A 56911-nucleotide genomic window follows, 5' to 3' on the forward strand; every position below is an offset into this window, starting at 1 on the left:
CCCCGTTCCGATTCACCGACGACGTCGACATAGCCCCGGATGGCAGGATCTACTTTACCGACGCCAGCTCCCGGTTCCAGCAGCCAGAATACCGTCTGGATCTTCTGGAGATGCGCCCCCATGGCCGGCTGCTGAGATACTCGCCCCGTATCGGCAAGGCCGAAGTCCTGCTGGGTAACCTGCACTTCGCCAATGGCGTAGCGGTCTCGCCCGACGGCGCGTTCGTGCTGGTGAACGAGACCTGGAAATACCGCATCCTGCGTTACTGGATCACCGGGCCCAAGGCCGGGCAGGCCGAGGTGTTTGCGGACAACCTCCCGGGCTTTCCGGACAACCTGGCGGTGGATGAGGAAGGTCGTTACTGGGTAGCGTTCCCGACCCTCCGAAATGCCCAGGTGGACGCCCTGCATCGGACACCCTGGCTCAAGGATCTGGTGGCCAAGTTGCCCGACAGCCTGAAACCAACCCCCCAGGAATATGGCCTGGTGGTGGCGTTCAACCGGGACGGCGAGGTGATTACCAGCCTTCATGACACCAAGGGTACCCACCTGCAGGAGATCACTTCGGTCAATCCTCACGATGGCTACCTATACTTTGGTTCACTTCACAACGATCGCATCGGGCGGATACCGTTACGGGCCATTCCCGGCCTCGGAGACGACGAAGCATGACAGATGACAGCACGGTTGATTGGGATCTGCCGGATCCGTTCATTCTCGAGATCACCGTAAAGGATGAAGACACCGATCGCCTGGGCCATGCCAACAATGTCGTCTATGTACGCTGGCTCGAAGACGTGAGCTGGGCCCACATCGAGAGTCTGGGTATGACCTGGGAGCTGCACGAGGCCGCCGGCAAGGCCATGGCGATTACCCGTACGGAGATCGACTACCTGGCGTCCGCCAATGCCGGTGACCGGCTGGTTCTCGGGACCTGGCTGACCGGGTATGACGGCCGCCTCCGCTCCTCCCGTCAGTTTCAGTTGATCCGTCCAGCCGACGGCAAGACGCTGGTCCGGGCGGTATCGACCCATGCCTGCGTGAACATGAAAACCCAGCGCCCGTCTCGGGCGCCGAGAGAATTTGCAGAGATCCTCGGGGCAGCGGTCGTTGCCGGCGGTCGGGGGCCTGCCCGCTGATTGAGCGACCCTTGCCGACATCTTCTGCTAGTCTGAACAGAATCCGTTGTCCGTTACCACCGTTGTCCGGAGACCATCATGGCAAATCCCAATGAACAGAGCACTGACACCACCATGCGCCACATCAGTTATGACCGGTTTGGTGAGCGGGATGTGCTGAAGGTGAATCACTCGGACATTCCCCGGCCGTCGACCGGTCAGGTCCTGATCCGCGTCCATGGCGCCGGCCTGAACCCCATCGACTGGAAAACCCGCAAGGGGCTGGGCTTCGCCGCCCGGCAGATTGAAAATTCGCTGCCGTGGACGCCGGGCTACGATGTGGCTGGCGAGGTTGTTGAGGTCGCTGAGGATGTCACTACCCTGGCGCCGGGCGATCGCGTGATGGGCATGATTGGTTTTCCCGCCGGCGGTGGCGGCTACGCGGAGTACGCGGTCGCCGGTGCGGATGAGCTGGCTATCGTGCCGGATGAGCTGGAGCTGATGGTTGCCGGGGCGTTGCCGCTGGCGGCGTTAACGGCCTGGCAGGCACTGTTTGAGGTGGCCAAGCTGGAATCCGGCCAGAAAATCCTGATTCACGCCGGAGCCGGTGGCGTCGGGCATTTTGCCGTTCAGTTTGCGCTCGAACGGGGTGCCCATGTGGTGGCCACGGCGTCCGCCGCAAACCGGGATTTCCTGGCGGAGTTGGGCGTGCACGAGGTGATTGATTACCGCACCACCGATGTGGCTGAAGAGTGCTACGGCCTGGATGTGGTGCTTGATCTGGTTGGTGGTGAGGCCGGCAAACGCTCCCTGCACACCCTGGGCGAGCATGGCGTATTGGTCACCATTCCCACCGTGACGGCGGACGAGATTATCAGCGCAGCTGAGGACATGGGGCTGCGCGCCCACGGCATGACGGTGCGGCCGGACGTTTTCCATTTGGACGAGATTGCCGAACTCATCGAGGACGGCGATGTTCGCGTTCACATTGATCAGTCATTCCCGCTGGATAAGGTCGCGGAGGCGCATGAGCTGCTTGAAGGTGGCCATGTACGCGGAAAACTGGTGCTCGACTGCCGCTGAGGGAGAACTCCCTCAGTCCTTCCCAGGCTCTGGCAGTGGGGATTTCGAACGGTCTGCGTTCCCCTCTGCATTGGCGTCACCGCCGGAATCCTGTCCGTCCTTTTCCTTACGTTCCTTGCGGGCCTGCTGCGGCACCAGGCTGACCAGGGTCCAGTCCTTCTCGGGCTTCAGTTGTTCCATGTCCAGCACCGGCGAAACGTGGCCCTTGCCGTCGAAAACGAAGAGTACCAGGGCCTGGCGCTGATATTTTTCCAGAAAATCCTCGTAGCTGAACTCGTCGCTGAGCTGGGTGGTCTTTATCGTGTAACCCTGGCTGGCCAGGCTCGCCAGCTTGGCATAGCTCACTCCATCAAACAGGCCTCGGGTCATCTGGATTTTTTCCGCGGTCTGGTGACGGGCCTTCTGGTCCTGATCGCCTTCCGCCAGAGTAAATACAGAGTTGTTTCCGAACCAGTCCAGGAAGTGATAGGTCGCCAGCGAGTTCATGTGCTTGTAGGGTGAAATGACCAGCAGATTGCCAATTCCGGTGAGATCCAGATGCGTCGAGGCGTGCTCGGAGACCGGGTTCCCGAAGTAGGTTTGCAGATTTTCCATGCGTGCCTGGCGGACATTCTCCCAGTTGGTGTCGGCCAGGGTGACCGGCACCTCGTGCTTTTTCAACGCCAGTCCAATCATACGCGCCACCGGGTTGGCCCCCAGGATCAGGAAACCGAATTCCGCGGGCTCGGCCACCTTCAGCATCCTCGCCACCGGCCGGGCGGTCAGGCTTTGGAGGGTAACAGTCGCAATGATCAGCATGAATACCAGGGGCACCAGCGTACCGGCACTCTCATAACCGAGTTTCTGCAGCTGGAACGCAAACAGGGCGGAGACGGCGGCGGCGACGATACCGCGGGGCGCAATCCAGCTCAGAAACACTTTCTCCCGCCAGTTCAGGTTGGTGCCAATGGCCGACAGGAAGATACTCAGCGGCCTGGCAACCAGCATCAGGATCGCCAGAACCAGCGCCAGCCCCCACCCGAGATCGGCAATGGCACTGAACTCAACCCGCGCGGCCAGGATGATGAACAAGGCCGAAATCAGCAGCACACTGAGGGATTCCTTGAACTCCAGAATGCTCTCGATGGGCACCTGCTTCATATTAGCCATCCAGATCCCCATGATGGTGACCGTCAGCAGCCCGGATTCGTGCGCCATTTCATTGGAGAGGGCGTAGACCCCCAGCATGAAGGTAAGCGTGCCGGCATTGTGCAGGTATTGCGGGATCCAGTGCTTGCGCAGCACCAGACCATTCAGGTAGCCGGCCAGGGCGCCAATCAGAAAACCCACCGCCAGCGTCTTGCCGAAGATGAAGAGGGAATGGCCGAAGACGTTGCCCTGGCCCCAGGAGACGATGCCCTCGAACACCAGTACGGCCAGCAGGGCGCCCACCGGATCAATGATGATGCCTTCCCAGCGCAGGATGTTGGCGAGCTTGGCGTCGGGCCGGACCGAGCGCAGCAGCGGTGCGATGACCGTCGGGCCGGTGACAATGGAAATCGCGCCGAACAGCAGGGCAACCGGCCAGGATACGTCCAGCAGCCAGCGCACCGACAGGGTACCGATGACGCAGGTGACGATGGAGCCCACAGGGATCAGATTGCGCACCATCTTGCCGTGGCCGCGGATTTCCGCGTAGCGCAGGGTCAGGCTGCCTTCGAAGAGGATGATGGCGACGGCCAGAGAAATGACCGGGAACAGCAGTTCGCCGAATACCGCTTCCGGGGCCAGAAAGCCCAGCAAGGGCCCGGCGGCAATCCCCCCCGCGAGCAGGAACAGGATCGCCGGCATCCTTACCCGCCAGGCCAGCCACTGGCAGAAGAGGGAGAGAACGCCAATGCTGGCAAGAAGCATGACAGTGCTGACAGGCATAGTGGGGGCAGATCCTTTTGGTTTATTGGTTGGCGCGCCTTGCCATGCGGTTGAGCAGCCGGGAAGCGGCAAAAAATCCGAAGCTGGCGGTGACCGGGCTGGCCGCTCCAAAGCCCGAGGCGCAATCGAGGCGCACCGGGCCATCGGAGGCCGGCTTTTGCAGACACACCTCGCCATCACCGGCAGGATACGTCAGCTGCTCCAGCGAGTATACGGCCTCGATACCAAAGCGGCGCTTGGGGTTGCGGGAAAAACCGTACTCCCGGCGCAACAGATTACGAACCTTGGCGAGAAGTGGATCCTGGGTGGTCTTGCTGAGGTCCGCGACCTGGATCTGGGTGGGGTCCATCTGACCGCCGGCGCCGCCGGCACAGACGATCGGCAGCTTGCGTCGCTGGCAGTGTGCAATCAGCGCGGCCTTGGCCTTGACGCTGTCGATGGCATCGATCACGCCGGTCATGTCCGGGTCGATCAGATCGCCGACATTCTTGTTGGTCAGAAAGCCGAAATGGACGCGAATGTCCGCGTGCGGGTTGATGGCTTTCAGTCGCTCCGCCATGGCGTCCGTCTTGGTGCGCCCGTATTGCTGTTCCAGCGCATGGAGCTGGCGGTTGGTGTTGGAGACACAGATGTCGTCCATGTCGATCAGGGTAATGGTGCCGATGCCGCTGCGAGCCAGGGATTCCGCAGCCCAGGAACCCACGCCACCGAGCCCGACTATGGCGATGTGGGCGTCTCGGAAGGCGTCGAGGGCGCGACGTCCGTACAGTCGTTCTATGCCACCAAAGCGGAATGCGTAATCGTCGGCGTTCATGCGGCCTCCGGTCGGGTCCGGTGCAGGGCCGGACGGAATCAAAGAGCGCAATTGTAACCCAGGCCCGGGCCAGACCGAAAAGCCGGCAAAAAAAAGCCACGCGGGGCGTGGCTTTCAAAGATGCCCAGTCCGAAGCGGGGTGGGCAGGACTAGTTCAGAGACACTAATCAACGTGGACATTATTGAACTCTGAGCGTCCGCGATGAAGGTCAAAAAATGCCAAGCATCGGTCATTTCCGGTCAGTACCCTGGAGGTACTGACCGCTACCTCGCTCAAGCGGCCCAGTGGTCGTCGTCAAACGCCATCAGGCTGTCTTTACCGGTCTTGATATCGCTCAGCAACCACGGGATTTCCGGTGCCAGCTTCTCGAAGAAGAAGCGTGCCGAGACCAGCTTGCTCTCCAGCAATGGTTTGTTGGCCTCTCCGGTATCCAGTTGCTCACCGGCAACGCTGGCCATGCGAGACCAGAGGTAGCCGATCACCGTCAGGGCCATGAGTCGCAGATACGGCGTCGCAGCCGCTCCAGCCTGCTCGGGATCCTTGGGGGCGTTACTGGCCAGCCACATGGTGGCGTCTTCGAGCGACGCCATGGCGCTCTTGAGTTCGTCCCGGTAGGGCGCTTCCGGATTGTCTTTGAGGTAGCCGGTCAGCACCCCGAAGAGTGTCCGGACCAGCTGTCCGCCTTTCAGGCTCAGCTTCCGGCCCACCAGGTCCATGGCCTGAATGCCGTTGGTGCCCTCGTAGATTCGCGCGATCCGGCCGTCACGGACCAGTTGTTCCAGTGGCCAGTCGGTGGTGAAACCAGAGCCGCCGAGTACCTGCAGGCCGGTGTTGGCGTTGTTGAAGCCTTCGTCGGTCAGGAACGCCTTGACCACCGGCGTCAGCAGTTGCACCAGATCGTCAGAGTATTCGCGGACTGTCTCGTCCGGGTGGGCCGCTGATATGTCCAGGTGATGGCCCGTGAAAAGGGCCAGTGCCCGCATACCCTCGTTCAGCACTTTTTGGCGCATGAGCATCCGGCGCACGTCCGGGTGCACGATGATCGGATCCGCCGGGCCGTCCGGGTTCTTGGGTCCGCTCAATGAACGACTCTGCAGCCGCTCTCGGGCAAAACCGAGGCTTTCCTGGTAGGCCATTTCTGCCAGCCCGAGTCCCTGCATGCCGACCATCAGCCGGGCTTCGTTCATCATGGTGAACATGGCGCGCATGCCGTCGTTGGGTTCGCCTACCAGCCAACCCTTGGCGCCCTCGAAGTTCATGACGCAGGTTGCCGAGCCCTTGATGCCCATCTTGTGTTCCAGGCCACCGCAGAACGCCGGGTTGCGCTCGCCGGTGTCCGGTAGGAATTTGGGTACTGCGAACAGGGAAATGCCCTTGGTGGTATTCGGCGCGCCGGGGAGCTTGGCCAACACCAAATGAACGATGTTGTCCACCAGGTCGTGCTCGCCGCCGGTGATCCAGATCTTGGTGCCTTCGATAGCGTAGCTGCCATCGTCGTTCGGCGTGGCGCGGGAGCGGATCAGTCCCAGGTCGGTACCGCATTGGGGCTCGGTCAGGCACATGGTGCCGGTCCACTCACCGGAGATCAGTTTTTCCAGGTACGTCTGCTTCAGATCGTCGGAACCATGGGCGTACAGGGCACTGATGGCACCGTGAGTCAGGCCCGGATACATGCCCAGCGAGAGGTTGGTGGAGCAGACCATTTCGTCGACGACGAACTTCAGGGTGTGGGGCAGGCCCTGCCCGCCGAATTCCAGTGGCGCATCCAGCGCAGTCCAGCCACCTTCAACAAACTTCCGGTAGGCTTCCTTGAAGCACTCGGGCGTGGTAACGGCGTGGGTCTCCGGATCGTAGCTGCAACCCTCCCGGTCGCCGACCTGGTTCGTTGGCTGAATCACTTCTGCCGCCAGTTTTCCGGCCTCATCGATGACCGCAGAGATCAGGTCGGGTGTGGCGTCGGCATACTTCTCCAGTTCGTGGAGCCGGTCCGCGCCCAAGACATCGAACAGCAGGAAGCGAATGTCGTTCGCTGGAGCCTGGTATTGCATGGAATACTCTCCTCACCGTGTTTCTTTTGGACGGCGTCAGGCGGATTACCCGACACCCTGTGGGTCTTTCGAACACTCGATTCATACGCCTGTTTCAATATGCTGGTTCACCGAGCGGTGCGGTCCACGCGATAAATTTTTCGTATCTCCTTCGGAATGATATCGAGTGCCGTCGGGGGAGAGCCGGGGGGCAGTGATGGTTAACGAAGGGGGAGATCTATGAAACGGGTCGTTATCGCGGGCGCTTCGGGCGCTATTGGCGCCGCATTGGTGCAGGCCATACTGGATCAGGATCCAGAAAGCCGGGTGGTCGGCCTGTGCCGGGATCCCGCTCGGGCACCTGCGACGCTTCGAGACTCGGATCGCGTTACCCTATTGCCCTGGGACGCCATGGATAATGACTCACCCGCAGCCGTAACCGACGCACTGGCGACCGTGATCCCTGCCAATGAAGGTATCGATACCCTGGTTTATGCCGCCGGGTTGTTGCACTCGGACGCCGTTTTCCCCGAGAAGCGACTGGAAGAGCTGTCCGCGGATGCCATGATGCAGGCCTTTGCGGTGAACGCGACCGGCTTCGGGCTCCTGGTTCGAGCCCTCCTTCCCTGGCTCCGGCACCGGCAGCTCAAACGCATTGCAGCCGTGTCCGCCAAGGTCGGGTCCATCACCGACAACCGGCTGGGCGGCTGGTATGCCTATCGAAGCTCCAAGGCTGCCCTGAATATGCTGGTACGGACGCTCGCCGTGGAGTTGCCCAGGCGCTGTAAGCCGGTTGCCTGCCTGGCGCTGCACCCGGGCACGACCGAATCGGCGTTGAGCGAGCCCTTTCGCCAGTCCCTGGCACAGTTGAAGGTGCATTCTCCGGAACAGACGGCGGATCACCTGCTCGCCGTCCTGCGCGACGTGGGTAGCGAGGCTAACGGTCGTTTCCTGAGTTGGGATGGTTCGGAGTTGCCCTGGTGACCGGGAGGCACCGACAAAAAAGGGGCGATCACTGATCGCCCCTTTTCGTGTCTCCGATTGCCGCTGGTTCAGCGAATAAACGGATTGAGCATCCGGGTGAAGGTGCCCGTCAGCTTTACGGGTGCGCTCAAAACGGACAGGGTGATGCAGTCTTCACAGCCAACGGCCACCGGCTTGTGTTCATCCTGCTCGTTGAGGACCACAAAGTCCCACTGATTGAAAACGCCTTTCTGGTCGGCAAAAGCACCCTGCAAAACGATGGTGGTCTCTTCGCCACGATGGGTGTGGGCCGGAGCCTTACCGCCGGCAGAGAGCTTCTGCAGCACGACCTGTTCCCGTTGGCCCGGGAACCTGTCGGTAATGTCCAGAACACTCACATCACCGAGCTGGCGTTTCCACGGCAACTTGTTGATGTCTTCGCCCAGCAATTTCTCGAGCGGACTCATTCTGGAGACAGGTAGCGTCGGTGCCGGTTCCGCTGGAGTACTGTCAATCTTCGACAGGATGTCGTCGAACATCGTTTCGGAGACTGACACTTTTGGCTGGTGTTCCATCATCACCGCACCCAGGCTATCAAGTGTATCCACGCGGCTACGACATTGTGGACATTCGTCCAGGTGTAGCCGGATACACAGAGCATGAGGCTCGCTCAGGTTGCCCGCACTGTACTCCATCAAACTCAGGCTGTCGGGATGATGCCGTGTCATACGTTCTGGTCCTGCAAAATCACTTTCAGTTTGTTCAAGGCCAGGCGCACCCGGCTTTTAACGGTCCCAAGCGGAATGGCCAGCTCGTCGGCGACCATCTGATGGGACTTGTTTTCCATATAGACTTTGGCGATCACGGTGATCTGCTCTTCTGGCAGATGACTCAGTGATTCGCGGACACGCCGCTCTGACATCAGACGATGCAGGGACGTGACCGGTTCGTTTTCGTGTTCGCCCGGAATCTGCCAGAGATCTTCCGTCTCGACCGGCATTTCCGCACTGGTACGCTGCATCTTGCGCAGCATATCAATACGCTGGTTCCGGGCGATCGTGAAAATCCAGGTGGAGGCGGCCGCTTTACGCCAGTCATACAGGCACGACCTGCGCCAGATTGAGACGAAGACCTCCTGAACCAGCTCCTCCGCGTGACTGGCCAAGCCGTTCGCCATGGCGTAATACTTGATCTGGGGGCCGAAGTGCTCGAAGAGCGCGTGGTAGGCCTCGCGATCCTGGTTCTTGCCCACTTTCTGCAGCAGCTGGCTCCAGGGATCTTTTCGTCCCTCGGAACTCGCCGGCTTTTGCTCCAGTGTGCTCACTGGGCGCTCCTTGACAGTCGCATGATTTGAAATTGTTCTGGTCATCATTCTATGCACTCGTCCCGGGTTTGTCAGTTTCAAGAATTACGAGGCTTGTATCTGTCTGGATCAGTCGGTCTGGAAATTTATCCCGAACATCCCGCAGGGTGGCTGGGGCCAGTTGCAGGAGCGCCGCATGACAGGCGTCCCGGGAGTAATTGCCGTACCTTCAGGAGCGGTCTAGGCTTGAAAGAAAACAATTCCGGAGCATCTCCCAACCATGAAAGCCCCAGGCCCTACCGGCACCTTGCCGGTCATGCGTGCCCATTACGCGGATATTCTGTGCCAGCTCGCCGAGGACAGGGGCGTTTCGCGCCTGGGTCTGCTGGCAGCGGCCGGGATTCGGCCCTCCATGCTGGGGCATCCGGAGAACTTTATTACGGTGGATCAGTTCACCGCCTTGTGCCGCGAAGCGCTGGCCCGGTGCGGCGATGACACGCTCGGCCTGGAATTCGGTAACCGTCTGAAATTTACCACTCATGGCTCCCTGGCACAGGCGGCCATCAGCTGCGACAACCTGGAGCAGGCGCTCTCGGTGTTGATCAAGTATTTCCGCATCCGTTTCGCCTACATGAACCTGTGTTTCTTTACCGAAGCGGACGAAGCGGTGTTGCAACTGGATTTGAGCCACGAGTTTGAAGACTTGCACCGGTTCAACATTGAAGTGGTGATGGCGTCGCTTATGGACGTCAATCTCCTGTTGTTTGGGCAACGATTGATTGAGGGCGGACGTTGTCTGCTCGATTTTGCCGAACCGGCTGACAGCTCGGTGTATCGGGCTCTGTTTGGTCAGCGCGTGGAATTCGCACGCGGCGTCAACCAGTTGCGTTTCCATCGGCGCTTCCTCGACCTGCCGATGTCGCTGTCCAATCCGGTCACCCAGCGAGTGGCGGAAGCCCAGTGCGAACAGGAAATGCGCTCCATGGAGGCCGCAACCTCCGTGGCGGCCCGGGTGGAGCGTGCGTTAGCCTCTGCCCGGGGTGGTCGGCTACCCGGTCTGGAGGAAATTGCTGACCAGATGCACGTATCGCCGAGAACGCTCAGGCGCCAGCTGGCAACCGAGGGTGTGCGCTTCCAGCGCTTGCAGGATCGGCTACGACACCAGCGGGCGCTGGAATTGTTAGACCGCAACGAACTGGGTATCGACGCCATTGCCGAAACCCTCGGTTACAGTGATCCATCCAATTTCGGCCGGGCATTCCGGAAATGGCAGGGCGTTTCGCCCGGTGTCTGGCGCCGGAGTCGTGATGGTGACGATCACTCCTCCAGGTAGGTATACCCTTCCAGGCCCGCTGCCAGTTCTGCCAGCAATGCCGTCTGGTTCTGTTCGGACAGGTCACTGGCGCGGAACTTGCGCTGATAGGCTTCCAGCAGGGCGTCGGGCTCAAAGTTCACGTAACGCAGTACCTTCGCCACGGTGTCTCCGGTAATGGGCGTGCCGATTTCAAAACCGCCGGCCGAATTCATTCGCACATCCACCGAGTGGGTGTCGCCGAACAGGTTGTGCATGTCACCCAGGATCTCCTGGTAGGCGCCGGTCATGAAAAAGCCCATCAGCAGCGGCTCGCCGGGTCGGTCTTCCGGAAGCGGCAGGGTGGTTTCGGTGCCCTGACCGTCAACGTACTGATCGATGCGACCGTCGGAGTCGCAGGTAATGTCCTGAATGACCGCGCGACGATTGAGTGGGCGGTTCAGACCGTTGATCGGCATGACCGGAAAAATCTGATCGATGCCCCAGACATCCGGCAGCGACTGGAACAGGGAGAAATTCACGAACAGTTTCTCGGCGAGTTTCTCGTTCAGTTCGTCAATGATTTCCCGGTGTGCCCGGTTGGCGCTGTCCAGCTGACTGCGAAGCATGCGACAGCAGCGGGTGTAGAGCGTCTCTGCATCGGCTCGCTCCTTCAGTGTCAGCAGGCCGTGCGCGAACTGGGCATGGACGTCGGCCATGGCGTGCATGACGTCGTGGTAGATCTCTGCCAGTGAGCGGGGAGTGTCGGCATCCTCCAGGCTCTGGAGGTCACGCCACAGATCGTGCAGTGGCCCCGATGCTTCAGCGGCGGGCGCTACAGGGTCGCGGTTGTCCGGTACTTCCCGGTCGATGACGTTGGTCACCAGCACCGAATGGTGCGCAGTCAGCGCTCGGCCGGATTCGCTGATCAGGTCCGGATGGGGTAGGCCATGCCGGTCGCACTCCGCCTGCAGCACGTGAATGACGTTATAGGCGTATTCATGAACGCTGTAGTTCATCGAGCAACTGCTGCGTGAGCGAGTACCTTCGTAATCCACGCCCAGGCCGCCACCAATATCAACAGTGCCGATGGGGGCTCCCATCTGTCGCAGCTCGCTGTAGAAGCGGGCACATTCCCGCAGGCCAGTCTGGATGTCGCGGATGTTGGCGATCTGGGAGCCAAGATGGAAGTGGAGCAATTGCAGGGTGTCGAGGGCGTCGGCATCGCGCAGTGTGTTGACGACGTCCAGCACCTGGCTGGCCGACAGACCGAACTTGGATTTCTCGCCACCGGTGTTCTGCCAGTTGCCTTTACCAATGGTCGCGAGTCGGGCGCGAACACCGATCAGGGGGGAAACCTCAAGGTCGCGGGCTTCCTTTAGGATCAGTGGCAACTCGGATTGTTTTTCCACCACGATGAACACCCGGTGGCCCAGTCTTTGGCCGATCAGAGCCAGGCGGATGTATTCCCGGTCCTTATAACCATTGCACACAATGACCGAGCCTGGCTGTCGGGACATGGCCAGTACCGCCATGAGTTCGGGCTTGCTGCCGGCCTCAAGTCCGATCTGGCCTTTGCTGGCGGCCGGCTCTGCAGACACCAGTTCCTCGACCACCCGATGCTGCTGGTTGACCTTGATTGGGTAGACGGCCGTGTACTGACCCCGGTACTCCTGGTCTGCGGCGACCCGGTTGAAGGCGTTGCACAGCTTGTTGACCCGATCGTGGAGGATGTCGGTAAAACGAATGAGTACGGGTAACTGAATGCCGGAATCCGACAGTGAGCGGGTCAGCTCCGGAAGATTGATCCTAGCCTGACTGTGGCCGCGATCCGGACGTATCAGGACTTCGCCATCCCGGTTCACGCCAATATAACCATCGCTCCAGTGGGCAATGTTGTAGACCTTGTGGGCAGCGGTGCCGCTGGGTTCGCTCATGCTTGCTATCCTGTCAAAAAACCGGGACCGACCGAGACCAGGTGAACAGGGCCGGTGTATGGGCGTCATTGTATGGATTCCATCCGCCGGCTAAAAGAACGGGATGTGGAAAATACGTGTTCTTCCGGGCGATTAAAGCTTTAGCTGCCCCTTTGGCATCCCTACAATACGGCCTTTGACCCGGCTTACGGACCACAGCAGGAGAAACATAATGACGGCATTGAACGAAGGCTGGTTTACCGAGGTGTTTCAGGATCAGGGAACGGCGTTTTCCCTGCAGGTAAAGAAGAAACTGCACGAAGAGCAGACCCCGTTCCAGAAACTGGAAATCTACGAAACCGAGACCTTCGGCAATCTGATGGTACTGGACGGTTGTGTGATGCTGACCACCCGGGACAACTTCCTGTATCACGAGATGATGACCCATCCGGCCCTGTTCACTCATAAGGATCCGAAAAAAGTGGTGATTGTAGGTGGCGGCGACTGCGGTACCCTGAAGGAAGTGCTCAAACACCCCGGGGTGGAAGAGGCCTGGCAGGTGGAAATCGACGAGCGGGTGACCCGCATGTCCGAGAAGTACTTTCCGGAGCTGTGTGAATCCAATGGTGACCCCCGCGCCAATTTCTTTTTCGGCGATGGCATCCAGTGGATTCGTGATATTGAGCCCAACAGCCTCGATCTGATCATCATCGACAGCACCGATCCTGTGGGTCCGGCGGAAGGGCTTTTTGCGCTCGATTTCTACCGCGACGCCATGCTGGCTCTGCGTGACGGTGGCTTGATCGTGCAGCAGAGCGAATCGCCCCTGCTGCACACCAATACCATCATCAAGTCGATCCACGAGGATATGCGCAAAGCCGGATTTGATCACGTTCAGACCCTGCCGTTTCCGCAACCGGTGTATCCGACGGGTTGGTGGAGTTGCACCATGGCTGGCAAGGATAAACCGGTTCGTTACTTCCGAGAGGAAGACGCCGATACCCGCCCGTTCGTGACACGCTATTACAATGCCGGTGTTCACCTCGGAGCCCTGGCCATGCCCCAGTTCATGCTGGATGCCCTGGAGGACCCGGTTGTACCCGGGGAGGCCTGAAAAACGCCTGTGCTCGACAGACTGACCAGATTGGCTACACTCAGAGGTGTGCTCAGAAAGTGAGCGGAGTCGTGGTTCGCTGTGCAGGAGATGTGGAATATGGATGTGCGCAAGGGTGAGGCAGAACGTCACTGGTTTCGCAGTGACCGGTTCGAATTGGTGAATGGACAATGGTTCTTTCAGACTCGTGAGGGGGTGCTCGAGGGGCCTTTCGACAATATCAGGGAAGCGCAAATGGAGTTGCTGCTCTATCTTCGTCACTCCGAGGATGTGCTATACAGTGGCACCGGCTGACATTGCTGCCGCAAGACACAAAAAAGGGCGCCCCGAGGGGCGCCCTTTTTGATCGTGCCAGCCGGCGGTTACGGCTTGCTGCTGACAAACTCCGGGTAGGCTTCCATACCACACTCGGACAGATCCACACCTTCGTACTCGTCCTCTTCGGAAACCCTGATGCCCATGACGGCCTTCAGGATGCTCCACACGATCAGGCTGGTACCGAAGACCCAGACAAAGATGGTGAGCATGCCGACCAGCTGACCCATGAAGGTCGCGTCTGCGTCAGACAGCAGGACTGCGAAGATACCCCAGATACCGACCACACCGTGGACGGAGATGGCACCGACCGGATCGTCGATACGCAGCTTGTCGAGGGTAACGATGGAGAAGACCACGATCACACCACCGATGGCACCGATGACGGTGGCCAGCAGCGGAGACGGATCAGCCGGCTCGGCGGTGATTGCTACCAGACCAGCCAGGGCGCCGTTCAGGGCCATGGTCAGATCGGCCTTGCCGAACATGATGCGGGCCACGATCAGCGCAGCGATCAGGCCACCGGCAGCAGCCGCGTTGGTGTTCAGGAACACGTTGGCCACTTCGTTGGCGACACCGATACCACCCAGTTTCAGGGTAGAGCCACCGTTAAAGCCGAACCAGCCCATCCACAGGATGAAGGTACCAAGCGTTGCCAGCGGCAGGTTGGCACCCGGGAAGGCCTTGATCTGGCCGTTCGCGCCGTATTTGCCTTTCCGTGCACCCAGCAGCAGGACGCCAGCCAGGGCAGCCGCCGCACCGGCCATGTGAACGATACCGGAACCGGCATAGTCGCTGTAGCTCAGCTCGTAGATGCCGAATACGGAATCGCCGTTCCAGGTCCAGGAGCCCTGCATCGGGTAGATCACGCCGCACATAACCACTGCGAAGGCCAGGAAGGCCCAGAGCTTCATACGCTCGGCGACCGCACCGGAAACGATGGACATGGCAGTTGCCACGAAGACTACCTGGAAGAAGAAGTCGGAAGCGCCGCTGTACTCGCCCATGTCGCCGAAGCCGGCTTCGGTGGAGGCAGCAATAACGCCGGCCACGGCCGCGTCGTCCATTTCAGCAACGGTGGTGATGCCGCTGAGGAAGATACCGCCGCCATACATGATGTCGTAGCCGCAGATCAGGTACATCGTACAGGCAACGGCGAACAGAGCGACGTTTTTAGTCAGGATTTCAGTGGTGTTTTTTGCACGCACCAGACCGGCTTCCAGCATTGCGAAACCCGCAGCCATCCACATGACCAGGGCACCGCACACCAGGAAGTAGAAGGTGTCCATTGCGTACTGCAGTTCAAAGATATGATTAAGATTGCTTTCCATGTGAAGCCCTCCGCACGAGGCTTTTCAGGTTATAAATTTTTTGCGTTGGCTATTCGTTTATTCGAGCTGGATCAGACCGCTTCTTCGCCGGTTTCACCAGTCCGGATCCGGATGGCTTGCTCCAGTTCAGTCACGAAGATCTTGCCGTCACCGATCTTGCCGGTGTTGGCCGCCTTGGTGATGGATTCGATGACCTGGTCCAGCAGGTTGTCGCCGATGGCAACTTCTACTTTGACCTTGGGAAGGAAGTCCACGACATACTCCGCACCACGGTAGAGTTCTGTGTGGCCTTTTTGCCGACCGAAGCCTTTGACTTCAGTGACGGTTACGCCTTGCACTCCAATCTCGGATAGTGCCTCACGGACATCATCCAGTTTGAAAGGCTTGATGATCGCTGTCACAAGTTTCATTGCTTTCTCCTTGATATTGCCGTCCCAACATTTTAGGGCCCGTCGGCCATTTGTTGGATTCGGGATGCTGCCACCTCGCACACCAATTGTGCGGATTGCGTGCGAGACCTGTAGCATCGTATGTGCCAACGCAAAAAAAGGCTTTAATAACAACCTATTACGCAGTGGCTGTCCCAGATTGGAGCAAAAGCGTGCACCAAAATCGGGCGCCTCGCTCCGGAATGGGCCAAATTAGAGCGGGCCCGGTCGGAGCGTCGTCGGGCATTATACTGCCGACCGGATACAGTATGGCAGGGGCTGCGGTGTGATACACTCCCGCGAAGCGGTTATAGGCGCTGTCTTTGGTCTAAACCGGCCATTATTCGAATCAGAGAGGTGATGCGTGAAAGGTCCGCAGGATATCTTTTCCCAGTTGCAGGGTCAGTTTGGCCAGTTTGTTCCCGATATGGCCCGGGCTGCCCGGGAAGATTTTGAAACCCAGGCCCGCGCCACGGTCATGGCCGTTCTGTCGCGTCTGGAGTTGGTCACTCGGGAGGAGTTTGACGCGCAGCAGGCGGTATTGATGAAGACTCGTGAGAAGGTGGAGGCGCTGGAGCGCCGGGTCACGGATCTGGAGCAGAAACTGCAGGACCAGTAACCTCTGACGGGCAGGCAGGACGCCGCGCCCAACTCTCTGATCTGCAGCCAATAAACCATGGAAGGTTGTCATGCTTGCTATTGTTCATTCCCGCGCCTGCATTGGCGTGTCGGCTCCGGCGGTAACCGTCGAAGTTCATCTCTCCGGTGGCTTGCCGGCCCTCTCCATCGTCGGCCTGCCGGAAACCGGGGTCAGGGAGAGTAAGGAGCGAGTGCGCAGTGCGCTGCTCAACGCCGGGTTTGAGTTCCCGGCTCGCCGCATCACCATCAATCTCGCCCCCGCGGACCTGCCCAAAGAGGGTGGCCGATTCGATTTGCCCATTGCGCTTGGCATCCTGGCCGCCTCCGGTCAGATCCCCGCAGACAGTCTCGGTGCCTGTGAATTCGTCGGAGAATTGTCCCTTGATGGTGCACTCCGCCCTCTGAAGGGTGTTCTGCCGTCGGTGCTGGCCGCCCGCAATGACAGCCGGGCCTTGCTGGTGCCCCTCGCCAATGCCGACGAGGCCGCGCTGGCCAGTCAGGAGGATGTCCTGGCGGCTGGGCATCTGCTGGCGGTGTGTGAGCACCTGGCGGGTCGCGCCCGGTTGGTGCCGTTGGCCAGGGCATCTGCGAGGTCCGGGCTGGACGCTGCCCGGGATTTGCCGGACCTGTCCGATGTCCGCGGCCAGAGCGTACCGCGGCGAGCCCTCGAAGTGGCCGCTGCGGGAAATCATAACCTGCTGTTCTTCGGGCCACCCGGGACCGGTAAGAGCATGCTCGCCAGCCGGCTGCCGGGCATTCTGCCACCATTGACTGATGAGGCCGCCATGGAGGTGGCCAGCGTGCATTCGGTGGCGGGTCTGGCATCGGGTGTCGAGGGCTGGTGCCGGCCACCGTTTCGCGCGCCCCACCATACCGCTTCCGCGGTGGCGATGGTCGGTGGTGGTAGCAGCCCCCGGCCGGGGGAGATCTCCCTGGCCCATCGGGGCGTACTTTTCCTTGATGAGTTACCGGAGTTCGAGCGTCGGGTACTTGAGGTGCTGCGTGAACCCATGGAAACCGGGGAAATTGCCATCAGCAGGGCTGCGCGGCAGGTTCGGTTTCCGGCCTGTTTCCAGGTCGTGGGCGCAATGAATCCCTGTCCGTGCGGTTTCAACGGGCACCCCACCGTTGAGTGCCAGTGCACGCCCCAGCAAGTCCTGCGCTACCGGTCGAAAATTTCCGGTCCGCTTCTGGATCGGTTTGATTTGCACGTGGAGGTGCCGGTCCAGAGTGGTGACCTCCTGATGCGACCGGTGGGGGAAGGCGAATCCAGTGCCCTGGTGGCGGCCCGGGTGGCCGACGCCCGGGCCCGTCAAGATGGCCGCGGTCACCTGAACTCGGCCCTCTCCGGTCGGGCGCTTCAGGAGGCCTGCCGTCTGGATGAGCCGGGTGAGCGCCTCCTGTCGGGAGCCATGGAGAAGCTAGGGCTCTCTGCGCGGGCTTTGCACCGGATTCTCCGGGTGGCCCGGACCCTGGCCGACCTGGATGGCTGTCACGCGCTCGCCCAGTCGCACCTGATGGAGGCCCTCGGGTATCGCCAGCTTGACCGCCAGCAGGGACGGAGTGGGTTGGTGTCCTCCTGAATCCGTTGTCTCTGGTAAACTGTCGTCAATTATCCGTTGAACCAGACCCGCAACCTGCGGTTGAGGATGGCAAATGACCGATCAAAAAGACCCGCACAACCCGAAAGACGCAGCCGCGGAGTCGCCGGTAACGACGCGTCGTGGCGTGCGCAGTTTTGTCCTGCGTCAGGGGCGAATGACCGAAGGGCAGAAGAAAGCGTACGAGCGCAGCTGGCCGAAATTTGGCCTGACCCGCGAGCATGGCATGATCGACCCGCGGCAGGTGTTCGGACGTGATGCCATGCTCAACCTCGAAATCGGTTTTGGCATGGGCAAGTCCCTGGCCGATATGGCGGAGGCTGCGCCGGAGCAGGACTTCATCGGTGTGGAAGTTCATCTGCCCGGGGTCGGGGCCCTGCTTAAGGAGGTGGAAGACCGGGGGCTGGAGAATGTCCGAATCTACAACATCGATGCCAATGACGTGATCGATCTGTGTTTGCCGGATGCCTGTCTCGACCGGGTCATGGTGTTCTTCCCGGATCCCTGGCACAAGAAAAAGCATCACAAGCGCCGGTTGATCCAGCCGGAGTTTGTGCAGCGTCTGCGCCACAAGTTGCGGGTGGGCGGAATCCTTCATCTGGCGACGGACTGGGAGAACTACTCCGAGCACATGATGGAAGTGATGAGTGAGTCCGAAGGTTTTGCCAACACCCTGGCGGTGGGTGAATTTTCACCTCGACCGGAAGATCGCCCCATCACCAAGTTCGAGAAACGCGGTGAAGGGCTTGGGCACGGAGTCTGGGATCTGCTGTTCTATCGCACCAACTGATTGACAGGGACGCTCAACGTCATCCGTGGGCCAGCGGGTGGCGGCGCGCCGCCCGGATAATCACCAGGCCGGCGATGCCGAGGGTAAGGCCGGTGAACTTGACCAGCGCACAGATGGTCGCAGCCAAGCTCACCGCGTCGGTAGGCGGGTTAAAGTTGTTCAGCAGCAGGATATTCTCGGTGGCATCGGTCAATCCGGCAGCCAGAAAGAGGGCGCGTATCCAGCGGGCAACCATTCGCTCCCGAACGCCGGGCCGATCCCGCATCAAATGCCGGGTCAGCTGGATGAGGGCAAACACGTAGGCGGGGATAAACAGAAAATCCAGCCACAACGAAATCCTCGCCCAGACCACGCCTTCCGCCCGCCAGCTGCGCACGATCGCATGAGCCTGCTCAGCGGTTCCGGCCATCTGGAAGCTGACAATGCCCTGGGGCGCAGAGCCTGTCTGTAGTGGTTGATTGATCAGAAGCAGGGTACCGAGCAGAACCAGCACTGCAATCAGGCAAGCCTTCAGTGATCTTGGCAGTGCTGCGAGTTCTTTTGCCCAGTCCATTACAGAAAACGCTCCAAAAGGCTGTTCAGGTATCGCTGGCCCAGCTCGGTCGCCTGGATGCGATGTCCCTCCAGCAGCTTCTCACCACGCAACTGTTCAAGTTTTACCGCAACTGAGGACAGGGGTAAACCCGTATGATCGGTAAATAGCCTTTCCTCGACCCCGTCGCTCAGTCGCAGCACGTTCATCAGAAATTCCAGGGGCAGGTCTTCGGGAGCGATCTGCTCGGACCCCGCCGTGCGGCTACCGATACGGTTCAGGTAAGCGTCCGGTTGCCGGGTTTTCCAGTAGCGACGAATGCTGCCATCGGCCAGGCTGATCTTGCCGTGGGCGCCGGCCCCAAGAGCCAGATAATCCCCGAAGGTCCAGTAATTGAGGTTATGGCGCGAGGCCATGCCCGGCTGGCTCCAGGCTGAGACTTCGTAGTCACTGAACCCCTGTCGTCTGAGATAGTCCGAGCCCTGACGATAAATGTCCCAGAGTCGGTCGTCATCAGGCAGGTCAGGTGGGCGGCTGTAGAACTCGGTGTTGGGTTCAAGCGTCAGCTGGTACCAGGACAGGTGTGGGGGGTTATGACTAAGGGCAGCTTCCAGGTCTGCGATGGCATCTGCCGGCGTCTGGTCGGGCAGGCCATGCATCAGGTCAATGTTGAAATTGGTAAAACCGGCCCGTCGGGCTGCTTCGATGGCCCGGTGGGCAGCGTCGCTGTCATGGATTCGGCCGAGGGTTGCCAGATGCCCTGCGTTGAAGCTCTGCACGCCAATGGATAGGCGGTTGATCCCTGCGGCCCGGAAGGCCTCGAAGCGACCCTGTTCCAGAGTGCCCGGATTGGCCTCCAGGGTAATCTCGGCGTCAGGGGCCAGGTTCAATCGAGCCCGCAGCTCCCGGAACAGGCGCTGGTAGAATTCACCGCTCATCAGTGACGGCGTGCCACCACCGATAAATACAGTCTGTATCTCGCGGGTGCTGGCGAGGCTAAGATCCTGGTCCAGGTCTTCCAGCAGCGCCTTCAGGTATGGGGCTTCCGGAATCTCCCCTTTGACCGCATGGGAGTTGAAGTCGCAATAGGGGCACTTGCGCACGCACCAGGGTACGTGAAGGTACAGGCTGAGGGGCGGTCTGACCGCCGCCGTGGCTGGGGCGGTCACCGTCTCAGGCTCCCGCCCTGAGCTGCTGGGCCAGCAGTGCCAGCGCCCGTCCCCGGTGACTGATCCGGCCCTTCTCGGCGCGTGACAGTTCGGCGGCACTGCACTGGTGTTCGGGCACCCAGAAAACCGGGTCGTAGCCAAAACCGCCCTCGCCCTGCGGGGCGACCAGAATGGTGCCGGGCCACCGGCCATGGCAAACGATCGGGGTGGGATCATCGGCATGGCGCAGCAACACCAGTACGCAATGGAACTGGGCACCTCGGCGGGGCTCCGGAATATCCGCCATGGCTGCCAACAAGGCGTTCACATTGTCCTCGTCGGTGGCATTGGCGCCGGCGTACCGTGCTGAACGGACGCCGGGTTCACCGCCCAGGCAGTCGACTGCCAGACCGCTGTCGTCTGCCAGTGCCGGCCGGCCGGTTTCGCGGGCAGCATGACGGGCCTTGAGAATGGCATTCTCGACAAACGTCACCGCTGGCTCTTCGGCTTCTCCGACTCCCAGCTCTCCCTGGGCGATCGGCATCAGGCCCAGCGGTGAAAGCAGGTCCGTCAGTTCTGCAATCTTCCCCTTGTTGTTGCTGGCGATAACGAGCTTGTCTGCGGTTGGCTCTGGCATTTTCAACTCAGTCGCTGAACAGTGTGTGGGCAAAACGGACCGGCAGATCCTGCGATGCACCGGTCGGGCGCGCGGTGATGTTAAAGGTCATCAGTTCACCGGAGCTGTACTGGTACTCCGCGATGAAGTACACAGCATCGCCTTCCTGGATTCGGCGGAAAGCCAGAAAGCGCACCTGCTGGACGTCATTGGTGACCTTGCCTTCAACCTGACCGCTGACCGGGGACAGAGTTCCGTCCTCATTTTCCTTCATGATCGAGATGTTCACGATGCCAATGCCTTTGCTGCGCTGCAGGTCATTGGCACGGGCCACTTCCGGTGCAATGAACGTGCTGGGCAGTACGCTCCAGTGCACCTGGTAGTCCCCGAAATCGGTGTTACCGGCGGCCTGGGCATGCATTGAAAAACCAATCCAGAGCAGTGCGGACAGGGCGATCTTGCTGAGGGTTCGACGCTTTGCGGTGATCATTGCTCGTTCTCCCGTGTGATGCGGTAAATGGCAATCTCCCCCAGGAGGTTGGGCCATAATCGGGCCAGCCAGCTGTTCTGGTGCTGGCCGTCAACCACCCGCCGGCTCTTGATGCGAATGCCTTTCTGGCGGCAGAGGGCTTCAAAATCCTTGAAGGTGCACAACCGAATATTGGGGGTGTTGTACCATTTATACGGTAGTGCTTCGGATTCGGGCATGCGACCGCTCAGTGCCAGTCCCCACCGAAGTCGCCAGTGGGCAAAGTTGGGGAAGGTGACGATGCCTTCGCGACCGACCCGAAGCATCTCATCCAACACCCGGTCCGGACGGCGAACAGCCTGGAGGGCCTGGGTCATCAGGACGGTGTCAAAGCTGCCGTCGTCAAAATTGCCCAGTCCCTGGGTGTCGAGGTTCTGCTCGATTACGGCAACCCCGCGCCCCATGCAGGTGGTTATATGTTCCGGGTTGATCTCCAGGCCAAAGCCACTGGCGCCACGCTCCCGTTGCAGGTAGTCGAGCAGGGTGCCGTCGCCGCAACCCAGGTCGAGGACATGGTAACCGGGTTGGATCCACTGCTGGATGATTTCGAGGTCCGGTCTCATGCGCCTACCTCCCGTGCAACGCGATCCATATAGGCGGTGAAGATATCGGTATATCTGGGGGTTGGTATCAGAAAGGCATCGTGGCCCCAGGGCGCATCTATCTCCGAATAACTGACTTTCCTGCGACCGGCAATCATGGCGTTGACCAGTTCCTCGGAGCGCGCCGGATTGAAGCGCCAGTCGGTGCTGAAGGACAGCACCAGGAATTCGCAGCGGGTGCCGGCCAGGGCCCGGGAAAGATCGCCTCCATAATCGTAGGCCGGATCAAAATAATCCAGGGCCCGGGTCATCAGAAGGTAAGTGTTGGCGTCAAAGGTTTCGGAAAAGCGTTCACCCTGATAGCGCAGGTAGCTTTCCACCTGGAACTCGGCGCCGTAACCGAACTTGTAGGCCTGGTCCCGCAGTTCACGGCCGAATTTCTCGCCCATGGAGGCATCGGAGAGGTAGGTAATGTGGCCTACCATGCGGGCCAGCATCAGCCCGCGTCGGGGCACCACATCAAAATCGTAATAGCGGCCGCCGTGGAACTCCTGGTCCGAGGTGATGGCCTGTCGAGCCACTTCATTGAAGGCAATATTCTGGGCCGTCAGTCGCGGAGTGGACGCGATCACGACCGAGTGCTTGAGTCGTTCCGGGTAATCCAGGCTCCATTGCAGTGCCTGCATGCCTCCGAGAGACCCGCCCACGACGGCCGCCCAGCACTGGATGCCCAGCCGGTCCGCCAGCAGGGCCTGGCTCTTTACCCAGTCGCCGACGGTAATGACCGGAAAGTCCGGTCCGTAGGGCTTGCCCGTGGCTGGATTGGTGCTGTTGGGCCCGGTGCTGCCGTGGCAGCCGCCCAGGTTGTTGAGGCTTACCACGAAGAACCGGTTGGTATCGATGGGCTTGCCCGGCCCAATGCAGCTGTCCCACCAGCCGGGTTTGCGTTCATCCATCGTGTGGTAGCCGGCGGCGTGGTGGTGCCCGCTGAGTGCGTGACAGATGAGGACGGCGTTGCTGGCGTCGGCATTCAGTTCGCCGTAGGTTTCCACCACCAGGTCGTAGCTGTCCAACGACTGGCCGCAGGCCAGGTCTATGGGCGAATCAAAATGATAAATCTGCGGGGAAACAATCCCGACAGAATCCGCGGGCAGGGAATCGGGCATTGGCGCGACAGGTTCCTGGTTCGATCCGAAAGTGTCTGGAACAGCAATGACGAAGCCATTGCCAGCCCAGCAGTTTAAAGCCGGGCCGTCATGGCTGCAACCGGAGGGGCCCGGCCGCGCCGGGGCTCAGACGGCCCCGGAGATGTTGACGACTTTTTGTTGGATCAACGTTGGCGCCGGTTTCCGGATCTGACGCTGCATGGCATCGGCCAGTTCCAGCTGACGTCGCAGGTCAGAAATGGTGTGGTTCAGCCGCTCCCGCTCGGCCCGGCTATCGCGGTCACTGCGCACCATGTCGCGCAGGCGCCGGATCTGGTGCTCCAAAAGCTGCTTCTGTTCCATGGAATACTGCATGATCGGCAGCAGTGCCTCCTGGGGCCAGCGTTCTACGTCGGCCCGTACACGGGCGTGCAGGGTACGGGCTTCTCCGACCATCACGTTGAAAAAGCGGCGCACCAGCAGGGACTGCTCGGTCAGCAGGTTCTTCGGGCTGATCCGGAATCGGCGTGCTTTCTTGCGCAGTTCGCGAATGGCAATGACGTGCCGGCCGGAGCGCAGGGGAATCGGCTCCAGATGTCGGGCGCGGGTGTCCTCGTTGTAGCGGCGATAGATGGCACCCACCATTTTTTCTGCCAGATGCCCCTCGCTCAGCAAGTTGGTCAGGTCGCTCTCCAGCAGTTCAAAAAACTGGTCCATAGCGCGATTCATGCCAGCGGTGGTCCAGCTTTTCGACATGGATCGACGGATCTTGTCGGCGTGGCCCTCGAACCGTTCCTCGCTCACCAACTTTTTCAGCATGTCGCCCTGGGAGTCCATCAGGCGACGACTGGAGCGCAGGGTGATCAGTTTCTTGTAGTAGAAGTCGTAATCCTTCTGGGCGCGGTCGGCCAGTCGGCTCAGGGCCTGTTTGTCCATGGTGATGCCGGAGCAGGCCTCGAGTTCTTCCTCCAGGGAGCTGAGCCGGGTTTGCATGGCGGCCTGGCTGTTCTGAAGCATGCCCAGCAGGTCATTGATCAGGCTCTGGGTGATCAGCTGTTCCTTGTGCATCAGGATGCGCTGGATAATCAGTTGCTCCAGGAGACCGATGTTGGAGCGTTCGAACAGTTCTTCGTTCTGTCGGACCCGGGCCACCAGGCCCTGTTTCGCCGACAGTGGGATAACGTCATTCTGGCGGATGCCGAGATGGTCGGCGGTATAGCTGCGGACACGATCGATGGCATCCTGGGTGTGCTTTTCGCCCTGAAGGTCATCCCAGAGCACGTCAATCTTGTTCAGGACGGCGAAACGTCCGGCACGGTGATCGGCGTGCTCGGTATCAATGTGTTCTTTCCAGATGGTCATGTCGCTGGCGGTCACACCGGTATCGGCGCTCAGCACGAAGATCACGGCGTGCGCGCGTGGCAGCATGCTGATGGTCAGCTCGGGTTCAGAACCCAGGGCGTTCAGGCCCGGCGTGTCGAGAATCCGCAGGCCGCGTTCGAACAGCGGGTGGCGGATGCTGATCTGGGCATTGCGCCAGGCTGGGACCAGAACGTTGCCGGGGTTGTTGCGGTCGTGCTCCAGCATGTCCTCGTCAAATCCGAGGTTGCGGGCCTCCTCAGGGGGTACGCTCTTGACCCGTGCCACCTCGGCCAGTACCTCGCGCATAACCTCGGGGTCACGTTCGTCCAGCTCGTGTTTGACCCAGCGTTCGGGTTGCTTGCGCAGCTGCTGCAGGGACAGCTCGCCGGTGCGGGTTTCGATGGGCAGCAGCAACAGGTAGTTCTGGTTGGCGCTGCGATCGAAAAACAGTTCGGTGGGGCACATGGTGGTTCGGCCCGCCTGGGACGGCAGCATGCGCTGACCGTATTCGGAGAAGAACAGGGCGTTGATCAGCTCCGTTTTGCCCCGTGAGTACTCTCCGACAAAAGCGATGGTCAGTTCGTCTTCTATCAGCAATTCCAGACCGTGGCGAATCCGGGTGCTGACATCGTCGGAAAACAGGTCGTTGTCCTGTAGCCATAGCCGGTAACGACCGATCTGGCGAATCAGCTCTTTTTTCCAGTTGTGGTACGCCTCTACCTGCTGCGACAGAGTTCCCTGTTGATTCATTGGATTTTCCTTCTGCGCGACTACCGGGTGCTTGTGACTCAAGTACTTACGGGTAACGGATTAATTACCGGTAATACTATCCTGTTAAACGAATCTTTGTGGGCGGGTGCGGTGTGGACTGTCGTTGAAATACACAGGGGCTGCAATAAAAAAGCTGCAAAATCATAAAGATGACTTTGCAGCTCCGGTATTTTTGTTTTCGTCGCGAACTGTTACAGAGTGTATCGGTGAGACGTTGTTTACATTCCGAGGCCGATGGAGCCGAGTCCGGCGGCCATTTTCATGTGCTCGATCACGACGGAAATGACGTTCAGAATCAGGAATACGATGATAGGAGAGAGATCCAGTCCGCCCATGGATGGCATGATGTTACGCACCGGACGCATGACCGGCTCGGTGATTTGCGCTACCAGCTGAATCGCGGGATGGCTGCTGCCCGGGGCGATCCAGCTCACCACCACCACGGCAATTACCGACCAGAAATAGATCTTCACGATCAGGTCCAGAACATTCAGCACGGACCATACCAGCAGGGTGACGGGATTGATGGCAGGAATGCCGCCATTCAGGGCGATCAGGATCAGGAAAAAGGTGATGGCCTGAATAATGATAGCCAGCACCAGCGAGGCGCCATCGATGCCGCCCCAGCCCGGAATGAACCGGCGCAATGGACGCAAAAGCGGATTGGTCGCCTTAACCGCAAACTGGGAAATCGGGTTATAGAAATCGGCCCGGGCCAGTTGCAGCAGGAACCGCAGCAGCACGATGGTCATGTAAAAGGTGGACGCAATGAGCAGGATCGTAATCAGGATTTCTGCCAGCATGAAGCCGTGTCTCCGTTATCGGTTACTGTTTGCCTGCCAGTTCACTGGCCATTTCTTCTGAGCGCTTGAAAGCGGCGTCGTAGGCTTTGCGAACCAGATCGCGCATGCCACCTTCCTCAAAGGTGTTGATCGCCTGTTCGGTGGTACCGCCGGGAGACATGACATTGCGTTTGAGTTGGCCGGGATCATGCTCGCTGCGTGCCGCCATCTCAGCTGCACCGGCCATGGTCTGGATTGCCAGTTCGCGGGCTGTATCTGCGGCGATGCCGGCTTCGGTGGCCGCTTCCTCCAGGGCTTCCAGCATCAGGAAGAAGTAGGCCGGACCGCTGCCGGAGAGGGCGGTAACACCGTGCAGCAGGTTCTCGTCCTCGACCCAGAGTGCAGAGCCGATGCTCTCGAACACTGACTGGACCATTTTTTTCTGGTCCTCTTCAACGTGGGCGTTGGCCAACAGACCTGCGGCACCCTTGCCAACCAGTGACGGGGTGTTGGGCATGACCCGGACCAGCGGCAGGCCGCCGGCCAGCCAGCCATCAAGGGTGTCGGCGGTCAGGCCGGCAGCGATGGAGACCATCAGGGGGCGGGTATTCTGCACCACCGGAGCAATATCGCGGCACACGTCCGCCATGACCTGCGGCTTGACTGCCAGGACCACCATATCCGCCTGCTGGGCGCAGTAACGGTTATCCGTGGTGACGCTTACGCCGAATTTCTTGCGGATGGATTGCAGGTGGCCATCGTCCGGGGCACTGACCCAGATGTCAGCGGCCTTGTAGCCACTGTCCAGCATACCGCCAATGATGGCACTGGCCATGTTGCCGGCACCAATAAATGAGATGGTTGGTGATGTGCTCAAGGTTCACTCCAACGGTTGATCGGTTAAACGTCCGGTCCTGATCATAGCAGGAACCGGCGGATTCAGCTCTTCGCAGGCCGGGCGCCGAAGACATCCGTGCCGACACGCACCCAGGTAGCACCTTCGGCGATCGCCAGTTCGAGGTCTCCCGACATGCCCATGGACAGGGTGTCCAGGGGGCCGGCGTCCGGGTGCTCCGCTTTCAGGTCGCCCAGAGTCCGGGCGAGTTTGCGGAAGCTGAGGCGCAGGTCGGCTTCCGGCTGGCCCGGATCGGGAATGGCCATCAGGCCGCGTAATGACAGGTTGGGCAGCTCGCCAATCTCGGAGACCAGGTCTGGCAGCTCCGCAAGCCCGCACCCGGACTTGCTGTCTTCCTCATTGATATTGACCTGCAGGCAGATATTCAATGGCCCCATCGCTGGCGCTCTTTGCTCGCTCAGGCGACGGGCCACCTTGAGGCGATCCACGCTGTGAACCCAGGAGAAAGCTGCTGCAATCTGACGGGTCTTGTTGGACTGGATCGGGCCGATGAAATGCCAGTCGATATCGGGCAGGTCCGCCAGGGCGTCGATCTTGTCGAGGGCTTCCTGAAGGTAGTTTTCACCAAACGCGGTCTGGCCGGCCGCAACTGCCTCCCGGAGGTCTCCGGCCGGGCGGGTCTTGCTGACTGCCAACAGGTGCACAGAGTCGGGGTCCCGGCCCGCCTGCAATGTTGCTTTTTGTATGCGTCGGGTTACGCTCCCGATGTTGTCTGCTATGCTGCTCATAGTTTGAAATCGCCACGTCCGGTCCGTCACCTGTACGGTGACACGTTACCCGCAGGTCACTGAAATGCCAAGTGAACTGCGCCGGGAAATCCGCCGGGCCGATGCTACCGGAATAAAAGAAAAAGCCTTCCGAGGATTCCTATGGATATTACTGAACTGCTTGCCTTTTCGGCCAAACAGGGTGCGTCCGACTTGCACCTGTCTGCTGGCCTGCCGCCGATGATTCGTGTTGACGGCGATGTACGTCGGATCAACCTGCCGCCCATGGAACACAAAGAGGTCCACGGGCTGATCTACGACATCATGAACGACAAGCAGCGTAAGGACTACGAGGAATTCCTGGAAACCGACTTCTCGTTCGAAGTTCCGGGTGTCGCCCGCTTCCGTGTTAACGCCTTCAATCAGAACCGGGGCTCCGGCGCAGTATTCCGGACCATCCCCTCCAAGGTCCTGACCATGGAAGATCTGGGCATGGGGCAGACGTTCAAGGACATTTCCTCGGTACCCCGCGGCCTCGTGCTGGTGACCGGGCCGACCGGCTCCGGTAAGTCCACCACGCTGGCGGCGATGATGGATTACATCAACGATACCCGGTATGAGCACATCCTCACCATTGAGGATCCAATCGAATTCGTTCACGAGTCCAAGAAGTGCCTGGTGAACCAGCGGGAAGTGCACCGGGATACCCTGGGGTTTAATGAGGCGCTCCGGTCCGCCCTGCGGGAAGACCCTGACATCATCCTGGTGGGCGAGCTTCGTGACCTTGAGACCATCCGTCTCGCCCTGACGGCGGCGGAGACCGGTCACCTGGTATTCGGCACCCTGCACACCACCTCGGCCGCCAAGACCATCGACCGTGTGGTCGACGTATTCCCGGCGGAAGAGAAGTCCATGGTCCGCTCCATGTTGTCGGAGTCGCTGCAGGCAGTTATTTCCCAGACCCTGATGAAGAAGATGGGCGGCGGCCGGATTGCAGCCCACGAGATCATGATCGGAACCGCGGCCATTCGAAACCTCATCCGTGAGGACAAGATTGCCCAGATGTATTCGGCCATCCAGACCGGTGGCTCCCTGGGGATGCAGACGCTGGACCAGTGTCTGGAGCGGCTGCTGCAGAAGGGCCTGGTTTCCCGGGATGCCGCCCGTGCCAAAGCCAAGATGCCGGATAACTTCTGATCCGCGACTGACAAGAAACAAGAATCGCCACAGGTACTCTCATGGAATTTGAAAAGCTGCTTCGTCTGATGGTTGAAAAAGGGGGCTCGGACCTGTTCATCACGGCAGGTGTCCCGCCCAGCATGAAGGTGAACGGCAAGGTACTCCCGGTCACCAAGAACGCGCTGACACCGGAGCAGACCCGGGAATTCGTCTACGGCGCCATGAATGACAAGCAGCGGGCCGAGTTTGAAGAAAGCCATGAGTGTAACTTCGCCATCAGTGCCCGGGGGATTGGCCGTTTTCGTGTCAGTGCCTTTTTCCAGCGCAATCTGTGCGGCATGGTGCTGCGTCGGATCGAGGTGAAAATCCCCCAGATCGATGATCTGTCACTGCCGGAGGTGGTCAAGGATCTGGCGATGACCAAACGCGGGCTGATCATGTTCGTCGGCGCCACCGGCACCGGCAAGTCAACGTCGCTGGCGGCGATGCTTGGTCACCGGAACCGCAACAGTCGGGGCCACATCATCTCCATCGAGGACCCGATTGAATTCGTGCACCAGCACCAGGGCTGCATCGTTACCCAACGTGAGGTGGGAATTGATACCGAAAGCTTTGAGGTGGCCCTCAAGAACACCCTGCGTCAGGCGCCGGACGTTATCCTGATCGGTGAGGTCCGTACCCGTCAGACCATGGAGTATTCGGTGCAGTTCGCCGAAACCGGTCACCTTTGCCTGGCGACCCTTCACGCCAACAACGCCAACCAGGCGCTGGACCGGATCATCCAGTTCTTCCCGCCGGAACAGCACAACCAGATCTGGATGGACCTGTCCCTCAATCTCAAGGCCATCGTGGCCCAGCAGCTGGTCCCGACACCGGATGGCAAGGGTCGGAAGGCGGTCATTGAGGTCCTGATCAATACCCCGCTGGTGGCGGACATGATCCGAAAGGCCGAAGTGCATAAGCTCAAGGAACTGATGTCCAAGTCCAACGAATCGGGCATGCAGACCTTCGATCAGGCGCTCTACCGGCTCTACGCGGAAGGTTCCATCACTTACGAAGATGCCCTCGGCCATGCCGACTCGGCCAACGACCTGCGTCTGATGATCAAGTTGGGCGCCGATGCTCAGGGGGCGGACCAGTTGTCGTCCACCGTCGACAAGCTGTCGATCCAGGACGATTAGACGAAAGTCGTAAATGGTTAGCATAACCAACTGATAGGATTGGCATTTGAGGCCAGTCCCCTGTGCTGCGTATACTCCGCGCCGAATCAATAAGGAGATACCTGCACATGAGATCCACACTGCTTGCACGAGCCGTCCGCCTGTCCACACTGGCCGCCGTTACTGCGCCGGCTACGGTGCTTGCCGGCGGGTTTTCCCTGAACGAGCAAAGCGCCAGTGCCATGGGGACGGCCAATGCCGGTGCGGCGGCCAACCCGGAAAACGCCACCACCGTTCTGTTCAATCCCGCCGGCATGAGCCAGCTATCCGGAACCAATATCTCCTTCGGTGCGGCAGTGCTGGATATTGACGCGGAAGCGAAGCGGGACAGTATTTCCGTCACCCGTGACAACCCGGCGGTTCCGGTTCAGCCGGCCTCTAACGGCGGTGATATTGCCGATCCTGCGGTTCTGCCCAACTTTTACCTGACCCATGAAGTCAGCGATGAGATCGACGTCGGCTTCGGTATTCACGCGCCCTATGGTTTGGCCGCGGATTACGACGACGATTTCGCAGGCCGCTTCTTTGCCGATAAAACCGAGCTTACGGCCATTGCCTTCACCCCCTCTGTCTCCGTCAGCAACGGCCAGGGGCTTTCCATGGGCGCAGGGCTTAACCTGATTTACGCCGAGGGTCGCCTTACCCGTTATCAGGATCTGAGTTCAACGGCCGGACCGGCAGCGCTTGCCCTGCCGGAGCCTTACGCCGATATTGAAGGCGACGATGTGGGTGTCACCTTCCGTGTCGGTTTCCTGTATGAGCTGTCGGACCGGACCCAGTTTGGCCTGACCGCGCAGACCGGTACCGAGCTGGAGCTCAAGGGAGACGCGGAAATCAGCAATGTGCCGGTGCCGCCTGCCTTTGCCAGCACGACCACCTTGAACGAAAAGGTGACCGTGCCCCTGGCTATTCCCGAGAGCGTGACCTTTGGTGCCCGTCACCAGTTGACCGACGAGGTCACGGTCCTGGCTGGCGCAACCTACGCCAAGTGGGGGCGTTTTGAGGAGCTGGATATCATCAGCCGGGATTCAAATGGCGAGATCGCTGGTGTACCGGGTGCCTACATCACCCACATCACCGAGAAATGGAAGAACACCTGGCAGTTCAATCTGGGTGGAATCTGGCAGGCGACCCCGTCATGGGCCTTCAAGGCGGGTTATGCCTGGGACGAATCACCCGTTGACCAGTTTGTCACCGCCCGCATTCCCTCGGCAGATCGGCACTGGCTGACCCTGGGCACTCAGTGGAAGGATGTTCAGAGTGGCTGGGCGGTTGACGCGGCGATCGGTACGCTGATCTTCGCCGACGATGCAGACGTCGATGACCGGTACTACACACACCAGAACCCGACTCAGCCAAGTTCTCCCGCGAATTACCAGGGTACTTACGAGTTGAGTGCCTGGAGTGCGTCAGTGCAGGTCAGCAAGGCCTTCTGATTCCGATGTAAGGCTGATCAGCGCCCGCTGATCAGCCAATGACCTGGCCGCGGTAGATCACCTTCTTCTTCCGTGCCTGGTTCGCTTCTGTCTCCGCGCTGCTTGCCTCAACCGCCGGTCTGCTGTCTTCGGCGATTTCCTGGCCCCGGTACATCCGTTTCGGCACGTCTTCAGCTTCGCTTGCTAAGGCTAGCTGCGGCACTTTTTCCTGCAGTGCTTCCCAGGTGCGCGTCAGGTGACTCGAGCGTGTTTTGCTCGCGTACTCCGCCAACTGCTGCTCCAGGTGTTCTTCCGTAAGGTGCAATTTCACGCCGAATTCGGAGCGAATCAGGCGGCGGCACTGGTGAACCAGCTTCAGCAGGCCCGGATCCAGCAGCCAGCTTCGTTCAGATGCCATAGATGTCATGGTTACGACCTCGGACTCGTGTGTCACAACATGGCGCTGCCTGGTTTAAGTGGGACTGGCGAGCGCCGACACTGTAAATGAAGCGAATTTCGTGCCGCATACGCATGAAAGTCCGGGAAGCGGCGGAATAAGTGGTCGGGAGGCGAGCTGGGTGGGCTTTGTTAGGGCGTTCTCGCGAAGAAGTTACGCTTTTTTAAGGTGCATTTTGTGAACTGGCGCCCTGTTTTGGGGGGAGAGTTGAGCAAAAAGCACCGGGCTCGTGGCCCGGTACGAGGTGTGGAAGTTGAGGGGCGTCAGTGGGCTTCGTCCCAGTTGTCACCGACGCCAGCTTCCACGAGGAGCGGAACGTCCAGTTTGGCCGCCGCTGACATCCGTTGCACCAGACCCTCCTTGACCTTGTCCAGCGCGGCTGCCCTGACTTCGAGGATCAGTTCATCGTGCACCTGCATGGTCATCCTGGCGTCGTCGGCGTGATCCCGCACCAGCCAGTTCTCCACCTCAATCATGGCCCGCTTGATGATGTCGGCGGCGGTACCCTGCATTGGCGCATTGATCGCTGTCCTTTCAGCGGCCTGTTGCATCTGCTTGTTGCGGGCATTGATCTCCGGGAGATACAGCCGGCGGCCAAACAGGGTTTCCACGAAGCCGTCCTCGTGGGCTTGCTTGCGGATGTTGTCCATGTACTTGAGCACGCCCGGGTAGCGTTCAAAATACCGGTCGATGTATTCCTGGGCGACTTTGCGCTCGACATCGAGCTGTCGGGACAGACCAAAGGCTGACATACCGTAGATCAGGCCAAAGTTGATGGCCTTGGCGCTGCGCCGCTGATCCCCGGACACTTCCTCGACCGGAACGCCGAACACCTCGGCAGCGGTCGCCTTGTGGATATCCTCGCCCTTTTCAAATGCGGTCAGCAGCCCCTCGTCGCCAGACAGGTGTGCCATGATGCGTAGCTCGATCTGGGAGTAATCCGCCGCGACCAGTTTGTAGCCGTCCGGCGCAATAAAGGCCTGGCGAATCCGGCGGCCCTGTTCACTGCGAATGGGAATGTTCTGCAGGTTCGGCTCGGATGAGGACAGGCGACCGGTGGCGGTTACTGCCTGGTGATAGGAGGTGTGGACCCGGCCGGTGCGGTGGCTGATCAGTTCCGGCAGCGTGTCCGTGTAAGTGGATTTCAGTTTGCTCAGGCTGCGGTGCTCCAGAATGAGTCGCGGAAGCTCGTGCTCGTGGGCCAGTTCCTGCAGCACGGGCTCGGCCGTCGAGGGAGCACCTTTCGGGGTTTTCTTGATGACCGGCAGTCCCATTTTGTCGTAGAAGATCGCCTGCAGTTGCTTGGGTGAGCCGAGATTGAACGTCTCGCCCGCCACCTCGTGGGCTTCCTGTTCCAGTTCGGCCATGCGTTCGGCCAATTCCTGGCTATGCCTGCGAAGGGTGCTGGCATTGATCAGGGTGCCCCGTTGCTCCATCCGTGACAGAACCGGCACCAGAGGCAGGTCGATCTCCCGGTACACCGAGGCCAGCTTGCCGGTTTTTTCCAGCAGGGGCTTGAGGGTCTGGTGCAGGCGAAGGGTAATGTCGGCGTCTTCTGCCGCGTAGGGGCCGGCTTTCTCCAGTTCTATCTGGTTGAATGTCAGCTGCTTGGCGCCCTTGCCAGCAATGGATTCGAAGGTAATGGTGGCTTCATCCAGGTACTGTCGGGCCAGGCTGTCCATGTCGTGGCGCGTGACCACGGAATTAAGCACATAGGACTCCAGCATGGTGTCTTCAGCGATGCCTTCGAGGTTGATGCCGTGGTTGGCCAGCACGTTCTTGTCGTACTTGAGGTTCTGTCCGACTTTCGCCTGTTGCGGATCCTCCAGCAGTGGCTTCAACTGGTTCAGGACCGCGTCCCGATCCAGTTGCTCGGGCGCGCCCATGTAGTCGTGGGCCAGCGGGACATAGGCCGCTTCGCCGGGCTCAACGGCAAAGGAGACCCCGACCACTTCGGCGTCACTGTAACGGAGGCTGGTGGTTTCGGTGTCGAAGGCGAACAGGTCTGAATTCTTTAACCGTTTGAGCCACGCATCCAGCTCGCCCTGGTCGGTGACGGTGGCATAGTTCTTTTCCCTGGGCGGATTGCTCGGGGTGTCGGGTGCGTCTTTGGCTTCTTCATTGCCGTTGCCTTGTTCCAGCTCTGAAACCCAGGTTCGGAACTCGTACTCTTTAAACAGCTCCCGGAGCTGGTCGTCGTCCTGTTGCCGGAGCTTCAGGTCTTCCAGGCCGAAGTCCAGATCCACATCGGTCTTGATCGTGGCCAGCTCCCGGCTCAGGGGTAGGGTCTCCGTGGCATCGCGAAGGTACTCACCGATCTTGCCCTTGATCTCATTCGAGTGCTCAATCAGGTTGTCGAGGTCCTGATAGCTGTCGAGCCATTTTACGGCGGTCTTGGGCCCGCATTTGTTGACGCCTGGAATGTTGTCGACCTTGTCGCCGACCAGGGCCAGGTAGTCGATAATCTGCTCGGGTGTTACCCCGAACTTTTCCCGCACGCCGTCACGGTCCATGCGCGTTTCGGTCATGGTGTTGATCAGGGTGACGTGATCGCTGACCAGTTGGGCCATGTCCTTATCACCGGTGGATACCACCACATCAATACCTTTGCTGGTAGCCTCGTGGGCGAGGGTGCCGATCACGTCGTCCGCCTCCACGCCGGAGACGATCAGCAGTGGCAGGCCCATGGCTTTGACGATCTCGTGAATGGGCTCTATCTGACAGGCAAGGTCCTCCGGCATGGGCGGACGGTTGGCCTTGTACTCTTCATACATGTCATGGCGGAAGGTCTTGCCCTTGGCGTCAAACACCACCACCATCTTCGAGCCCGGAAAGTCCTGCTCCAGGCGCCGGAGCATGCTGATCACACCCTTGATGGCGCCAGTGGGCTGGTTCTTGCTGGTGGTCAGGGGCGGAAGGGCATGGTAGGCGCGGAAAAGGTAGGACGAACCGTCCACAAGAACCACAGGCGGAGTCTTTTGCTCAGTCATGTCAAAACGGGTCCGGATTCTGATTGAAGCGTTGGTTGGCTTGTGCAAATCTGTACTTAATTCGATTGGCAAAAGGGTATCACGAAAATGAAACGATTCGCCTTTCCGGGAGCGTTACTGCTTGCCTGTTTTTCCGGGGCGGTTATTGCCCAGGATGACGGAGCGCTGGATGAGACGCTCGTGGAAACCCCGGACGAGCCCGTGGTGATCTCGGATTACCAGTCCACCAGCGAGGGACCGCAGATTGTCATCCGTCCCGGAGAAGAAGAAGTTTTCTACGAGTACCGGGTAAACGGCCAGCTCATGGAGATCAAGGTAGTGCCTGAGGTTGGCCCGGAATACTACCTCGTGCCGTCGGACGGTGGCGGCTGGATCCGGGAAACCGAGTCCGACATGCTGGTGCCGAGCTGGGTGCTGTTTCGCTGGTAGCAGGGCCGATTCCTGGGTCGGAACCAGGAATTTTGGTGCGCCGGGTTCGTCCATTAGCTTTTAGTATGAACATTCTAATTTTTCTCCGTAACCTGAAAGTCGAAATTCAGATAAGGCCTGCGGTTAACGCTCGGCCGCTGGACCGGAAGTGCTTTCAGAAAACCTAAGGAGAAACGCTATGGGTAAACTCAAGTCGTATCAGGAACAGATCCAGGAAATCGTTGAGAAAGGCATCAACACCGCGGAAGAGCAGCAGAAGAAGCTGGCGGCAAAGCCGTTCGAATACGCAGAGAAGCTGGAGTCCGAAGCTCGCGAATACAGCGTGAAGACTCTGCGCAAGCGTTACAATGGCTACAGCGAAAATCTGTTTGATCAGCTGCGTAGCTTGAACAGCCGTTTCGGTAGCTTCGCTGCGGACCTGGTTGCCAAGCTGGAGAAGGAAGCAGCGGATACTGTTTCTGAAACCGCTGACGAGGTTACCAGCGCCGCGCAAAGCGCCAAGGCGTCTGTAACGACCAAGAAGCCGGCTGCACGCAAGACCACCGCGCGCAAGAGCACCGCTTCTGCGAAGAAGACGACTGCGTCTGCCTAAGACGCCTGAGACGGCACCGAGTGTCGGTGCCCTCAATAAAAAAAGGCGGAGGCTGTTTGGCCTCCGCCCTTTTTTTGTGTCCAGGCATTTCAAACGTAGGCTGCCGGGGATTATTCGCTTTCGGAATCATTCAGTGACACGGTGCGTGCTTCCCCCGTTACTTCTTCCAGGCGCCTGATGTCTGCCTCGAATTCGGCTTTCAGTTCGTCGATTTCCCGGTTCTGGACACTGATTTCCCGCTCCAGATCACGAATCTGGGATTCCAGGCGCCGGATCTTGGCCAGTGTGGCCTCGGGAATCTCGCGGCCGGTGCGCTCCATGTCCGCAGCGCGGCTCTGTTCATTGTCCAGCTGGCTTGAGATTACCGCGATGTTGCCGCGCTTCAGCTGAATCAGGCCCTCGAGTTCACGAACCTTTCGGTGCATGGCGCGGACCGCCTGATCCGGATGGCTGTACCGCTTCAGAAGCTGGCGGTCCTTTTCGCGCTGAATCTCCAGCTCTTTCTGCCGCTGCTTTTCGGCTTCCCGGGCGGCGATTTCCTCTTTGGTCGGCGCCGGGGGGACGGTTTCAATCACCCGGCCGTTATTGCCGAGAATGTCGTAGCCCCGTTTGGTCGCTTTCTGGGGAATGGTGTTGCTGATGACAACCTGACCGTTTTCATCCGTGTACCGGTACATGCCAGCGTGAGCGGTGGAAATAATTCCCAGCGCCAATGCCATCCCGGCAGCGATTCTGAGTGGAGTGAAACGGTTGGTCATTAATCAGACTCCGTAGCGATCCCGATAACTGGCCACCTTTTCGGCGTGGCCGGAGAATTCCGGTTTTGTCTTCAGGTAGTCCAGAACCTGTTCCAGGCGGATGATGCTGACCACCGGGATGCCGAATTCCTGCTCGACTTCCTGAATGGCGGACAGTTCCTTGTTGCCTTTTTCCTGGCGGTCCAGCGCGATCAGCACGCCTGCCGGTTCGGCGCCGGCGCCGCGAATCAGATCAATGGATTCCCGGATGGCGGTGCCTGCCGTAATCACGTCGTCCACGATCAGGACCTTGCCCTGCAATGGCGCGCCAACAACATTGCCGCCCTCGCCATGATCTTTCTTTTCCTTGCGGTTAAAGGCAAAGGGTTTGCTGTTACCGTCTGTAGCCAGGGCCATGGCAGTCACCGTGGCCAACGGTATGCCCTTATAGGCAGGTCCGAAAATGATGTCATAATCCAGCCCACTGCGTTCTATCGCGGCGGCATAGGCCTTGCTTAGTTGAAGTAGGTCGTCGCCGGTGTTGAACAGCCCCGCGTTAAAAAAGTACGGACTGGTACGGCCGGATTTGAGCGTGAATTCACCAAAGCGAAGTACGTTCCGGCGAATGGCAAATTCGATGAAATTTTGCTGATAGTCGTGCATGACAAGGCTTCTGGCGGGTGTGGATCTTTAATTAGCGCGTAAAAACGGTATCATACACACAAACCGAATCAGGGAACACGTATGCGGGTAGTATCAATCAGCGTCAATGGCTTGGCCCAGGCCGTTGATAAAGGTTTTTTTGACTGGCTAGCCGATCAGGACGCGGACGTTGTATGCGTTCAGGATCACCGCATGCGCGCCTATGAGATTGAGGATTTCAATCTTATCCCGGAAGGCTACGAGGCTTACTTCATCGACGGCGAGAAGAATGAGGATGGCGGTGTTGGTATCTATACCCGCCATTTCCCGAAGGCCATCATGTATGGCTTCGCCAATGAGCAGGCAGACCGGGAAGGTCGGTTTATCCAAGCGGACTTCGACAAGGTGTCGGTCGCCTGTGTGCTGGCCCCGTGCGCCCTGGGTCGGGAGGAGGAGTTGCTCGGTGAGGACGACCTCACGGTGCTGGATCACAAGGATGAGTTCATGGATGGCTTCGGGCTGCACATGCAGAAGACCCTGCGCAAGCGACGTCAGTTTATCTTCTGTGCCAACCTCCAGACTGCCCATCATGTGACCGATGCCAGCCCGTTGTATCACAAACACGACTTTTCCGGCTTCCTGCCCCACGAGCGGGCATGGCTGGATCGTCTGTTTGATGAGATGGGCTGTATTGATGCGTTCCGGGAAATCAACAAGCAAAGCGGCCAGTTCACCTGGTGGCCGGAGCAGGCCGAGGGCGCCCGCCGTAATGCCGGAATTCGGGTGGACTACCACCTGCTGACGCCGGGCATCCGTAATACTATCCAGGATGGCTGGATTGATGACGCCACCCGTTTCTCGGATCACGCGCCGGTGATCATGGATTACGACATCGAAATTGGTTTCTAGGTCGGGGCAGGCATTGGCGTAGGGCCTTCTGCCCAGACACGCTGCGAGTACATCCCTGTACGCTTGTTTCTGGCCATCCATGGCCTTCAACAGTCTGGGCAAAAGGCTCTCCGCCAACGCCCAGACTCTGCGGTTCTGCTTTAACCTTCCAGCGCTGCCTTCTGAATCTCAAACAGCTGCTCAATGCCGTTCTTGGCCAGCTCAAGCATGCTGTCCAGTTCGCCTTTCACGAACGGTGCGCCTTCGGCGGTGCCCTGGATTTCGATGAAGCCACCCTGGTCGGTCATGATCACGTTCATGTCGGTCTCGGCTTCGGAGTCTTCCGGGTAATCCAGATCGACGACCGGAGTGCCTTTGTAGACCCCGACTGAAAACGCGGCGACCATCTGTTTGAGCGGAGATTTTTTCAGGCGCTTTTCGGCAACCAGGTGGTTCAGTGCATCCACCAGTGCCACGCAGCCGCCGGTGATGGCTGCGGTTCGGGTGCCGCCATCGGCCTGGATGACATCGCAGTCGATGGTGATGCTGTGTTCACCCAGAGCGCTCAGGTCAACGGCGGCGCGCAGGGAGCGGCCGATCAGGCGCTGAATTTCCACGGTGCGTCCACCCTGTTTGCCACGGGCCGCTTCGCGGCCCATGCGGCTGCCGGTGGAGCGGGGCAGCATGCCGTATTCGGCGGTGATCCAGCCTTTGCCTTCACCACGCAGGAATGGGGGAACCTTGTTTTCGACGGAGGCAGTGCAGATCACTTTGGTGTCCCCGAATTCCACCAGAACCGAACCCTCGGCATGGCGGGTGTAATTACGGGTGATTCGAACGTCTCTGGGTTGCTCGGGCGTTCTGCCGCTTGGTCGCATAGTGTTTCCTGAAGTCTGAGGTTGGTGTCCGGGCGCGCGTCCCGGTTGGTCGTATTTCGAAAGGCCAACGAGTATAACACGTCGATCAACCCTCGGCGGCTTTGGCTCGGGTTGCGCTCGCCGTCAGCGTTCCGAGACTGCTAAACTCGATGCTCATGCCATCAACCATGACCGGAGCAACCATGATCCGAAGTATGACCGCGTTTTCCCGAAGGGATGTCCAGGGAGACTGGGGTACGCTGACATGCGAGATTCGCACGGTAAATCATCGGTACCTGGAGCCTTCGTTCCGCCTGCCCGAGGCCTTTCGTGAACTCGAGAACCCGTTTCGGGAAGAGCTTCGCAAGCAGCTCAAACGGGGCAAGGTGGATGTCTCCATGCGTCTGCAGTCAGCCGATACGGCCTCCCAAAGCTTCGAAATCAGCGACGATATGGCGAAGGCGCTCAATGAGGCGGCCAATCACGTCAACCGGATTCTCGATAATCCTGCGCACATCAGCGCCCTGGATATTCTCCGGTGGCCCGGCGTCATGTCGGTGCCGGAACAGGATTACGGGCCGGCCCGTGCCGCTGCGGCCGATCTCTTCAAGGAAACGGTTCGCGAGTTGGTGAACGTCCGGGAGCGGGAAGGCGAGCGACTGAAGCCCCTGTTCGAGGACCGTCTGGCGACCATGGCCCGATTGGTGTCCGAGGTGCGTGAATTGATGCCAGAGCTGCTTGCGGCCCAAGAGCAGAATTTGCGGGACCGTTTCGAGAAGGCGAAGGTGGAACTCGATCCTGAGCGGGTCGCCCAGGAAATGGTGATGCTGGCGCAGAAAAGCGATGTCGCTGAAGAGTTGGACCGATTGGATGCCCACATCAGCGAAGTCACCGACACCCTGAAGAGCGACGATGCCATCGGTCGCCGGCTGGATTTCCTGATGCAGGAGCTCAACCGCGAGGCGAACACTCTGAGCAGCAAGAGCATCGACGCCCGGGTTACCCGTGCTGCGGTGGATCTGAAAGTTTTGATTGAGCAGATGCGCGAGCAAGTGCAGAACCTCGAGTGAGGTGCGGGCGCCGGCCGAAAACCGTATACTGCCGCGCTTTCCAGGTGCTGCTGCGGTTTCGGGTGGCCTTCTGAATACAGGCGTGTTGGAGTTGTTTATTCATGAGCCAGACAGTTGAGCAAGGTACGCTATATGTCATTTCTGCCCCTTCGGGAGCGGGGAAGACCAGCCTTGTGGCGGCAATGCTGCGTAATGACGAGAGGCTCGGGGTCTCGGTGTCCCATACCACCCGGCCCATGCGCGAGGGCGAGCAGGACGGCGTGAATTATCACTTCGTAAGTCGCGATTCGTTCGAGGCGATGATCGGGCGGGGTGAGTTTCTCGAGCACGCCGATGTTTTCGGAAACTACTATGGCACCTCTCACATCTGGGTTCGCGAAACCCTTGCCAAAGGTCGGGACGTGATTCTGGAGATCGACTGGCAGGGCGCTGCCCAGGTGCGCCGGTTGATGCCCGAATGCGTCAGCATCTTTATCGTGCCACCGTCGTCAGACGTTCTCCGGGAACGCCTGACCGGCCGGGGAACCGACGCCCCGGAGGTGGTGGAGCGCCGTCTGGCCGAAGCAACCGAGGAGTGCCGGCATGCGCTGGAGTTCGATTACCTGGTGGTGAACGATCAGTTTGAGGTGGCGCTGGCAGATCTGCTCGCGGTTGTCCGGAGTCAGCGCCTGCGAATGTCGGTCCAGCAGGATCGCCACGGTGAGTTGCTGCAAGGGCTTTCGCAGTAGGCCGGATGGCGGTTATAGCTGTATACAAATTGAACCGGCCGCAGTAAACTACTCGGTCTGCTGAATCAGTCATTTTATTTTCGGGGAAGTTATGGCACGAGTTACCGTTGAAGATTGTCTGGAAAACGTTGATAACCGCTTCCAGCTGGTGATGCTGGCTACCAAGCGTGCCCGTCAGCTCGCGACCAAAGGTGCGGAACCGATGGTGGCCGAAGAGAACGACAAGCCCACCGTGATCGCGCTGCGCGAAATCGCCGAAGGCAAGGTTGGTCGCGATCTGTTGAAGGAAGAAGACGACGAGTAACGTCGTTGCGGGTACAAATACGTACCCGTACCTTGGAAGCATTGAAATCTGGCCCCGCGCTTTTATAGTGTATCGATAGAACGTCGTTGGCAGGATCAGGAAGGACCCGGATGCGTGCATTCGGGTTTTTTTGTCCCTGAATTTCAAAAGTATACGGAGGCGCGGTGTCGGCAGAGGCTACGGTTGAAGGGCTTGCAAAAGAGCTGAGTACTTATCTGGATACCAGTCGCGTCAATCAGGTGCGGCGTGCCTACTATTATGCCGAGCAGGCCCACGAAGGGCAGATGCGCAAAAGCGGCGACCGTTACATCACCCATCCTCTCGCCGTTGCCCATATCCTCGCGGATCTGCGGCTGGACCATCAAAGCCTGATGGCAGCCATGCTCCACGACGTCATTGAAGACACCGGTATTCCCAAGGATGCGCTCTCAGAGCAATTTGGCGAGGACGTGGCGGAGCTGGTGGATGGTGTCAGCAAGCTGACACAGATCGAATTCCGGTCCCGGGCGGAAGCCCAGGCCGAGAATTTTCAGAAGATGACGCTGGCCATGGCACGGGACATCCGTGTGATCCTGGTAAAACTGGCGGACCGCCTGCACAACATGCGCACCCTGGGCCCCATGCCCTATGAAAAACGCCAGCGCATTGCGACCGAAACCCTCGACATCTATGCGCCCATCGCCAATCGCCTGGGCATGCATTCCATTTGCACTGAGCTCGAAGATCTCGGTTTCTCCTCCCTGTACCCGATGCGATCGAAATACATCTCCAAGGCGGTCGACAAGCTGAGGGGAAGTCATCGGGAAATCATTGACGAGATTCGTGGCAAGTTGCAGGAGAAATTGGAAGAGCGCGGGTTGCCGGGCCGGATTCTCGGGCGGGAAAAGCACCTGAACAGCATCTACAACAAGATGAAGTTCAAGCAGAAATCCTTCCACGAAATCATGGACGTGTACGCGTTCCGGATCATTACCGACACCGAGGATGACTGCTATCGCATCCTCGGCGCCGTGCATAACCTTTACAAACCGTTGCCTGGCCGGTTCAAGGACTACATTGCCATGCCGAAGGCAAACGGTTATCAGTCCCTGCACACGACCCTGTTCGGCATGCATGTGAACATCGAGATCCAGATCCGCACCGAGGAAATGGAGCACATCGCGAACAATGGTATTGCGGCCCATTGGATGTACAAGAACGAGCCGAGCAGCGTGACCAACGCCAACCAGGCCCGGGTGGACCGCTGGGTGAAGGGGCTGATGGAGATGCGCGAGCGGGCGGATGACTCCCTCGAGTTCATTGAGCACGTGAAAGTCGACCTGTTCCCGGACGAGATCTACGTATTCACGCCCAAGGGCAAGATCATGGAGTTGCCCAGTGGCGCCACGCCGGTGGACTTTGCCTATGCCATCCACACCGATATCGGCAACGCCACCGTCGCCTGCCGGATCAACCGCAACCTCAGTTCCCTGAGTCAGCCATTGCAGAGCGGTCAGACCGTCGAGATTATCACCGCCCCCGGCGCCCGCCCGAACCCGGCCTGGCTCAGTTTTGTGGTCACTGGCAAAGCCCGCAGCAGCATTCGACACGTGCTCAAGAGTCAGAAGCGGGCGGAATCCCTGGAGCTGGGCAAAACCCTGCTCAAGAAGTCCCTCAAGGGTTTCGGGACCCGTCTCGCCGATATCAGCGACGTTCAGATCCAGGCGGTGGTCAATCACAACCAGGTCAACAGCCTGGACGATCTGATCAGCGACATTGGCCTCGGGAATCGCATGGCCTACCTGGTCGCGCGTCAGCTGTTGACTGGCGCGGAATCGGAGCCCAGTGTCGACGTTGCCCAGGAAACCCACAAAAACGGTGACCACAGCCCCGTCACAATCCGGGGTACCGAAGGCCTGCTGGTTCGTTTTGCCAGCTGTTGCAAACCGATTCCGGGTGACCCGGTGGTTGGCGTGATGGATTCCGGGAAGGGCATGGTTATCCATTCCGACACCTGCTCCCGCCTGCCCGAAGACGATGAAGGGCGTGCGCGGTTAACCCACCTCAAGTGGGCCAAGGACATCACCGACGAGTTCTCGGTGGAGTTGCGGGTCGAACTCGAGCGTCAGCGCGGGGTGATCGCGGAAGTGGCCAATGCGGTGGCAATGGCGGATGGCAATATCGAGCGCATCAACGTTGAAGACCAGAATGCCAAGTTCAGCATTGTCAGCCTGGTGCTTCACGTGAATGGGCGCCGGCATCTGGCCCGCGTCATGCGCCGTGTCCGTAACATCCGCGCGGTCACCCACATCGGTCGTGTGCGCCACTGAGACGGACCAATGGCCAGTTGACAGCGGCTGCGCCGAGAGGTGAGGATTGGCGTTTTGAAAGAGAGGAATTCCCAGGTCATGACCAACAAATCCGTTATCCAGACTGAAAACGCCCCGCAGGCGATCGGCACATACTCACAGGCTGTAAAAGCCGGTGACACAGTGTACCTGTCTGGCCAGATTCCGCTGGTTCCGGAAACCATGGAAGTGGTTGCCGGAGACTTTGCCGCCAAGACACGTCAGGTGTTCGAGAACCTCAAGGCGGTGTGTGAGGCGGCTGGTGGTGAGCTCAAGGACATCGTGAAGCTCAACATCTACATGACGGACCTCGCTAACTTTGCCACCGTGAATGAAATCATGGCGACGTATTTCGAAGAGCCGTATCCGGCCCGGGCGGCCGTGGGCGTGGCCGCGCTGCCTAAGGGTGTGCCCATCGAAATGGAAGCGGTGATGGTGCTCAGCTGAGGCTAGCCGGCATCGTATGCCGGTCATGTGAGAAAGGCGGCTACGGCCGCCTTTCTTGTTTGGCTGTCGAAGATTACCGGTTGCCAATTATGGGACGGTAACCCTCCCTGAAACTCGGGTACCGAAACCGGAATCCGGTCTTGAGCAGGCGCTGATTGCTGCATCGCTTGCTGCCTGCCCGTCCACCTTTCCTGGCGCCTTCAACCGGCTCCGAGCAAGGCGTCTGTCGGCGCACCCATTGAACCACCTCGTCCAGCCGAACCGGCTCGCAATCACTGGCCACGTAGAGTTCCTGCAGACCTGTGCCGGACAGTGCCAACTGGACCAGGTGCTGGACGACCCGGGCGGCATCCTCTTCATGTATGCGATTGCTGAACGGGGCCGGCTTCTGCGGGTCTGTTCGGCCGGCAATGACCTCATCGAGGAACCGTTGTCTGGAAGGTCCGTAAATACCGCTGAAGCGCACTACCGTTGCGGGATGCCCGCTTTCCAGGGCTGTTCGCTCCCCGGCCAGAATCTTTTCACCGCTGAAGCGCACTGGTTGCGTGGCGCTGGTCTCATCGACCCAGCTGTCATCGTCCTGGGAGTAGACGCTGGTACTGCTGATAAAGATGAGTTGCTTGAGCGGCTGCGCCGCGACGACCGAAAGCAGGTTGGCGAGGCCAGTTACGTAGGCATCCTGGTAGCCCTGTTCGTCATAGCTGGCGGGCGTCAGGCAATAAATGACGACATCGAGGTTGTCGGGCACGGCCTTTTCCAGGGATTCTCGGTCCATCAGGTCAGCCTTGAGCCGGTGAATTCCGTCCGGAATCCGGTCCGGATTTCGGCGTAAGCCGAAGACCGTTGCGGAGTCGGTGAGCAGGCCGGCAATGGCGCCTCCGAGTTTGCCGCAGCCGGCTACCAGGACCCGGGGAGTGTTGGTACCTTCAGTCATTGCCATAGACAATTTCAATCCTTATGCTTGAACCCATAAATAAGCGAAACTTCGACCTGGACCCATTTGACCGGAGCTCAACATGACCCTCACCGAGTTACGATACGTCGTTACGCTTGCCCGTGAAAGGCATTTTGGCCGAGCTGCCGAACGCTGTCATGTCAGCCAGCCGACGCTCAGTGTGGCCGTCAAAAAACTGGAAGATGAACTCGGCATTCCCCTGTTCGAGCGCAGCAAAAGCAGCATTCGGGTGACCGAAACGGGGCAGCGCATCATTGAGCAGGCCCAGCGTGTACTCGACCAGGTCGGGGTGATCAAGGATATGGCCCAGGATGGCAAGAACCAGCTGAATTCTCCGCTGAAAGTCGGGGCAATTTACACCATTGGCCCCTATCTGTTCCCCCATCTATTGCCGGAACTGCGCCGCGCCGCACCGGACATGCCCTTGTACATCGAAGAAAACTACACGGCAAACCTGCGCCAGAAGCTGCGACAGTCCGAGCTCGACGCCATCATTATTGCTTTGCCGTTCGAGGAGCCGGAAGTCCTTACCCTGCCGCTCTACGATGAGCCGTTTGTGGTGCTGTTGCCGGCCGGGCACCCACTGGCCGAGAAGGATCAGCTGACGGCCGAGGAACTGGCGCAGGAACAGCTGCTGTTGTTGGGGCCGGGGCACTGCTTCCGGGACCAGGTGCTCGAATCCTGTCCGCCGCTGGTTGAGGCCGTTACCCGGCGTGTCGACGCCGCATCGCCATCCCTGGTGACCGAGGGCAGTTCGCTGGAAACCATCCGGCACATGGTTGCCTCCGGCCTGGGAATCACGGTTCTGCCACTGTCAGCCGCGACGGCCATGGATTATCACGAGGATATTCTGGCGGTACGGCGGTTCGCGCCTCCGGTGCCGTTCCGGACCGTGGCTCTCGCCTGGCGGGTGACCTTCCCGCGGCCAAAAGCGATCGACGTCCTGTCACTTGCTGCGAGCCAGTGCCGGGTCATTGAAAAGGCAAAAACAGATAAGCCAGCCGTGGCCGAAAGCGCCTGAGTTTCCCCATGACGTCACTGGATGACATTCCGGTCACCCAGCTCAAGGGTGTCGGCAACGCGCTGGCGGAAAAGCTCGCCAAACTGGGCATTGCGTCGCTACAAGACCTGCTGTTTCACCTGCCTCACCGCTACGAAGACCGTACCCGGGTAGTGCCCATGGGCAGTCTCCGGATCGGCGATGTTGCGGTGGCGGAAGGTGAGGTCATGAAGGCGGACCTGGTGATGGGGCGGCGTCGAAGCTTGCAGGTCACCCTCAAGGACAGCAGTGGCTTTCTGGTGATGCGGTTTTTCCACTTTAACGCCGCCCAGAAGAACCAGCTGACGGAAGGCGCCCGTGTGCGCTGTTTTGGTGAAGTCCGGCCCGGTCGCGCCGGCTATGAGTTCTACCACCCCGAATACCAGGTTAATCCTCCGCCCATGCCTGCCGAGGGTCAGGCGACCCTGACGCCGGTTTACCCCCTGACTGAGGGCATTCAGCAGCCCCGGGTACGCGGCCTTTGTCAGCAGGCGCTGGCGTACCTCCAGCGGTTTCCGATCCGGGACTGGCTGCCCCAGGCATTGCTGGCGGACTATCAGTTGCCGGGCATCAGTGAGGCCGTGCAGTTGGTGCATTCGCCCCCCGCCGACGCGCCGGTGCATCTGCTGATGGAAGGTCGTCATCCAGCCCAGCAACGGCTGGTGATGGAGGAATTGCTGGCTCACCAGCTCAGCCTGTTGCAGGTCCGGGAACAGATTCAGGCCCGTGAGGCCCTGCCCCTGATGCCCACCGGCGATCTCTCCGAGCGCTTTCTGGATTCGTTGCCATTCCGGCTCACTGGCGCCCAGCGCCACGTAATGACCGATATTCGCCAGGACCTCAGCCAACCCTTGCCGATGCTGCGACTGGTCCAGGGTGATGTGGGCTCGGGTAAAACGGTGGTTGCGGCACTGGCAGCCTTGCAGGCGATTGGCTCGGGTGCGCAGGTGGCACTGATGGCGCCGACCGAGATTCTGGCCGAGCAGCATTTCCAGAACTTCCGGGGTTGGCTTGAGCCTCTGGGTATCAATCTGGCTTGGCTCTCTGGCAAGGTAAAGGGTAAGGCCCGGCAGCAGGCCCTTGAGTCGGTGCGAGCGGGCACAGCCAGTGTGGTGATCGGCACCCACGCCCTGTTTCAGGATGATGTGGTGTTTGACCGTCTGGCCCTGGTGATCGTCGACGAGCAGCACCGGTTCGGGGTTCATCAGCGCCTGGCGCTTCGGGAGAAAGGGGTGGGAGCGAGACTGGCTCCCCATCAGCTGATTATGACGGCGACTCCGATTCCGAGAACCCTGGCCATGAGTGCCTATGCTGACCTGGATACCTCGGTTATTGATGAACTGCCTCCGGGGCGAAAGCCGATTGAAACCATTGTCATTCCCGACAGCCGCCGGGAGGATGTGATTGGCCGAGTGCGCAATGCCTGTCGGGACGGGCGTCAGGCCTATTGGGTCTGCACCCTGATTGAGGAGTCGGAGGCGCTCCAGTGCCAGGCAGCAGAGGTGACGGCGCAGGAGTTATCGGAACGGTTGCCGGATCTCAAGGTTGGGCTGGTCCATGGCCGCCTGAAGGCGGCGGAGAAGGCCGGGGTTATGGAGCAGTTCAAGAACGGTGAACTGGACCTTCTGGTGGCCACTACGGTTATTGAAGTCGGGGTGGATGTTCCCAACGCCTCACTGATCATCATTGAAAACCCGGAACGTCTCGGGCTGGCCCAGCTACACCAGTTGCGGGGCAGGGTGGGGCGAGGCGAGCAGGCCAGTTTCTGTGTGCTGATGTATCACCCGCCGCTGTCCAATAACGGCAAAGCCCGGTTGCAGGCGCTACGGGATAGCCAGGACGGTTTCGTTATTGCCGAGAAGGACCTGGAAATTCGCGGGCCGGGTGAAGTGCTTGGCACCCGTCAAACTGGCATGATGCAGTTCAGGCTTGCGGATTTCGACCGCGACAAGGGCTGGATTGAACCGGTTCGGGAAATGGCTCCCCGGCTGATGCCTGACCGTGCGGTGGTTGAGGCCCTGATCCGCCGCTGGTTGGGCGAGAAAATTCGCTACGGTGATGTGTAAGAATGCCCGTTATGCTGTCGGGTGAGAACGAAAGCGGTCGAAACAGGAATCTATGTCAAATTACCGGCGTTGATCTTGCCTATACTGACCCTGACTCTTCATGGAAGGCTGGATACCGGCCTGCAGCAATGAATGGAGCAAACTATGGAAATACCTGTCGCAGTTCAGCAAGCCCTTGGTGATTCCGTCTCGGGTGTGTCTCTGCGTAGTGCATGCCAGGCAGGCAGAGACCAGTTGCTGCGGATGATGTTGCTCAGCGATGAGGCTGGCAATCTACAGGTGATATGCCGCAAAGACGATTTGATTGATCTTGAAGAGCTGAACAAACATCTGGGTCGGGATTTCCGGCTCATTAAGCGCCGCGATCAGGTTCGTGTTAACCAGCGGGCGGGATTAACCACGTTGCCTGCCTTACCTTCCCTGACGGGGTGGCCAACCGTCGTCGATTGCCGCGTTGATACATTACCGGCCGTTGCCCTGGCGCTGGAAGAACAGAATCTGGCGATGGTGATACCCGGGGATGAATTCCGGGCCTTGACCCGTGACGCCGATCGCTTCGCGTTTGCTGTGGATCCGGCGTCAATCGCAGTCAATCTTGACGATCGGGGCCGCGACCGGGATCAGCTGCATTCCGCCATAAAGAAGTTTACCGGCCTGCGCATCCAGCAGCGTCTGGAAGACACGCTGGAATTACCGCCGTTGCCGGAAACGGCGCAGCGCATCATTCACCTGCGGGTCAACCCCAATGCCGTCATGGGCGACCTCGTGGATATTGTCGAGAGTGATCCGAGCCTTGCGGCGCAAGTGGTCAGTTGGGCGTCTTCGTCGTTTTACGCAGCGGCGGGACAGGTACGTTCTGTTCATGACGCGGTTTCCCGGGTCTTGGGCTTTGATCTGGTCATGAACCTGGCCATGGGGCTGTCGCTCGGTCGGGCCCTGAAGCAGCCCCAGGATCACCCGGAAGGTTACGTTGATTACTGGCAGCAGGCGATCTGGCAGGCCCAGTCTGCGGGCATCCTCGCCAGCATGATGCCACGCGGTGAGCGGCCTTTATTCGGGCTGGCCTACCTGGGCGGACTGCTGCACAACTTTGGTCATCTGGTCCTGGCACAGGTCTTTCCGCCCCATTTCAAGCTGGTCTGCAGGTCCCTGGAAGTCAATCCAGAGATCGATTCCTCGGTTACCGAGCACTATCTACTGGGCATTACGCGTGAGCAGATTGCAGCTCAGCTGATGGAGAACTGGGGCATGCCAGATGAAGTAACACTGGCCATTCGCTACCAGAAAAACCCGGCCTACGACGGCCCCTACAAGGTGTATGCCAAGTTGCTCTGGCTGGGGCGACAGTTGTTGACTGCCCGGGGTGTGGCTCTCGGTGCGGGAGATACCGTCAGTGAAGCGGTGTATGAGGAGCTGGGGCTTGATCGTGAACAGGTCGAGGCACAGTTTGACGAGCTGGTGGAGAACAAGAGCAGCATCATGGCCATGGCCGGAATGATGGGTCAGTAAGTTCCCCCTTCCCTTTATCCTGACCTCAAAAAAAGCCGGCCCTAAGGCCGGCAAGCTCACCCGCTTGTTGCAGAGTCGTCCAAACTTTTCAGGAGAAAACAACGAAGGACATTTGCCGTCGCAGAAGTAGGCAACGTCCTACCTTCAATTTAGCTGAAGGGATCAAAAAGAAAAGTCAATGGTTGGGGAGTTGAAGGAATGAGTTTGCCGTCAACTTTTCAGGTTTCCGGAAGTCGATGATTTATAGCAGTTATCGCAGTATCAGGTCGGACTGCCATTTACAAACCGTTACAAAAAATCGGTCCGACCAGTAGGTGAGTTGTCTTTCGCTATTCTGCGCTGAACTGGTGATGCCGAATGGCGGTGGCGGCACGGCGGATTTCGTCCGCATGGGTTTTTTCCACTTCAAAACGTTCCTTGTCCATCTTCTCCACAAAGCGCGCGTCCGTCGCCTGCCGGGCCCGATGGGTGGGCATATGTTCCAGCTTTTCATGGACTTCAAGGAAAATCCGGAACGGTGCCTGTTCAAGGAGTTCGGGAGCGACGTGATCCAGCAGCCCTTTTATCCGGAGGCACGCCTCTGAATACTCGACTTGCTCAGTCTCGACCGCCATCGCAATGACACGGATGCTGTCAATCATGTCCTCGCGGCGTTTCTGCTGGAAGGCTTCGGCCTTGAGCCGACGCCGGCGATTTTCGGCAAGGGTGCCGACCTGGCGGCGGATAAAGGCCAGTAGCAGTGTGATAGCAATCAGTCCTGCGATAATCAGGGTCCACTGCAGCCAGGATGGCATTCCGGTCTCCTCGTTTCAGGTCAGGCGCGTTTACGTTGTCGCTCGGGACGCCAGACTTTGACAGTTACTGACTGACCATTCAATACGGACGTCCCGACCAGCGGATCAATCTGCTCGTCACTGAGGACATCGTTGATGCTCGCACCGGCGTGAGCGGACGCAACAGACTGGCCCGTGCCCTCACGATTGTGACCCCAGCCATGGGGAACGGAGACAACACCCGGCATCAGGTCTTCGGTGATTTCCACGGGAAGAATGATCTTTCTGGTCTCGGCGGTGATTTCCGCCGAGTCCCCGGCCTGGAGGCCCAGCCGGCTCGCATCTCTGGGGTGAATCATCAGGGTGCATCGATCCTTGCCCTTAACCAGGCGCTGACTGTTGTGCATCCAGGAGTTGTTACTGCGCACGTGGCGTCGTCCAATCAGCACCAGCGAGTCGGTGACCGGCTGCGCCAGGCGTTCATGCAGGCGATCGAGGTCCTGAAGGTAGCGTCTGGGTGCGAGGTTGATCCGTCCATCGCGGGTGAACAGGCGGTCCGGTAACGACGGCTGCAAGGGGCCAAGATCCACGCCATTGGGATTATCCTTCAGCGCCGCCAGTGACAGGCCTTTGGGCAGTGCCTGCCAGCGCCGGTTCAGCGGACTGAGCTTGGCCAGGCCCCGAAGAGGATGGCGCGCAGGCAGGATATCCATCACCAGATCGATGGCTGGCTGAGCCAGTCCGCGAACAGGGCCGACGTCGGCACCATAGGGGCCGGTTCTCAACAGCAGGTCCAGGATCGGGTCCGGACCGATCTGTTTGAAGGCACGCCATCCCAGTTCTGACCGAAGTGGAAGGCGTCCATCTTTGCGCCGTTTCTCCAGGCGATGGGCGAGTTCCAGCAGGATCTGCCAGTCATGGCGGCTGTCGGGGCCTGCGTCGAACAGGGGGCCACTGTACTTGGCGAAGTTACGCACCGCGAACATGCTGAAAATCAGGTCGTAATGGCTGCGTTCCAGTGCCGCGGTTGGTGGCAGGATGACATCGGCGTGGCGGGTTGTCTCGTTCAGGTAGTAATCCACCGAGACCATGAAATCGAGCCCGCTGAAGGCCTTTTCCAGGCGTTTGCCATTGGGGTTGGACAGTACCGGGTTGCCCGCGACGGTGACAAAGGCGCGAACCTGGCCTTCCCCGGGGGTCAGGATTTCGTCCGCCATAGTGCTGGCCGGGTATTCGCCGGCGAACTCGGGCAATCCCTTGACGCGACTGTGACGTTTGCCGAAATGGCCGTTCTGGCCCGCCATAGCGCCAAGGGTGACCAGATCAATGGCGGGCTGGGTGAACATCATGGCACCGGGGGTATCCAGCTTTCCCGTTAAGATGTTCAGGCAGTAGGCGAGCCAGGTGGCCACCCCGCCATAGGCCTGCGTGCTGGTGCCCATGCGGGTGTACAGCGCGGCCTTGGGCGTGTTGGCCAGTTGTCGGGCAAGATTGCGGGTGTCTTCAGCGGCAATGCCGGTGTGGCTGCTTACCGCGTCCGGGGTAAACGCCAGCGAAGCCAATCGCAGGAGATCGGTGTCTTTGGCCAGATGCTCGGCGGGCCCGAGGTTGACCAGATCCTCTTCAAACAGCGTATGCACCATGGCCATGAGCAGGAAGGCGTCGCTGCCGGGCCGAATGAAATGGAACTCGTCAGCCAGCTTGCCGGTTTCGGTTCGTCTGGGGTCGACCACCACCAGCTTGCCGCCCCGGCCTTTCATCCGTTTGACCCGGCCGCGGAAATCGGGAACCGTCATCAGGCTGCCATTGGAGGCCATGGGGTTGGCGCCGATGCAGAGGAACAGATCGGTGTTGTCGATGTCCGGAATCGGGAAGAGTACCTGGTGCCCGAACATCTCCAGGCTCGCCAGCATGTGCGGCAGCTGATCGTTGGAAGTCGCCGAAAACCGGTTCTGGGTTCCGATGGCCCGCAGGAAAGGCATGGTCGCCACCAGCGAACCGTGATTGTGCACATTGGGGTTGCCCAGGTAGACGCCCACGCTGTTGCGGCCGAATTCCTTTCGGGTCTGATGCAGCTTGTCTGCCACCAGCTCGAACGCCTCGTCCCATTCCATTTCCTGCCAACCGTCGTCGGTTCGCCGGACCGGCTTGCGTAGCCGGTCCGGATCCTCGTGGAGATCCTGGAGAGCGACGGCTTTGGGGCAGATGTGCCCGCGGCTTAACGGATCCTCTTCGTCACCCTTGATGGACGCAATGTGGCCATCCTTCATTTCTATCGCAACGCCACACATGGCCTCGCAAAGATGGCAGGTGCGGTAGTGAGTGCCGTTCTCCATGGATGCTCTCTCCTGGCAGGTTATTGTTCTGAATAAGGGAGTTTCGTCGCGCAACCAGATTAGCAGGAATGCACAGGGATGGGAAAATGGCCGGGCCCGGCTTCGGGCATAAAAAAAGGCCAGCTGCGAAAGCTGGCCTGAAAGGCAAGGGCCTGAGGTTATTGCTGGGCAGGAATTTCCTTTACCGGGTTGGAGATGAAGTTGAGATAGACGCCCTGGGGAGGAATCTTGAGGGGCAGTTGCACGGCCTTGCCATTTTCATTTGCCAAATCCTCGCAGGCATCCAGGCCACCACCGGTGAAGATCCCGCCGAGGCAACTGATGAAGCCGACAAGCCCGGTAGCCCCGTCACTGCTCCCTGCAACATCCACGGTAATGAATGGCGTGTTGGTGTTGCGCTGTTCAATCTGCATTCGTCCATCATCAAAGAAAGTGATTTCTCCTCTCAGGTTTAGCGTGAACGGATAACTGAACAGGTTATGGGCAAGCAGATCTCCAAGCGGCAAGTGTAGATTTGGAGCATCGAGCATCAGTTCTGCCTCGGTGCGAAACTCCGGACGGCCGTTGTCGTTTTCCACGATCAGACCCTCAACCAGGCCCATGGGATTGTCCTCAGTTGGTTGTCCATACCGCATGCGAAGAATCTGGGGGCCAGTGACTGATTCCGATGGTCCAAGCAAGTTGTACCACACGGTCGCGGAGGTGGTGACCAGCATTGTCGGGTAGAGCAGGACGCGTATGTTCCCGGTCGGTTCGCCCGTTACTGGATCGATCTCAGGGCCGATGATTTCGGTGTTTAGGCCGTAGGTTTGATAAATAAATTTTTCATCGGGGCATTCCTCCCCCTCATAGCTGCATCCCACTCTGGCATTGGCCTCCGAACCACCATCGTTGCCCAGGACAACCGCATTGCTCTTCATGAGGAGCTTCGCGGCGTTCGCGGGCGATGCGTAACTCAAGACATTTCCGTCAGGGTCGGTTTCTTCGGCAACAGCGTTGAAGGGCTCAATGGCTTCGTCAACGATGAAGTTCGAGTTGGTATCCCGGATCGGGAGGTTTCGGAGAGGGGTGAAGACCGTATCGGTGGCGGTTGTGCCACGGAAATAGATGGCCAGGGGTTGCCCGCCATTGTCGGTTGGGTCCAAAAGCAAATCCGTCTGCAACGCCATTCCGTTTTCACCACAGATGACGGTGGTGCAGTCGCCGTTTTTGGCAGACACCATGGTATAGCGATAAAGACTGCCTGCCTCCCAGGGCGTATCCGGGTAGAAGCGAATTCTCTGATTGTTCTTTTCCAGACGACCGGATATTTCCGCCAGCACGGACTCGTCTTCATCCACTTTCTGGACAATAAAGGTGTCGTTTTTTCGAATGGTTTCGAGATCCATTGATTGGGAGAAAACCACCGTGATTGGTCGGTCCGCCGGGATGGTGGTTACGGGCAGAATGTCCCGCGTTTGGGGGTTCCCGTCGTTATCCTTTGGAAGCTCGCTTCCTTCCTCGCTGAGTTTGTCGATGCAATAGCCATGTTTGTCGTCGGCCAGTTGTCGACCTTCGGTAACGCACGGGTAACCCGGATAGGTCGTCAGTGCGAAAGGAGAACTTTGAGTGACCGGCGCCGCCTCATTTTCGATTGGCTCAAGCTCGAATTGCAGGCTTCTGGTTGAAGCCGGGTTGCCGGCCAGATCGATCAGACCGTCGACCTGAATCGTATACTCTGAGCCGTGCCTCAGGCCTCCGGCCGGGTTCAGGACGATTGCTGTGCCATCCAGTTTTGAGTCGACGTCCTCAAGCTGTACACCATCCTCAAACAGGGTTACGCCGTATGGGACCGACTCCGGATCCAGCGGCTCATCAAAGTTCAGAATCACCGGGTCGCCTGGCCGCTGCATGGATTGGCGCGTGGCCGGAATGGCATCGGCGGGGCCGGGCATCCAGCTCACCAGTTGCGGGCTGGTGGTATCCGGTGTTCTCAGTTGCTCTGCATCAAGCGCGGAATCGGCGTCCGTGGCCGCTTCGATCCGGAACGCAATGGTGGAATCGGTGTATTCCTGGCCCAGGAGTTCCGGCTCGACAACGCCAATGGCGTCGATGGTCAGCACCCCCTCCTTCACGATGGCAATACCGCTGAGTTCAACGCCGAGCAGATCCTGTGACAGGGACGCATTCGGTTGTGCCTCCTCGGTGTTCATGGCCACATCCATGAACAGCTTCACATGGCGCGGAGCACTCAGATCATCGGTGTAAGGGTTGGGGCTCAGGTAGCCGGTGGCGTCGGAGAGCATGGTGACATTAATGTCACCGGTGGTCTGCAGCTGTCCGGTCCTCGCGTCCATAATCGGCACAGTGCCGTTGATTTTTACGTCAAGACTGCTGCTGGTCAGGATGCTGCCCTTGGGAATCCGGAGGGGAAGGGGTTCATCCGCCGCGAACGAAGGGGCGTAGGCAAGTTCCGCGAACAGTCCGCCGGTCTGCTGCGACGGGCCCGCCACACCCTGGAGCACGGAGTTCAGGGTAACCCCGTTGATAATCTGGCCATTGAGAACGGACGTTTGGGCACCGGATTCGCCGCTACCGGCCAGTAACCCGGAACCGATCACTTCCTGGTACAGGACCACGGTGGGGCTCGTCTCTCGGGGGGTAAACTCCTGGCTGAAGTCCAGTGCTCCCGAGCCGGTGTGGCTCGGAAGCCCCTGAATCCGAAGGGTATAGGTTTTGCCTGCAGTCAGGGCATCGGCCTTGGTCCCGCACATCGCCTGTTCTTCAACGGTACATGGATCCACCGTGATCCGGCGACCATCGACCAGCACCGTGGCCGGTACCGTCTCACCTGCGGCATCCTCCAGCCTGATCTGGCCGCCCATGGCTTTCCATTCCGGATGCACAGGCTGGGTCAGCGTGAGCCGGAATGTGGAGAAGTTCATGGGCTGGAACTGGTTGTCGGGGGAGGGAACCAGTTCGGCGACCGCGAACTCAGGGGTCATGTTGTCGAGGCCTGCGATACCGGTGAAGCCGCCGCGAGTCGAGAACTGGATGCCTTCAGCGCCGTGGGCATTCGGAGTGGTGATTTCCCGGGCACCTTCGGCGAGCAGGGGATCGGTGAAGGTCACGGAATAGTCGGTGCCCGTTGTCAGCTCAGTGGCCGGCGTCAGCTTCAGGCTTTGGCCGCCGTCTACCTTGGTGACGGTGAAAGCAACGGGACTGGTCCCGTCGGTGACCAGGATTTTTTGCTGTAGGTCGGCTTCCTCATCTGAAATGGCATGAGAAAAACGAACAATGATGCTGGCGGCGGGACTGATGCCCGCCTGGCCATCCGCCGGATAGGAGTAGAACACCAAGCCTGGAGTGGCTGGCTCGTTCATGGCTTGTTCTTCGCCGCCACAGGCGGCGAGCAGCATCGCTGGAATCAGTGCCAGAGTCTTGTTGTATTTCATGGCAGAACCTCTCCTCAGAACTTCAGGGTGATGGAGCCGCTGATTACATGAACGTCACCGTCGGCGGTTACGTCGGTTTCGTTACCGTCGTAATCGACCAGGGTGAAATCCCGCTCCTGGAGCTGCTGGTACTGATACCCAATGTCCAGGCGCACCGGGTAGGCGAGCAGGCGGGTGCGGTCGTAGGTGGCACTCAAGCCCAGACCCACGACGATCTTGTCGGTATCCAGGTAGTTGATCTCGGGGTTGCGGGTGGACTTCAGGGGGGATTCCTCGTACGCGACGCCGGCACGAACGGCAAAGTTCTTGTTGAGGTCGTATTCCGCGCCGAGTCTGGGGATCAGGATGTCATCGAATCGGATGCGGTCACCGGGAGCGGCGGACTGCTGATCCTTGATAGTGTCACCGGCGAACTCGTCCTCCAGTTCCGACCAGTTCTGTTGCTCAATAGAGCCGCCCACACGCCAGTTATCGCCCTGGTATTGGGTGCCGATCGCCAGGGTCTCGGGCTGGAACGAATCAATAGTCGATACTGCCAGGCTCAGGCCCGGGTCCGGAATGGTCTGGGTCACAATGATGTTGGAATCGATGGCGGTGGAGGCCGCAGACTTGGTCCGATAGGTCAGCCCAGTTTCCCAGCCATCAAGAAAACAGTCGGAGCCGGGGCAGAAGGTGCTGCCCAGATCAATGTTGGTGCCCAGAATGGTCTTGAGTGACGGCTCGGCATTGACCGACAGCCGCTCGCGGCTGGTTTCACCACCGAGGGTCGAGACGGCATCCAGTTTGGCGGCCGCTTCGAGCGTGACCCGCACGGAAGCGCCGG

Annotated in this window: 52 protein-coding genes (2 of these 52 only partly in view); 24 read left to right on the forward strand and 28 right to left on the reverse strand. The window is 59.5% G+C overall.

What is annotated here, in order from left to right; translation table 11 throughout:
* The 3 genes from KZO34_RS12540 to KZO34_RS12550 form a co-directional block, all read left to right on the forward strand.
* On the forward strand, positions 1-671 hold the 3' portion of the coding sequence (locus KZO34_RS12540; protein ID WP_219476911.1) for an SMP-30/gluconolactonase/LRE family protein. Its footprint begins 418 nt before the window's first position; the window shows 671 of its 1089 coding nt (coding positions 419-1089); its start codon lies off the left edge, out of view; the stop codon is at positions 669-671.
* Complete coding sequence (locus KZO34_RS12545; RefSeq protein ID WP_219476913.1) at positions 668-1138, forward strand: acyl-CoA thioesterase; 471 nt, start codon at positions 668-670, stop codon at positions 1136-1138. The genes KZO34_RS12540 and KZO34_RS12545 overlap by 4 nt, the downstream gene beginning before the upstream one ends.
* A gap of 78 nt (positions 1139-1216) precedes the next feature.
* The gene (locus tag KZO34_RS12550; RefSeq protein ID WP_219476915.1) at positions 1217-2200 is read left to right on the forward strand and encodes an NADP-dependent oxidoreductase; all 984 of its coding nucleotides are present in this window, start codon (positions 1217-1219) and stop codon (positions 2198-2200) included.
* A 12-nt stretch (positions 2201-2212) separates the two neighbouring features.
* Here KZO34_RS12550 and KZO34_RS12555 read toward each other — a convergent pair whose 3' ends face one another.
* From KZO34_RS12555 to KZO34_RS12565, 3 genes are all read right to left on the reverse strand, one after another.
* Positions 2213-4111 (reverse strand): cation:proton antiporter, encoded by a 1899-nt coding sequence (locus KZO34_RS12555; protein WP_219476917.1) that lies wholly within the window; start codon positions 4109-4111, stop codon positions 2213-2215.
* A 22-nt stretch (positions 4112-4133) separates the two neighbouring features.
* Complete coding sequence (gene tcdA, locus KZO34_RS12560) at positions 4134-4925, reverse strand: tRNA cyclic N6-threonylcarbamoyladenosine(37) synthase TcdA (RefSeq protein WP_219476919.1); 792 nt, start codon at positions 4923-4925, stop codon at positions 4134-4136.
* Between the two features lie 273 nt (positions 4926-5198).
* Positions 5199-6974 (reverse strand): acyl-CoA dehydrogenase C-terminal domain-containing protein, encoded by a 1776-nt coding sequence (locus KZO34_RS12565; protein WP_219476921.1) that lies wholly within the window; start codon positions 6972-6974, stop codon positions 5199-5201.
* Between the two features lie 219 nt (positions 6975-7193).
* Here KZO34_RS12565 and KZO34_RS12570 point away from each other — a divergent pair, with 219 nt between their 5' ends.
* Positions 7194-7937: an SDR family NAD(P)-dependent oxidoreductase gene (locus KZO34_RS12570; protein ID WP_219476923.1), complete on the forward strand. Its 744-nt coding sequence runs from the start codon at positions 7194-7196 to the stop codon at positions 7935-7937.
* A gap of 68 nt (positions 7938-8005) precedes the next feature.
* Here the strand turns inward: KZO34_RS12570 and KZO34_RS12575 are convergent, their stop codons facing one another.
* Both KZO34_RS12575 and KZO34_RS12580 read right to left on the reverse strand, forming a co-directional pair.
* Positions 8006-8644, reverse strand: a complete 639-nt coding sequence (locus KZO34_RS12575) for a ChrR family anti-sigma-E factor (protein WP_219476925.1) — start codon at positions 8642-8644, stop codon at positions 8006-8008.
* Positions 8641-9240 carry a sigma-70 family RNA polymerase sigma factor gene (locus KZO34_RS12580; RefSeq protein WP_219476927.1) on the reverse strand — a complete coding sequence of 200 codons (600 nt, stop codon included), beginning with the start codon at positions 9238-9240 and terminating at the stop codon, positions 8641-8643. The genes KZO34_RS12575 and KZO34_RS12580 overlap by 4 nt, the downstream gene beginning before the upstream one ends.
* Positions 9241-9499: 259 nt before the next feature.
* Here KZO34_RS12580 and KZO34_RS12585 point away from each other — a divergent pair, with 259 nt between their 5' ends.
* On the forward strand, positions 9500-10552 hold the full coding sequence (locus tag KZO34_RS12585) for an AraC family transcriptional regulator (protein ID WP_219476929.1): 1053 nt from the start codon (positions 9500-9502) through the stop codon (positions 10550-10552).
* Here KZO34_RS12585 and speA read toward each other — a convergent pair.
* Entirely contained in the window at positions 10537-12447 is a 1911-nt protein-coding gene (gene speA, locus KZO34_RS12590; RefSeq protein ID WP_219476931.1) for a biosynthetic arginine decarboxylase, read from the reverse strand. The two genes, KZO34_RS12585 and speA, sit on opposite strands and share 16 nt — an antisense overlap.
* A gap of 211 nt (positions 12448-12658) precedes the next feature.
* Here speA and speE point away from each other — a divergent pair, with 211 nt between their 5' ends.
* Both speE and KZO34_RS12600 read left to right on the forward strand, forming a co-directional pair.
* Positions 12659-13540, forward strand: coding sequence for a polyamine aminopropyltransferase (gene speE, locus KZO34_RS12595; protein ID WP_219476933.1), 882 nt, complete (start codon positions 12659-12661; stop codon positions 13538-13540).
* A 99-nt stretch (positions 13541-13639) separates the two neighbouring features.
* The gene (locus KZO34_RS12600) at positions 13640-13834 is read left to right on the forward strand and encodes a DUF6316 family protein (RefSeq protein ID WP_219476934.1); all 195 of its coding nucleotides are present in this window, start codon (positions 13640-13642) and stop codon (positions 13832-13834) included.
* A gap of 68 nt (positions 13835-13902) precedes the next feature.
* Here KZO34_RS12600 and KZO34_RS12605 read toward each other — a convergent pair whose 3' ends face one another.
* Positions 13903-15186, reverse strand: coding sequence for an ammonium transporter (locus tag KZO34_RS12605; protein WP_219476936.1), 1284 nt, complete (start codon positions 15184-15186; stop codon positions 13903-13905).
* Between the two features lie 71 nt (positions 15187-15257).
* Complete coding sequence (glnK, locus tag KZO34_RS12610) at positions 15258-15596, reverse strand: P-II family nitrogen regulator (protein ID WP_004578958.1); 339 nt, start codon at positions 15594-15596, stop codon at positions 15258-15260.
* Positions 15597-15978: 382 nt separating this feature from the next.
* Between glnK and KZO34_RS12615 the strand changes: the two genes are divergently transcribed.
* The 3 genes from KZO34_RS12615 (at position 15979) to trmB (ending at position 18644) form a co-directional block, all read left to right on the forward strand.
* Positions 15979-16233, forward strand: coding sequence for an accessory factor UbiK family protein (locus KZO34_RS12615; RefSeq protein WP_219476938.1), 255 nt, complete (start codon positions 15979-15981; stop codon positions 16231-16233).
* A gap of 70 nt (positions 16234-16303) precedes the next feature.
* Positions 16304-17836 carry a YifB family Mg chelatase-like AAA ATPase gene (locus KZO34_RS12620; RefSeq protein WP_219476940.1) on the forward strand — a complete coding sequence of 511 codons (1533 nt, stop codon included), beginning with the start codon at positions 16304-16306 and terminating at the stop codon, positions 17834-17836.
* A 73-nt stretch (positions 17837-17909) separates the two neighbouring features.
* Complete coding sequence (trmB, locus tag KZO34_RS12625; RefSeq protein WP_219476942.1) at positions 17910-18644, forward strand: tRNA (guanosine(46)-N7)-methyltransferase TrmB; 735 nt, start codon at positions 17910-17912, stop codon at positions 18642-18644.
* Between the two features lie 19 nt (positions 18645-18663).
* On the opposite strand, the gene KZO34_RS12630 is transcribed toward trmB, so the two are convergent.
* The 10 genes from KZO34_RS12630 to KZO34_RS12675 form a co-directional block, all read right to left on the reverse strand.
* The gene (locus KZO34_RS12630; protein ID WP_219476944.1) at positions 18664-19197 is read right to left on the reverse strand and encodes a hypothetical protein; all 534 of its coding nucleotides are present in this window, start codon (positions 19195-19197) and stop codon (positions 18664-18666) included.
* Positions 19197-20345 carry a radical SAM family heme chaperone HemW gene (hemW, locus tag KZO34_RS12635; RefSeq protein ID WP_219476945.1) on the reverse strand — a complete coding sequence of 383 codons (1149 nt, stop codon included), beginning with the start codon at positions 20343-20345 and terminating at the stop codon, positions 19197-19199. The genes KZO34_RS12630 and hemW overlap by 1 nt, the downstream gene beginning before the upstream one ends.
* Before the next feature lie 4 nt (positions 20346-20349).
* Positions 20350-20961, reverse strand: a complete 612-nt coding sequence (gene rdgB / locus KZO34_RS12640; protein ID WP_219476947.1) for an RdgB/HAM1 family non-canonical purine NTP pyrophosphatase — start codon at positions 20959-20961, stop codon at positions 20350-20352.
* A 7-nt stretch (positions 20962-20968) separates the two neighbouring features.
* Entirely contained in the window at positions 20969-21361 is a 393-nt protein-coding gene (locus KZO34_RS12645; RefSeq protein ID WP_374706531.1) for a DUF4426 domain-containing protein, read from the reverse strand.
* A gap of 65 nt (positions 21362-21426) precedes the next feature.
* Complete coding sequence (gene metW, locus KZO34_RS12650; protein ID WP_219476951.1) at positions 21427-22032, reverse strand: methionine biosynthesis protein MetW; 606 nt, start codon at positions 22030-22032, stop codon at positions 21427-21429.
* Positions 22029-23177 carry a homoserine O-succinyltransferase MetX gene (gene metX, locus KZO34_RS12655; RefSeq protein ID WP_219476952.1) on the reverse strand — a complete coding sequence of 383 codons (1149 nt, stop codon included), beginning with the start codon at positions 23175-23177 and terminating at the stop codon, positions 22029-22031. Before metX ends, metW begins: the two co-directional genes overlap by 4 nt.
* A 126-nt stretch (positions 23178-23303) precedes the next feature.
* On the reverse strand, positions 23304-25268 hold the full coding sequence (locus KZO34_RS12660; RefSeq protein WP_219476954.1) for a dynamin family protein: 1965 nt from the start codon (positions 25266-25268) through the stop codon (positions 23304-23306).
* A gap of 239 nt (positions 25269-25507) precedes the next feature.
* Positions 25508-26092 (reverse strand): YggT family protein, encoded by a 585-nt coding sequence (locus tag KZO34_RS12665; protein WP_219476955.1) that lies wholly within the window; start codon positions 26090-26092, stop codon positions 25508-25510.
* A 22-nt stretch (positions 26093-26114) separates the two neighbouring features.
* Positions 26115-26948, reverse strand: a complete 834-nt coding sequence (gene proC / locus KZO34_RS12670) for a pyrroline-5-carboxylate reductase (RefSeq protein WP_219476957.1) — start codon at positions 26946-26948, stop codon at positions 26115-26117.
* Between the two features lie 62 nt (positions 26949-27010).
* On the reverse strand, positions 27011-27715 hold the full coding sequence (locus KZO34_RS12675) for a YggS family pyridoxal phosphate-dependent enzyme (protein WP_219476959.1): 705 nt from the start codon (positions 27713-27715) through the stop codon (positions 27011-27013).
* A 141-nt stretch (positions 27716-27856) separates the two neighbouring features.
* Here KZO34_RS12675 and KZO34_RS12680 point away from each other — a divergent pair, with 141 nt between their 5' ends.
* The 3 genes from KZO34_RS12680 to KZO34_RS12690 all read left to right on the forward strand — a co-directional run bounded on the left by KZO34_RS12680 (position 27857) and on the right by KZO34_RS12690 (position 31529).
* Positions 27857-28891, forward strand: a complete 1035-nt coding sequence (locus KZO34_RS12680; RefSeq protein WP_219476962.1) for a type IV pilus twitching motility protein PilT — start codon at positions 27857-27859, stop codon at positions 28889-28891.
* A 41-nt stretch (positions 28892-28932) separates the two neighbouring features.
* The gene (locus KZO34_RS12685) at positions 28933-30054 is read left to right on the forward strand and encodes a PilT/PilU family type 4a pilus ATPase (protein WP_219476964.1); all 1122 of its coding nucleotides are present in this window, start codon (positions 28933-28935) and stop codon (positions 30052-30054) included.
* Between the two features lie 101 nt (positions 30055-30155).
* Entirely contained in the window at positions 30156-31529 is a 1374-nt protein-coding gene (locus KZO34_RS12690) for an OmpP1/FadL family transporter (protein WP_374706532.1), read from the forward strand.
* Positions 31530-31560: 31 nt separating this feature from the next.
* On the opposite strand, the gene KZO34_RS12695 is transcribed toward KZO34_RS12690, so the two are convergent.
* Complete coding sequence (locus KZO34_RS12695; protein WP_219476968.1) at positions 31561-31935, reverse strand: hypothetical protein; 375 nt, start codon at positions 31933-31935, stop codon at positions 31561-31563.
* A gap of 293 nt (positions 31936-32228) precedes the next feature.
* Positions 32229-34955 carry a DNA polymerase I gene (polA, locus tag KZO34_RS12700; RefSeq protein WP_219476970.1) on the reverse strand — a complete coding sequence of 909 codons (2727 nt, stop codon included), beginning with the start codon at positions 34953-34955 and terminating at the stop codon, positions 32229-32231.
* An 87-nt stretch (positions 34956-35042) separates the two neighbouring features.
* Here polA and KZO34_RS12705 point away from each other — a divergent pair, with 87 nt between their 5' ends.
* Together KZO34_RS12705 and KZO34_RS12710 are read left to right on the forward strand one after the other, a co-directional pair.
* Positions 35043-35384 carry a DUF2782 domain-containing protein gene (locus KZO34_RS12705; RefSeq protein ID WP_219476972.1) on the forward strand — a complete coding sequence of 114 codons (342 nt, stop codon included), beginning with the start codon at positions 35043-35045 and terminating at the stop codon, positions 35382-35384.
* Positions 35385-35562: 178 nt separating this feature from the next.
* A complete protein-coding gene (locus KZO34_RS12710) occupies positions 35563-35976 on the forward strand; it encodes a hypothetical protein (protein WP_219476974.1) in 414 nt (137 codons plus the stop codon).
* Positions 35977-36086: 110 nt separating this feature from the next.
* Here the strand turns inward: KZO34_RS12710 and KZO34_RS12715 are convergent, their stop codons facing one another.
* Both KZO34_RS12715 and pyrE read right to left on the reverse strand, forming a co-directional pair.
* Positions 36087-36734 (reverse strand): DUF4124 domain-containing protein, encoded by a 648-nt coding sequence (locus KZO34_RS12715; protein ID WP_219476976.1) that lies wholly within the window; start codon positions 36732-36734, stop codon positions 36087-36089.
* Between the two features lie 3 nt (positions 36735-36737).
* Positions 36738-37376: an orotate phosphoribosyltransferase gene (pyrE, locus tag KZO34_RS12720; RefSeq protein WP_219476979.1), complete on the reverse strand. Its 639-nt coding sequence runs from the start codon at positions 37374-37376 to the stop codon at positions 36738-36740.
* An 81-nt stretch (positions 37377-37457) separates the two neighbouring features.
* Here pyrE and KZO34_RS12725 point away from each other — a divergent pair, with 81 nt between their 5' ends.
* Complete coding sequence (locus tag KZO34_RS12725) at positions 37458-38264, forward strand: exodeoxyribonuclease III (protein WP_219476980.1); 807 nt, start codon at positions 37458-37460, stop codon at positions 38262-38264.
* A 140-nt stretch (positions 38265-38404) separates the two neighbouring features.
* Here the strand turns inward: KZO34_RS12725 and rph are convergent, their stop codons facing one another.
* Positions 38405-39121, reverse strand: a complete 717-nt coding sequence (gene rph / locus KZO34_RS12730) for a ribonuclease PH (RefSeq protein ID WP_219476982.1) — start codon at positions 39119-39121, stop codon at positions 38405-38407.
* A gap of 182 nt (positions 39122-39303) precedes the next feature.
* Between rph and KZO34_RS12735 the strand changes: the two genes are divergently transcribed.
* From KZO34_RS12735 to KZO34_RS12755, 5 genes are all read left to right on the forward strand, one after another.
* Positions 39304-40170, forward strand: coding sequence for a YicC/YloC family endoribonuclease (locus KZO34_RS12735; protein ID WP_219476984.1), 867 nt, complete (start codon positions 39304-39306; stop codon positions 40168-40170).
* 101 nt (positions 40171-40271) lie between these two features.
* Positions 40272-40898 carry a guanylate kinase gene (gene gmk / locus KZO34_RS12740; RefSeq protein ID WP_219476986.1) on the forward strand — a complete coding sequence of 209 codons (627 nt, stop codon included), beginning with the start codon at positions 40272-40274 and terminating at the stop codon, positions 40896-40898.
* A gap of 91 nt (positions 40899-40989) precedes the next feature.
* A complete protein-coding gene (gene rpoZ, locus KZO34_RS12745; protein ID WP_219476988.1) occupies positions 40990-41202 on the forward strand; it encodes a DNA-directed RNA polymerase subunit omega in 213 nt (70 codons plus the stop codon).
* Positions 41203-41366: 164 nt separating this feature from the next.
* Positions 41367-43511, forward strand: coding sequence for a RelA/SpoT family protein (locus KZO34_RS12750; RefSeq protein ID WP_219476991.1), 2145 nt, complete (start codon positions 41367-41369; stop codon positions 43509-43511).
* Positions 43512-43589: 78 nt separating this feature from the next.
* Complete coding sequence (locus tag KZO34_RS12755; protein WP_219476992.1) at positions 43590-43976, forward strand: RidA family protein; 387 nt, start codon at positions 43590-43592, stop codon at positions 43974-43976.
* A gap of 73 nt (positions 43977-44049) precedes the next feature.
* On the opposite strand, the gene KZO34_RS12760 is transcribed toward KZO34_RS12755, so the two are convergent.
* Positions 44050-44916 (reverse strand): NAD-dependent epimerase/dehydratase family protein, encoded by an 867-nt coding sequence (locus KZO34_RS12760; RefSeq protein WP_219476994.1) that lies wholly within the window; start codon positions 44914-44916, stop codon positions 44050-44052.
* A gap of 76 nt (positions 44917-44992) precedes the next feature.
* On the opposite strand from KZO34_RS12760, the gene KZO34_RS12765 reads away from it, so the two are divergent.
* The 3 genes from KZO34_RS12765 (at position 44993) to KZO34_RS12775 (ending at position 49545) form a co-directional block, all read left to right on the forward strand.
* A complete protein-coding gene (locus KZO34_RS12765) occupies positions 44993-45952 on the forward strand; it encodes a hydrogen peroxide-inducible genes activator (RefSeq protein ID WP_219476996.1) in 960 nt (319 codons plus the stop codon).
* 8 nt (positions 45953-45960) lie between these two features.
* A complete protein-coding gene (recG, locus tag KZO34_RS12770; RefSeq protein ID WP_219476998.1) occupies positions 45961-48036 on the forward strand; it encodes an ATP-dependent DNA helicase RecG in 2076 nt (691 codons plus the stop codon).
* 144 nt (positions 48037-48180) lie between these two features.
* A complete protein-coding gene (locus KZO34_RS12775) occupies positions 48181-49545 on the forward strand; it encodes an HDOD domain-containing protein (protein ID WP_219477000.1) in 1365 nt (454 codons plus the stop codon).
* 329 nt (positions 49546-49874) lie between these two features.
* Here KZO34_RS12775 and KZO34_RS12780 read toward each other — a convergent pair whose 3' ends face one another.
* The 4 genes from KZO34_RS12780 to aupA form a co-directional block, all read right to left on the reverse strand.
* Positions 49875-50339 (reverse strand): DUF2489 domain-containing protein, encoded by a 465-nt coding sequence (locus KZO34_RS12780; RefSeq protein WP_219477002.1) that lies wholly within the window; start codon positions 50337-50339, stop codon positions 49875-49877.
* 20 nt (positions 50340-50359) lie between these two features.
* Positions 50360-52654 (reverse strand): molybdopterin-dependent oxidoreductase, encoded by a 2295-nt coding sequence (locus KZO34_RS12785; protein ID WP_219477003.1) that lies wholly within the window; start codon positions 52652-52654, stop codon positions 50360-50362.
* A gap of 158 nt (positions 52655-52812) precedes the next feature.
* Positions 52813-56088 (reverse strand): Ig-like domain-containing domain, encoded by a 3276-nt coding sequence (locus KZO34_RS12790; RefSeq protein ID WP_219477005.1) that lies wholly within the window; start codon positions 56086-56088, stop codon positions 52813-52815.
* A 14-nt stretch (positions 56089-56102) separates the two neighbouring features.
* Positions 56103-56911, reverse strand: partial view of an alkane uptake protein AupA gene (gene aupA, locus KZO34_RS12795; protein ID WP_219477007.1) — the 3' portion only. Its footprint extends 529 nt past the window's final position; the window shows 809 of its 1338 coding nt (coding positions 530-1338); the start codon falls outside the window, past its right edge; it ends in the stop codon at positions 56103-56105.

The organism is Marinobacter sp. F4206, from assembly GCF_019392195.1.
Taxonomy (GTDB): Bacteria; Pseudomonadota; Gammaproteobacteria; order Pseudomonadales; family Oleiphilaceae; genus Marinobacter.

Excerpts from the sequence above, each read along its gene's own strand:
- KZO34_RS12545 (WP_219476913.1), top strand. The coding sequence starts at position 668 with ATGACAGATGACAGCACGGTTGATTGGGATCTGCCGGATCCGTTCATT.
- KZO34_RS12550 (WP_219476915.1), top strand. The coding sequence starts at position 1,217 with ATGGCAAATCCCAATGAACAGAGCACTGACACCACCATGCGCCACATC.
- KZO34_RS12555 (WP_219476917.1), bottom strand. The coding sequence starts at position 4,111 with ATGCCTGTCAGCACTGTCATGCTTCTTGCCAGCATTGGCGTTCTCTCC.
- tcdA (WP_219476919.1), bottom strand. The coding sequence starts at position 4,925 with ATGAACGCCGACGATTACGCATTCCGCTTTGGTGGCATAGAACGACTG.
- KZO34_RS12565 (WP_219476921.1), bottom strand. The coding sequence starts at position 6,974 with ATGCAATACCAGGCTCCAGCGAACGACATTCGCTTCCTGCTGTTCGAT.
- KZO34_RS12570 (WP_219476923.1), top strand. The coding sequence starts at position 7,194 with ATGAAACGGGTCGTTATCGCGGGCGCTTCGGGCGCTATTGGCGCCGCA.
- KZO34_RS12575 (WP_219476925.1), bottom strand. The coding sequence starts at position 8,644 with ATGACACGGCATCATCCCGACAGCCTGAGTTTGATGGAGTACAGTGCG.
- KZO34_RS12585 (WP_219476929.1), top strand. The coding sequence starts at position 9,500 with ATGAAAGCCCCAGGCCCTACCGGCACCTTGCCGGTCATGCGTGCCCAT.
- speA (WP_219476931.1), bottom strand. The coding sequence starts at position 12,447 with ATGAGCGAACCCAGCGGCACCGCTGCCCACAAGGTCTACAACATTGCC.
- speE (WP_219476933.1), top strand. The coding sequence starts at position 12,659 with ATGACGGCATTGAACGAAGGCTGGTTTACCGAGGTGTTTCAGGATCAG.
- KZO34_RS12600 (WP_219476934.1), top strand. The coding sequence starts at position 13,640 with ATGGATGTGCGCAAGGGTGAGGCAGAACGTCACTGGTTTCGCAGTGAC.
- KZO34_RS12605 (WP_219476936.1), bottom strand. The coding sequence starts at position 15,186 with ATGGAAAGCAATCTTAATCATATCTTTGAACTGCAGTACGCAATGGAC.
- glnK (WP_004578958.1), bottom strand. The coding sequence starts at position 15,596 with ATGAAACTTGTGACAGCGATCATCAAGCCTTTCAAACTGGATGATGTC.
- KZO34_RS12620 (WP_219476940.1), top strand. The coding sequence starts at position 16,304 with ATGCTTGCTATTGTTCATTCCCGCGCCTGCATTGGCGTGTCGGCTCCG.
- trmB (WP_219476942.1), top strand. The coding sequence starts at position 17,910 with ATGACCGATCAAAAAGACCCGCACAACCCGAAAGACGCAGCCGCGGAG.
- KZO34_RS12630 (WP_219476944.1), bottom strand. The coding sequence starts at position 19,197 with ATGGACTGGGCAAAAGAACTCGCAGCACTGCCAAGATCACTGAAGGCT.
- rdgB (WP_219476947.1), bottom strand. The coding sequence starts at position 20,961 with ATGCCAGAGCCAACCGCAGACAAGCTCGTTATCGCCAGCAACAACAAG.
- KZO34_RS12645 (WP_374706531.1), bottom strand. The coding sequence starts at position 21,361 with ATGCATGCCCAGGCCGCCGGTAACACCGATTTCGGGGACTACCAGGTG.
- metW (WP_219476951.1), bottom strand. The coding sequence starts at position 22,032 with ATGAGACCGGACCTCGAAATCATCCAGCAGTGGATCCAACCCGGTTAC.
- metX (WP_219476952.1), bottom strand. The coding sequence starts at position 23,177 with ATGCCCGATTCCCTGCCCGCGGATTCTGTCGGGATTGTTTCCCCGCAG.
- KZO34_RS12660 (WP_219476954.1), bottom strand. The coding sequence starts at position 25,268 with ATGAATCAACAGGGAACTCTGTCGCAGCAGGTAGAGGCGTACCACAAC.
- KZO34_RS12665 (WP_219476955.1), bottom strand. The coding sequence starts at position 26,092 with ATGCTGGCAGAAATCCTGATTACGATCCTGCTCATTGCGTCCACCTTT.
- KZO34_RS12675 (WP_219476959.1), bottom strand. The coding sequence starts at position 27,715 with ATGAGCAGCATAGCAGACAACATCGGGAGCGTAACCCGACGCATACAA.
- KZO34_RS12680 (WP_219476962.1), top strand. The coding sequence starts at position 27,857 with ATGGATATTACTGAACTGCTTGCCTTTTCGGCCAAACAGGGTGCGTCC.
- KZO34_RS12685 (WP_219476964.1), top strand. The coding sequence starts at position 28,933 with ATGGAATTTGAAAAGCTGCTTCGTCTGATGGTTGAAAAAGGGGGCTCG.
- KZO34_RS12695 (WP_219476968.1), bottom strand. The coding sequence starts at position 31,935 with ATGACATCTATGGCATCTGAACGAAGCTGGCTGCTGGATCCGGGCCTG.
- polA (WP_219476970.1), bottom strand. The coding sequence starts at position 34,955 with ATGACTGAGCAAAAGACTCCGCCTGTGGTTCTTGTGGACGGTTCGTCC.
- KZO34_RS12705 (WP_219476972.1), top strand. The coding sequence starts at position 35,043 with ATGAAACGATTCGCCTTTCCGGGAGCGTTACTGCTTGCCTGTTTTTCC.
- KZO34_RS12710 (WP_219476974.1), top strand. The coding sequence starts at position 35,563 with ATGGGTAAACTCAAGTCGTATCAGGAACAGATCCAGGAAATCGTTGAG.
- KZO34_RS12715 (WP_219476976.1), bottom strand. The coding sequence starts at position 36,734 with ATGACCAACCGTTTCACTCCACTCAGAATCGCTGCCGGGATGGCATTG.
- pyrE (WP_219476979.1), bottom strand. The coding sequence starts at position 37,376 with ATGCACGACTATCAGCAAAATTTCATCGAATTTGCCATTCGCCGGAAC.
- KZO34_RS12725 (WP_219476980.1), top strand. The coding sequence starts at position 37,458 with ATGCGGGTAGTATCAATCAGCGTCAATGGCTTGGCCCAGGCCGTTGAT.
- rph (WP_219476982.1), bottom strand. The coding sequence starts at position 39,121 with ATGCGACCAAGCGGCAGAACGCCCGAGCAACCCAGAGACGTTCGAATC.
- KZO34_RS12735 (WP_219476984.1), top strand. The coding sequence starts at position 39,304 with ATGATCCGAAGTATGACCGCGTTTTCCCGAAGGGATGTCCAGGGAGAC.
- gmk (WP_219476986.1), top strand. The coding sequence starts at position 40,272 with ATGAGCCAGACAGTTGAGCAAGGTACGCTATATGTCATTTCTGCCCCT.
- rpoZ (WP_219476988.1), top strand. The coding sequence starts at position 40,990 with ATGGCACGAGTTACCGTTGAAGATTGTCTGGAAAACGTTGATAACCGC.
- KZO34_RS12755 (WP_219476992.1), top strand. The coding sequence starts at position 43,590 with ATGACCAACAAATCCGTTATCCAGACTGAAAACGCCCCGCAGGCGATC.
- KZO34_RS12760 (WP_219476994.1), bottom strand. The coding sequence starts at position 44,916 with ATGGCAATGACTGAAGGTACCAACACTCCCCGGGTCCTGGTAGCCGGC.
- KZO34_RS12765 (WP_219476996.1), top strand. The coding sequence starts at position 44,993 with ATGACCCTCACCGAGTTACGATACGTCGTTACGCTTGCCCGTGAAAGG.
- recG (WP_219476998.1), top strand. The coding sequence starts at position 45,961 with ATGACGTCACTGGATGACATTCCGGTCACCCAGCTCAAGGGTGTCGGC.
- KZO34_RS12775 (WP_219477000.1), top strand. The coding sequence starts at position 48,181 with ATGGAAATACCTGTCGCAGTTCAGCAAGCCCTTGGTGATTCCGTCTCG.
- KZO34_RS12780 (WP_219477002.1), bottom strand. The coding sequence starts at position 50,339 with ATGCCATCCTGGCTGCAGTGGACCCTGATTATCGCAGGACTGATTGCT.
- KZO34_RS12785 (WP_219477003.1), bottom strand. The coding sequence starts at position 52,654 with ATGGAGAACGGCACTCACTACCGCACCTGCCATCTTTGCGAGGCCATG.
- KZO34_RS12790 (WP_219477005.1), bottom strand. The coding sequence starts at position 56,088 with ATGAAATACAACAAGACTCTGGCACTGATTCCAGCGATGCTGCTCGCC.